We start from the raw sequence: 56,208 nt of genomic DNA, 5'->3' as shown, positions 1-56,208 counted from the left end.
GCCCGATCTGCGTGAGGTCGCCGATCCCGTGCGATTGCGGTCAGGGTGGATCAACGGCATCAAGAGCTGGCGCGTGCGATACGAATAGATCCGGGCGGGCTCCCCGTCGGCGGCGGGGAGCTTTCGCGCGCCCGGTCGCGCCGTCAGCCGATGTCGTCCCTGCGGCGCCTGCGGTAGCGGACGGTGCAGGGCTGCGCGAGCTGCACGACCATCTTGGAGTGATCGTTACGGTAGCTGTCCGACGGCTGGGTCATCTCGAACTCCCAGTCCCGCAGCAGCAACGAGAAGATCGCCTTCAGCTGCATCAGCGCGAACGCCGAGCCGACGCAGCGGTGGCGGCCCGCGCCGAACGGAATCCAGGTCCAGCGGTTGACCAGGTCGGCCTGATCGGGATCGAGGTAGCGGCCCGGATCGAACGCGTCCGGATCGGGGAAGTCCTCCGGGATCCGGTTCGAGATCGCGGGCGTGGCGGCGACGTGGTCGCCCGGCTCGATCCGATGTCCGCAGACGTCGAATTCGCCTCGCGCCACCCGCATCAGGATGATCAGCGGCGGGTGCAGGCGCAGCGTCTCCTTGAGCACGGATTCCAGCATCGGTATCTGGCGCAGCGCGCCGAAACTGATGTCCGAGCCGTCGGCGTACAGCTCGTCGAGCTCGGCGACCACCTGGCCGAGCACCTCGGGATGACGCAGCAGTTCGATGATCGTCCAGGCCGCCGTGCCGGAGGTGGTGTGGTGGCCGGCGAACATCATGGAGATGAAGATGCCGGTGATCTCGCTGGCGCTGAAGCGCGGTGTGCCGTCGTCGCCCGGGATCGAGATGAGCACGTCGAGCATGTCCCGGTCGTCCTTGCCGGTCGGCGGGTCGGCGGCCCGGCGATCCATGATCGCCTGGACCAGCTCGACCAGCTCGGCTCGTGCCTGGTCGCGGCGGCGGAAGCTCTCGATCGGGGCGTACGGGTCGACGTAGGCCAGCGCGTCGGTGCCGCGTTCCAGGTCGTGGTACAGATGCGCGAAGCGGTCGTCGAGGTCGTTGCGGAATTTCACGCCGATCAGGCAGGCCGAGGAGGTATAGATGGTCAATTCGGCGAAGAAGTCCAGCAGGTCGATCTCGCCCTCGTCGCCCCATCGCGCCAGCATCCGCTCGACCTCGCGGGCGATGGTCGCCGCGTGCCCGCGCATGTGCTCGGCGCGTAGCGCCTGGTTGTGCAGCATCTCCTTGCGGCGTTCCGGGCTGGCGTCGAAGACGACGCCCTCGCCGAAGATGGGCTTCATGAAGGGGTAGGCGGCGGCCTGGTCGAGGTCGTCGTCGCCGGAGCGGAAGAAGAATTCGTTGGCCTCCGCGCCGGACAGCAGGATGACCTGGCGCCCGGCCAGGTCGAACGAGCCCACGTCGCCGCACTCCGCGCGGACCCGGCGCATCAGCCCGATCGGGTCGACGCGGAACTCCTCCAGATGACCGTGCTCGTGGTCGCCTCCGGATACCCGCTGTGGTTTCACCAGAGTCATTGGAAATCCTTCCCCAGATAAGTGTCCAAGTTTTATGATGGACACGTGTCTGGACAGTACTACGGATAGCGAGCGTCCGGCAAGGCGCGGCCGACGGCCGCCGTCGCGTACGCCGGACGCGGTGGCTGCGGGATGCCGCCGTCTCCGCGCAGCCCGCTGCACGAAGTGATCGGTGGATTCGAAGATGAATTTCGGCAGGCAGACGATGCTGGTGACGTGGCGGCTGCTGCGGTTGAAGATCGCGGGCGCGGTGCTGATCCTGCTCGTCACCGCGGTCGTCGTGGTCGCCGTGGCGATGTACGCCGGGCGTTTCCGTCCGACGGTACCGCTCACCGTCGAGACCCCGCGTACGGGACTGGTGCTCGACGCCGATGTCAAGGTGCGGATGCGGGGCGTCGAACTCGGCCGGGTGCGCGCCGTCGAATTCCAGGGCGACCGGGCCCGTCTGCGTCTGGCACTCGATCCCGAACTGCTGCGGTTGGTGCCGGCCAATGCGACGGTGGATATCCGCTCCACCACCGTATTCGGCGCGAAGTATGTGAATTTCGTCGTACCGGGCAATCCCTCGCCGACTCCCATGCGCCCAGGATCGACGATCCACGCGGAATCGGTGACGGTGGAGTTCAATACGCTGTTCCAGCGCTTGAGCGACATCCTGGCGCAGGTCGAACCGGGCAAGCTCAACGCCACACTGGCCGCGTTGGGCGCCGCGCTGCAGGGACGCGGCGACCGGCTCGGCGATCTGCTCGCGCGTGCCGACGACTACCTGCGCCAGATCAACCCGAGCCTGCCCGCGCTGCGGCGCGATCTCTCCTCCGCAGGGCAGGTCACCGGGCTCTACGCCGACACCGCCCCCGATCTGCTGCGCACGGCGGACAACGCGACCGCGACCGGCGGGACGATCGCCCAGGGCGCGGCAGACCTGGACGCCGTGCTGCTCACCCTCATCGGCCTGGCCGACACCACCCGGTCGACGCTCACGGACAACGAGCCGGACCTCACCGCGCTGCCGGCGACCCTGCGACCGACCGCTTCGCTGCTCGACACATATTCACCCGTGCTGTACTGCGTCGTCGTCGGCATCGCGAGAGCGCTTCCCGCGGCCGAGGCCATCATCGGAGGCAACAAGCCCGGCGCCATCTTCAACGCGAGCTTCATGTATGGGGCGCGACCTTACAGTTACCCGGAGGACCTGCCCAAGGTGAACGCGACCGGAGGGCCGCGCTGTGGCGGAATCCTCGACCGAGTTCCCGATAGCCACGCCGACTACGTGGTCACCGATACCGCCGAGGGCGCGCCGTTCACTCCGTCCACCACGGTCACGCCCAACTCGCCCAAGGTCTTTCAGATCCTTTTCGCCGGAATGCCCGGCGTACCGCGCTAGTCCGACACTGAGGGGAGCTGCCCGCGCAGGACGGTGCGCGGATCGCCCTCGCCTGCGCTGCGGCCGTCCCGCAGCAGCAGGCAGTGGTCGGCGCGCAGGGCGTCCTCGTAGCTGTGCGTCGCGTGGACAACCGTCACGCCCTGCGCCCGAATGAGGTGGATCGCGTCGTTGATCTCCTGCCGTGCGGCCGAGTCCAGGCCGGTGGCCGGTTCGTCGAGCAGGAGCAAGTCGGACTCGTGGGCGAGAGCCTGTGCCAGCAGCGCACGTTGACGCTGACCTCCGGAGAGGGTGTCGAGCCGCCGCTCGGCCAGGTCGGCGATGGCCATCCGGTCCAGGCATGCGACCACGACGGCGCGATCCTGCCGGGTGAGCCGCCGCCACGCGCCGCGGTGTGCCCAGCGTCCCATGGCGACCGTCTCGCGGACGGTGATCGGCAGGGTCGCGGGAACGGTGCTGTGTTGCACGACGAATGCCGGGCGGCGCAGATGTTCCCGGCGCACGGTTCCCCCGGTGGGCGTGATGACCCCGGCAAGGACGCCGAGCAGGGTGGACTTGCCCGAACCGTTGGGGCCGACGAGTGCGGTCACCTGCCCGGCCGGGATCGCGGCGGTGAACTCGCGCAGCACCGGACGTCCTCGGTAACCGGCCGTCACTTCGGCGACGTGGACAGCGGGCGGCGGCATGGCAAGCTCCGATCATCTCATTGAAATGAAAACCGTTATCATTGTAGAGTGCTGCGTCATGGAGTGGTTGGCCCCGTTCGAGGTGTCGTTCGTGCAGCGGGCGTTGTGGGGCGGATTGCTCGTCTCGTGCCTGTGCGCGCTGGCGGGCACCTGGGTGGTGGTGCGCGGCATGGCGTTTCTCAGCGACGCGATGGCGCACGGCATGCTGCCCGGAGTCGCGATCGCCGCGCTGCTCGGCGGAAACCTGTTGCTGGGCGCGGCCTTCAGCGCCGCGGCGATGGCGGTAGGGGTCTCGGTGCTCGGGCGGGGGACCAGGTTCGCCGCGGACACCGGCATCGGATTGCTGTTCGTCGGGATGCTGTCGACGGGTGTGATCATCGTGTCGCGTTCACCCTCGTTCGCGGTCGACCTGACCGGCTTCCTCTTCGGTGACGTCCTCGCCGTCGGCGCCCGGGACCTGTGGTATCTGGCGGCGGCTTCGGTGCTCGCGGCGGCGATCTCGCTGCTGGGCTACCGGGCGTTCGTCGCGTCGACCTTCGACCCGCGCACGGCGCACACCCTCGGACTGCGCCCCCGCGTGGCGAACGCGGCGCTGATCGGCCTGGTGACGCTGGCGATCGTCGCGTCGTTCCACATCGTCGGCACGCTGCTGGTCTTCGGCCTGCTCATCGCCCCGCCCGCGGCCGCTGTCTACTGGGTCCACCGCATCCCGCTCATCATGCTCACCGCCGCGGCGCTCGGCGCGCTGGCCACCTTCGCCGGGCTGCTGATCTCGTGGCACGCGCGCACCGCCGCGGGGGCGACCATCGCGGCGACCGCCGTCGCCCTGTTCTTCGTGTCGGCGCTGTCGTCCTGGCTACGAGACCGGATCCGCTCCCTCCGGATGACCCCGAAACCGCAGGCCCTCGCCCTGGTGCTCGTTGCACTGATGCCCCTGATCGGCTGCGGTACAGGTGAATCCGCGCCCGCCGCACCGGTGTCGCACGGGTATGTGGCGGGCGCGGAGGAGACCGGCGAGGCGCAACCGCGTCTCGTCGTCGCCGACACCGCGACCGGCGCCGTGCGGGTGATCGACCTCGTCACCGAGGAGATCCAGGAACTCGGCCGGATGACCGGTGTCCACCGGGTGACCGCCGACGGGCGTTTCGCGTTCCTGTCCGCCCGCGACGCGGTGCGAATCGTGGACGCGGGCACGTGGACGGTCGACCACGGAGACCACGTGCACTATTACCGCGCACCCGCCCGCGATCTGGGTGAACTCACCGGTGGGCCGGTATCCGCCGTGCGGGCCGACAGTGCCGTCACGGCAGTGGTTTTCGAGACGGGTGCCACTACGCTGCTGGACCGGTCCGCGCTCGGCGCCGGGTCGCGGACGGAGCGCGGCGCGATCGCGGACGGAGCCGCCGTGCCGTACGCCGAGCGCCTGCTCGTGGCCGTGCCCGCTCGTGGGCGGATCGAGGTCCGGGCTCGGGACGGCGCGCCAGCGGAGGTCCTCGCGCCGCCGTGTCCGCATCCGCGCGGCTCGGCGGTGACCAGGCGGGGCGTCGTCTTCGGCTGCGCCGACGGCGCCTTGCTGGTGACGGCGCGGAACGCGGTGTTCACCGGCGAGAAGATCCCCTACCCGCAGGGCACCGCGGACGACGACCGCGCGGTCGAGTTCTTCCATCGCCCCGGTAGCGCCACGCTGGTTGCCAAGGCCGGCCGCCGGGGCGTGTGGGTGCTCGACGTCAGGAGCAAGACCTGGACCCTGGTGGACACCGGGCCGGTGGTCGCGGCGAACACGGCGGGGGAGGGCGCCGCTGTGCTGACCCTCACCGCGGACGGTTTTCTGCACGGCTACGACGTCGCGTCCGGCCGCGAGTCCGCGGCGGCGCGCCAGCTCGTCGCGCCGGTGCCCGAGGGCACCCCCGCGCCGCTGATCCTGGTCGACGAACACCGTGCCTACCTCAACGATCCCGCCGGACGGGCGATCCACGAGATCGACTACATCGACAACCTGCGCACGGCCCGCACCTTCCGCCTCGATATCGCGCCCACCTCGATCGCGGAGACCGGCCGATGAGACACGCTGCCCGATGGTTCGCGCCGGTCGTCGTCGCGCTGCTCGCGCTGACCGGATGCTCGATCGCCGGCGCGGACCGCGACCGGGTCGTCGTCACCACGAACATCCTCGGCGACCTCACCCGCGCCGTCGCCGGGGACGCGATCGAGGTCACGGTGCTCATGCCGGCGAACGCGGACCCGCACTTCTTCGCCGTCTCCGCCCAGCAGGCGGCCGAACTCGAACGCGCGAGCCTGATCGTCTACAACGGTCTGGGCCTCGAGGAGAGCGTGCTGCGCAATGTCGAGGCGGCCGAGCGGGCCGGAGTGGCGAGCGTGTCCGTCGGCGCGGCGATCGACCCGATCAGCTATACGGCGGAGGACGCGGACGGGAGGCCGGACCCGCACTTCTGGACCGACCCGGGCCGCGTACGCACGGCGGTGGAGGTCATCCGGGACCGGATCGTCGGCCGGGTGCCCGGCGCGGACGCCGCGGCCGTCCGGGCCGGCGCCGATCGCTACCTGGCCGAACTCGATCGGCTCGAGCGCTGGATGACCGAGCGGTTCGCGACGATCCCCGCCGAGCGGCGGAAGCTGGTCACCAACCACCATGTTTTCGGTTACCTGGCACGGCGATTCGGCTTCGAGGTGGTCGGCGCCGTGATCCCGGGCGGAACCACGCTCGCCTCACCGAGCCCGTCGGATCTCTCCGCCCTCGCCGGGACCATCCGGGCCGCCGGGGTGGGCGCGATCTTCGCCGACTCCTCCCAACCCGACCGCTTGGCCCGCGTGCTGGCCGAGCAAGCCGGTGTGCGCGTGCAGGTGATCTCCCTGCACTCCGAATCGCTCACCGAACCGGGCGGGGGTGCGGGCACCTACCTGGAAATGATGCGGGCCAACACCGAGGCGATCGTGCGCGGCCTCGCTGCTCCCTAGCACCGAACACCAACGAAAGACGGAGTAACCCATGCCCGTTCGATCACGAACCACGACCTCATCCGCCCTCATCGGCCTGCTGACCGTAGTGCTCGCGGGTTGCGGCGCCGACGCTTCCCCGGAGCGGGACGACCGGCGCACGACACCGATCGCCGATCCCGTCGCGATCACCTACGACGGCGGGATCCACGTACTGGACGGAACCGGTCTCGAACTCGCGGCCACGGTCGAACTCGACGGCTTCAACCGGCTCAACCCCGCGGGCGACGACCGTCATCTGATCGTCTCGACCAAAGAGGGCTTCCGCGTCTTCGACGCCGCCACCGCCGAATTCACCGGCACCGACTTCCCCGGACCCCACCCCGGGCACGTGGTCCGGCATGCCGGGCGGACGGTGCTGTTCAGCGACGGCACCGGCGAAGTCGTCGCGTTCGACTCCGCCGATCTCGCCGGCGGGCAGCCGCGGACCTCCACCTACCGTGCCGCCGCTCCGCACCACGGCGTCGCGATCGAACTCGCCGACGGCGAACTCGTCCTCACCCTCGGCACCGAGGAGAAGCGGACCGGAATCGTGGTGCTGGACAAGAACCGCGCCGAGAAAGCGCGCAACGAGGACTGCCCCGGCGTGCACGGGGAGGCGACGGCCGCGGGCGAGGCCGTGGTGATCGGCTGCGAGAACGGCGTGCTGGTCTACCGCAACGGCGTCATCGGCAAAATAGCCAGTCCGACCGAGTACGGCCGGATCGGCAACCAGGCGGGCAGCCCGGCCTCGCCCGTCGTCCTCGGCGACTACAAGCAGGACAAGGACGCCGAACTCGAACGCCCCCAGCGTGTCTCGCTGATCGATACGGTCACCGGCGCGCTGCGCCTGGTCGATCTCGGCACCAGCTACACCTTCCGCTCGCTGGCCCGCGGCCCACACGGCGAAGCGCTGGTGCTGGGCACCGACGGCCGCATCCATGTGATCGATCCCGTCGCGGGCGTCGTCGTGCGCACGATCCCGGTCACGGGCTCGTGGCAAGAACCGCTGGAGTGGCAGAAGCCGCGGCCCGCGCTGTTCGTCCGCGGCGGCACCGCCTACGTCTCGGACCCCGCCGCGAAACAGGTCCACCGTGTCGACCTGGCCACCGGAGCGAAGACGGCGAGCGTCACGCTGCCGAACACACCGAACGAAGTGAGCGGCGTGATCGGGCACTGACGCCGGGCTCTCGTCGGTGGGGACGCAGGATAATCACCGTGGCCTGCCAGGTGCTCACCCCCGCGCCGGCGCTCCGCGTGAAAGGATGCGTATGACATTGCCGCCCTCGGCAATCGGCCGCCGTGCGCTGCTGACCGCGGCGGCGCTCGTACCGCTGGCCGCGTGCGCCAGGGCCGGGACGCCGTCCTCCTCCGCTCCCACGGTGCAGGGGGACGAGCGCCACGATCGCCTGCTCGAGCTGGAGCGAAAGTACGATGCCCGTCTGGGCGTCTATGCCCGCGCCACGGGGACAGGCGTCATCGTCGCCCACCGCGCGGACGAACGATTCGCGTTCTGCTCGACGTTCAAGGGCGTGGCCGCGGCGGCGGTCTTGCAGCGCAATCCGCGGTCGCACTTGGATACCGTCGTCACCTACACCCGGGACGACCTGCTGAAGAACGCCTCCGTCACCCCGCGCCACCTGGATACGGGTATGACGATCCGTCAGTTGTGTGACGCCGCGATCCGCTACAGCGACGGCACCGCGGGCAACCTCCTGCTGCGCGATCTCGGTGGCCCCGCCGAGTTGACGGCGTTCGCGCGCAGTCTGGATGACACGGTCACCCGGATGGACCGGATCGAGCCCGCGATCACCGAAGCCACCCCGGGAGACCCGCGCGACACGACGTCGCCGAGAGCGTTCGGCGAGCTGTACCACCGCATCGTGGTGGGCGACGCGCTGCCGTCGGACAAACGTGACTTCCTGCGCGATCTGATGGAACGCAACGCGACCACGGCCGGGGCTCAGCGGATCCGGGCCGGCACACCGCAGGGCTGGACGGTGGCCGACAAGACCGGGACCGGTGACTACGGCACGCTCAACGACATCGCGATCGTGTGGCCCCCTGCTTCCGCGCCGCTCATCGTCGCCGTCATGTCCAGCAAGGCCGCCCGAGATGCCGCCTACGACCAAGCTCTCCTCGCCGAGGCCGCCGCGTACGTCGTGGACACTCTCACCTAGCGGGAAGATCATCGCCGCGCGGGCTAAGTTGGCGGAATGCCGCTGCGACACGAGCCGGACGTCTCCAAGGCCGCGTGGTTCACCGAGCGTGGCGATCCCTGGATGCAGTTGTGTTCGATCGGACCCAGTGGATTCGCGCGATATGCCCGGCTGTTCCACCCGGTCGCACCCCGCGACGATCCGTCCGATCCCGCCATCTTGCTGAATCTCGAAGGCGACCTCGACTCCGAGGTGCTGCAGCGGCTGGTCGCCATTCTCGCCGGACACACCGGCACGCCGGAGGAGTGCTATTTCGGGCTCTGGGACGGCTTCGGCGACATCCACGGCGGCTCCTCGGTGGCCGTGGCGTTCAGCGTCGGCGAGCCGGTGGATCTCACCGCCGCGCCCACCGTCGCACCGGCCTTCCCCCCGCACGTGCTCGAGGGGCCGCGCCTGCGGATTCCGGCGCGGGACTACCTGCTGTTCCGCGGGCCGCTCGGCGAGGCCGGGCAGTGGGGCGCCGCGGACCTGCTGCCGGACTGGCCACGGACGATCAACAGCCCGAATCTCATCTGGCCCGCGGACCAGGCGTGGTTCGTGGCGACCGAGATCGACCTGCCCTGGACCGGCGTCGCGGGCAGCGCCGCGCTGATCGAGGCCTTGCGAGCCGACGCGGCACTGGATACAGAGGAAGTCCAGCCGTCGAGCGACCTGTCGTATTGGCGGGACCGGCAGTTCCCCTAGCCGCGAAGGGACGAATCCCCGGCCGGCCGCCGCTACGGTGGGATGGCATGGACACCGCTGTGCTCGCCGTGCCGGAGTCGCCGCGCGTCCCTCGGGCGACCACGCGGGGCCGGTTCCGGGGGCTTCGGCACGCGCGGCCGGTGGTCGTCGTGGCCGGGTGCCTGATCGTGGCGCAGCTGATGATCCGCTGGTGGGTGGCCGACAGCGGCTTCTTCTACTGGGACGACTTCATCCTGGTGGGCCGGGCCGCCCGCTACGGACTCTGGTCGGCGGACCTGCTGCTCTACGACCACGACGGGCACTTCATGCCGCTGGCCTTCGTGACGGCCTGGGCGGTGAACGCCGTCGCGCCGCTGGTCTGGGCGGGGCCGGTGACGGTGCTGCTGCTCATGCAACTCGGCGCGTCGGTAGCCGTGGTGCGCATGCTGCTGCTTCTCCTGGGTCCCCGGTGGCCGATCCTGTTTCCGCTGGTGTTCTACCTGTTCTGCCCCCTGACCATCCCAGCGTTCGCCTGGTGGGCCGCCGCTTTGAACGCACTGCCGCTGCAGTTCGCCCTCGCCTGGGTGACCGGTGACGCGGTACTGCTGGTCCGGACCGGGCGCCGCCGATACGCACTGTCCGCAATCGCGGTGCTGGCGGCGGCGCTGCTGTTCTTCGAGAAGTCCGCGGTCGTTCCGTTCGTCGCGTTCGCCGTCACGGCACTGGCCCGGCACGTCGACGGTGGCCAGGCGCCGATTCGGGTGGTGGCGCGGCGGGGCGCGGCGCTGTGGGCCGGTTCGAGCGCGGTCCTGGTCTGTTGGTCGATCGTCTATCTGGTGGTGGTCGACGGTCCCGGCTTGCCCGACCGATGGAACGAGTTGCGCGATCTGCTGCCCGGCGCCGCGTCCCTGGGGATCGTGCCCGCCCTGTTCGGCGGGCCCTGGGTGTGGGAACGGTGGCTACCGTCGACGCCGTGGGCGGATCCGCCGGGGTGGGCTGTGCTGTCGGCCTGGCTCGCGCTGGTCGCGGTGGCGGCGCTGACAATGCGCGCCCGGAAGCGGATCGGGGCGGTCTGGCTGACGGCCGCGGCTTACGTCCTGATCGCACAGCTGGCGGTGGCGCTGGCCCGCGGCGGACCGAACACCGCGGGGGAGTTGATGCAGTCGCTGCGCTACTTCGCCGACACGGCGGTGGTCCTGGCGGCCGCGGGTGCGCTCATGCTGCGGGCGCGTCCCCAGCCGTCCCGGGTGCCTGCGCGCGCGGCCCGGTCCGTGACCGTCGCGGTGACGGTCGTGTTCGTCGTCAGCAGTCTCTGGTCCACCGCGACGTTCGTGCGCTCATGGCGCGTCGGCCCGACCGAAACCTATATCACCACCGTGAAATCCGGTTTGAGCGCATGGGACGGCGCGCCCCTGCTCGAGCAGGAAGTGCCGTGGAACGTGCTGAACCCGCTGGCCTACCCCCAGAATCTGACCAAGAACGTGCTGGCGCCGATCGCCGCTCCCGGCGCGTTCGCCGACTCGACGCCGCACCTGCGGATGATCACCGACAACGGCGCGATCGTCGACGCGGCGGTCTGGTGGAACCGGATCATCCTCCCCGGCCCGGAGCCGGGTTGCGGGCACCGGATCCACGGCTCCGCCCCGGTGCGCTTGCCGCTCGACGGCCCGATGCTCGACAACAAGTGGACCGCGCAACTCAACTACCTCGCCGGCGGCGACGGGCGGATCACCGTCGCGCTCGAACACGGGCAAGCGGTGACCGCGCCGGTACGGAAAGGCCCGAACACCGTGTTCGTTCGCGTCATCGGCAGCGGCTCGGCACTTCGAATCGCCTCCGCGACCGCGGGGCTCGAGCTGTGCATCGGCGTGGGTCCGGTGGGTGTGGCTTCCTACGACAACTGAACCGCACTCGCCGGGCCTGCCGCCGCTCGACCGCTGATGACCGGGCCGAACACCTCAACGGACTGGCGTATCACGACCGCCTTCGAGGCGGTTTGCCGTGCCGCCGCCCCGGCATGCCAATAGTTGATGGTATCCGCGGATTTGATTATTTCATCACCAAAGCTTGACGATGATTTCGTCGTAACTGATGATCTACTCCGAATGGTCGGCGGTGATGTCCTCGCGCATCGACCGCTCGGCCCGCGCCCCGTCCGGACAAGTGAGGACCTCCATGACCCATCCCCGATTCCGCAGGAAGATGAGCAGGCGTCGCGCCCTGGGTGGCGCGGTCGCGGGAACGCTCGCCGCCGCCGCCGCGACGGCGGCGATCGCTCATGCGAACCCGGCTCGCGCCCGGCAACCCGCGCCGTCGGGCACCTACCGGATCGACCTGCACGCGCACTTCCTCCCGCCGGACTACCGCGCGGCGTTGCTCGACCACGGTCACGTCACCATCGGCGGATACCCGACGCCGGACTGGTCGCCGGAACAGGCCCTGGCGTTCATGGACTACTACGGCATCCGGCCGTCGATCCTCGACACCCAACGACAGATCGCGAACTTCTACTACGACACCGCGCTGAGCGGGTCGGCCGCAGCGATGGCGGGCGTGCTCGCGGTCAGCTCGCGCGACCACATCGTCTTCGGCTCGGACTGGCCGTTCAGCGCGCTCACTCTCCCGCAATCGGGTAGCAGTGATCCGGCTCCCGGGCTCAGCGACGTCTTCGACGCCGATCAGCGGATGGAGGTCGAGCGGATCAACCCGCTGCGGCAGTTGCCCCGGCTGGCGGCGGCGGTCGATGCGTGAGCGCGCCCTGCCTCATCGGGTCCGCCGGTTGCCCGGCGAAACTCCGCGCCGCGGTGCCCCGATGCCCGCGTGCACGGTGAAGGATAACCAAGAGTTCGCCGAACGTATCCGCGCCGCCGAGTAGTACTTGTCACCGCCGCGAGAGGAGCCGTCCCATGGCAGCGAAACCCACGCCGGTCCGTACCTGGACCCGGCCCATCGTCGTCGTCACGCTGCTCATGGCGTTGCTGTCGGTGATGTACCTCGGCTACGTCGTCAACCCCGAGAAGAACCTGCACGACCTGCCGCTGGCGGTCGTGAACCAGGACGTCGGCGACACGCTCGGCGGGAAGCAGGCCGATGTCGGCAGACAGATCACCGAGGCGCTCACCGCGCAGGTCCCGGCCGACAAGGTCGACCTGCGCGTCATCTCGATCACCGAAGCGCAGCGACAGCTGCGTGACGGCAAGATCTACGGTGCGATCGTCATCCCGAGCGATTTCACGAAGCGGCTCGCGATCCTGGGCGCCGCGGGAGTGGTCGCCGGGAAGGTCGACCGGCCGGTGATCACCGTCGAGACCAATCCGCGCACCGGCACGTACGCGACCCAGATCACGCTCCGCATCGCCGAACAGGCGCTGGACGAGGTGAACGCCACCGTCGGACGACAGCTCACCGCGGCCGTCGACGAACAGCTCCGTTCCTCGGGCGGACCGGCGCCGCAGCTGGCCGGTGCCAGCCAATTGCAGCTCGCCGAACCGATCGACGTGGTGGTCGCGCCGTATCGGCCACTGCCGGAAGGCACCGGCGGCGGGCTGTCGGCGTTCTTCTACACGCTGCTGGTCCTGCTGGCGGGATTCACCGGCGCCATGATCATCCACACCATGGTGGACGCCTCGCTCGGCTTCACTCCGACCGAGTACGGACCCTGGTATGTGCACTATCCGCCCACCCCCATCTCCCGGCTGCGCACGCTGCTGCTGAAATGGGGCGTTCTCGCCGTCGCCGCGCCGATCGTGTCCGCCGTGTTCCTCGCGGTCGCCACGGCTCTGGACATGCCTATCGACAAAGCGCTACTGCTGTTCCTCTACTCCACGTTCGCCATCCTCGCCGTGGGCGTCACCGCGTTGTCGATACTCGCCGCCTTCGGCGCCGCGGGCATGCTCGTCAACCTGATCCTGTTCATCGTGCTCGGGCTGCCCTCGGCAGGCGGAACCGTGCCTATCGAAGCGACGCCGACCTACTTCGCCTGGCTGTCCACCTTCGAGCCGATGCACCAGGTGTTCCTCGGTGTCCGCGCCATCCTGTACTTCGAGGCCAGCGGCCCGGCGGGCCTGGAGCGGGGCGTCTGGATGGCACTGCTCGGCCTGGTCATCGGACTGTGCTCCGGTGCGGCGGTGACGGCGTTCTACGACCGGAAAGGATTGTCGCGCACCGCGGATCGCGGCCGGGAAGCCACGAACTGATCCGATGGCGCGCCGCACCGCTCAGTTCTCCGCGACCGCCTCCTCGGCCGCGGAACGGGCACGGGACAGCGCCTCCGGTACCGGAATCCGGCCCAGATACATTTCGGCGAGGATCGGGTCGACGGCGCGCAGCGCGGCCGGGAACCCCGGCCCGCCACCGGAGCTGCTGCGCGGGCCGCGCAGCACGTCGAAGAAGGGCGAGACGTCGACTCCCCGCCCGGCCCAGTAGTCGCGATAGCGCTGCTGTTCGGCGACGACTGCCGGGACGGTGGCGCCGCCCTCGGCCAGGTAGCGATTGCCCGCGCCGCTGCCGAGCCAGGCCAGAATCCGGCGCACCGCCTCGGGATGCCGGGTGGCCGCGTTGCCGGCGACGCCGATCGCGTTGTTCGTGCTCACCCGCCCGGCCGGGCCCTCGGGCAGCAACGCGACGCCCCAGCCGAAGCGGGCCTGCTCGGAGATCTGCGCGAGATTGAACGTTCCGGACTGCAACAGCGCCAGCTTGCCTTGCAGGAAAGCGTTCTTCGCGAAGTCGGGATTGGTGTTGGTGTCCGCGGCCGAGGGCGTGAGTCCCTCGGCGATCAACCGCACCAGATAGTCGAACGCCGCCACGCCCTGCGGGCTGTCGAAGGCGAAGTGATCGCGCTCGTCCTGGAAGCGCCCGCCCGCCGAGCCCAGATAGGGCAGCTCGACGGACTGGAAGTCGTGGCCCGCGTTGTAGGCGTACGGGGCGACCGCCGCCAGTCTGCGCAGCAGTGGTCGGAACGAGTCGTCCCCATTCGGATTCCACCGCAGCGCGTTCAGTTCCCCTGGATCCACGTGCGCGGTGGCGAGCAGGTCCCGGTTGTAGTAGACCGCCGTCCCGGCATCGACGAATTGCGGCACGGCCCAGAGTTTTCCGCCGCGCGTGTATTGCGCTACCGCCGACGGATCCCAGGCTGTCGCCGCCCCGGGGCCGAGTGCCGCCCCGATGTCGATCAAGCGTCCGGCGTCGGCGTAGTCCTCGTACAGGTTGGTCCAGAACAGATCCTCGGCGGTGCCCCCGGCCACGTCCAACCGCAGCTTCTGCTGATACGACGACCACGGCACCACCGTGATCCGCACTTCGATGTCCGGATTCGCCCGTTCGAATTCCGCGAGCGAGGCGCGATAAGCGGGGACGAGACTCTCGTCCCAGATCCGCAGCCCCAGCACGGTGCGGCCGGACCCGTCGCCGTCGCGGCCGAGCCACAAGACGGCCGCGATCAGCAGCACCGCGGCGAGCGCGAGGGCGACCACCACGCGTGTCGAGGTCCTCATTTCACTCCCGTCCACGCGATCGAGCGCAGCACCTGTCGCTGGAAGATCACGAACAGCACCACCAGTGGCGCGATGGCCAGCGTCGTGGCCGCCAGCACCAGCGTCCACTGCGCGTTGTACCGGGTTTGCAGATTCGCCGTCGCCACGGTCAGCACCTGCCACGAGCGGCCGCTGCTCGCGACCAGCGGCCACATGAAATTGTTCCACTGCGAGACGATCGTGATGAGCGTCAAGGTCGCCAGCACCGGCCTGCTCATCGGCACCATCACGTGTACGACGATGTCGAGGGTGTTCGCGCCGTCGAGCCGCGCCGCGCCGATCAACTCCTGCGGGATCGCCCGGAAGTACTGGCGCAGCAGGAATATCGCGTAGGGCGAGCCGAACACGAACGGCAGCACCAGCGCCCAGAACGTGTTCAGCAGATCCAGGCGCGCGAACATCAGATAGAGGGGGATGAGCGTCACCATCGGCGGCACCATCACGGTGGCCAGGTACACCCAGAACAACGCGTCGCGGCCCGGGAATTCGGTGCGGGCGAACGCGTAGGCCGCCAGCACCGAGGTGACCAGCTGGCCGCCGGTGACCAGCAGCGTCATCAGCGCGGTCACCAGCACCGCGCGCCCGAACCCGTAGTCCAGCACGGTCCGGAAGTTCTCCGCGGTGGCCGGATGCGGAAGGGCCAACGGCGACCCGGTGGCGAACTGCTCGGGCGTCTTGACCGCGGTGAGCGCGCTGAGCAGCAGGGGAGCGACGGTCAGCAGCGCGCCGACGGTGAGTACCGCGTAAGCCGCGGCCGAACGGAGGCGATCAGAGCTCATAGGTGGTCCGATTCCGGAAGTAGCGGTGCTGCGCCACGGTGATCGCGAACATCACCGCGAACACCACGAGCGCCATGACCGCGGCGCGGCCCGGACGCGCCGCGTCGAAAGCCTCGGTGAAAATCCGCATCGCGAGGACGTCCGTGCGATCGCCCGGCCCGCCCTTGGTCAGCGCGTACACGGTGTCGAAGGTCTGGAACGCGCTCAGCACGCCGGTGACCAGGACGAAGAACATGGTGGGACGCAGCAGCGGCAGGATCAGCCAGCGGATCCGCCGCCAGCCGGTGGCCCCGTCCAGCGCTCCCGCGTCGAGGATCTCGTCCGGTATCGCGCGGATCCCTGCCACGAAGAACAGCGCCACGTATCCGAAGTTCGCCCACACGCTCACCGCGGCCACCGAGGGCAGCGCCAGCGCCGGATCCGACAACCACTCGACGCGGCGGCCGAGTACGGCGTTGACGGCGCCTCCGGTGGGCGCGAACATCCACTGCCACACCACACCGACCGCCACCGGTGCGCACATCCACGGCAGCGCGTACATGACCCGCAGGCTCGTCGCGCCGCGCCGTCGCGCCAGCAGCGCCGCGACCGTGAAGCCCAGCACGGTCTGCGCGGGCACCACGATCGCGGTCAGCGCGAGCGTTACCAGCAGGGCGTGGCCGAACGCCGCGTCGGTGAGCACCGAGCGCCAGTTGCGCAGGCCCACGAATTCCGCCGGTCCCAACAGGTTCCAGCTGTGCAGACTGAGCCAGGCCACCACCAGGATCGGCCCGATCAGGAACGCGCCGACGCCGAAGAGGCTCGGCAGCAGCAGAACATAGCTCGTCACGCTACGACGAGCCCCACGCCGGTTCATGTGCTGCGACGTTACCGTCCCCGTCGGCCGCTACCCGGCGGGCGGGGCTGCGCTGTCAGTTGGTCGGACCGCCCGCCACGTAGATCACCTGGCCGGATACGAAGCCCGCGCCCTCGCTGACGAGAAACGAGGCGGTGTGCGCGATGTCCTCCGGAGCTCCCACGCGCTGCACGGGAATCTGCGTGGCTGCGGCTTTCTGGAAGTCCTCGAACGAGACGCCGACGCGCTCGGCGGTGGCGGCGGTCATGTCGGTGACGATGAATCCGGGCGCGATGGCATTGGCCGTAACGCCGAACTTGCCCAGTTCGAAGGCCAGGGTCTTGGTGAAGCCTTGCAGGCCTGCCTTCGCCGCCGAGTAGTTGACCTGGCCGCGATTGCCGAGCGCGGAGGTGCTGGACATGTTCACGATCCGACCCCACTTCTGCTCGACCATGTACTTCTGCACCGCCCGGGTGAGCAGGAAAGCGCCGCGCAGGTGCACGCCCAGCACCGCGTCCCAGTCCGCGACGCTCATCTTGAACAGCAGGTTGTCGCGCAGGATGCCGGCATTGTTCACTACCACGGTCGGTGCGCCGAGTTCGTTCTCCAGCTGCTGTACGGCGGCGGCGACCGACTCCTCGTCCGACACGTCCGCGCCCAGCGCGACGGCCTGCCCGCCCGCCTCGGTGATCGCGCGGACCGTATCGGCGCAGGCCGCCGCCTCCAGGTCGAGCACACCGACACGAAGCCCGTCCGCCGCCAGGCGCTTGGCGATCGCCGCGCCGATCCCTCGTGCGGCGCCGGACACTACTGCTACTCGCTCGCCCATGAGCGCGTCCCTTTCGTCGGTCGGATGTCGGATCAGTCATACCGCACCGTCCCGCCGCCGTGGCCGGGACCGGCCGTCGATCACTCGGCCCGGATCGTAGGCGGGGATTTTCACCGGTCTCGAGCAGAAGGGTTGTCCAGTTCCCGGCCCGATGTTTCGATCGGCACGTGACCGACCAGAACGAGGTTCCCCGTATCGTCAGCGCCAGCCGCGAGATCAACGCGGGCCCGGCGGAAATCTTCGAACTCATCGCCGATCCCGCCGAGCAGCCGCGCTGGGACGGCAACGACAACCTGGCCGAGGCCGCGACGGGGCAGCGGGTGCGCCAAGCGGGGGCGGTGTTCAGCACCACCCTGACCAACGGAGCCGTGCGCGACAACCACGTGGTGGAGTTCGCCGAGGGCAGCCGCATCGCGTGGCGCCCGTCGGAGCCCGGCAAGCAGCCGCCCGGCCACCTCTGGCGCTGGGAGCTGGAGCCGGTGGGCGAGGGCCGCACCCGGGTCACCCACACCTATGACTGGACGTCGCTCACCGACGAGAAGCGCCAGGTCCGCGCCCGCGCGACCACCGCGGACAAGCTGTCGGCCTCGCTCGACCGTCTCGCGGGACTCGCCGAGCAGCAAGCGGTTTCGTCGTAACCGTCAGCGTGGGGCGGCGTCTCGGGCCAGCAGCAGGCGATCTCTCGGATGGCCGACGGGTCCCGGACATCGAAGACACGGATGCCCGAGGACGTCCAGCTGCACGCCAGCGCCGTCGGGTCGGCCGCCCGGTCCGCGGCGCAGTAGTGCGCGTCGTAGGCGAACAGCGAGCCGCCCGCGGCGGAAGCCATTGCGGTGTCCTGATTCTCGGGCAGGTTGATCTCGAGTTCGACGGTTTCGACGATGCGCGGATTCGTCGGGTCGGCGACGTCGATGAGTTTGACACCCCCGGATCCCGCTTCGTCGGTGGCGAACACATAGGGCCTGCCGGCATAGGTGACCGGGATATTGTGCTGGCTGGCCCAGCCATCGGTCCAGGTGAGGTGGGCGAGCTCGCGCACCTGCGGGCTGGGATCGCGGCGCTGCACGGCACTGACGTCCAGGATCATCAGCCCGCCCATGTTGTTCGCCAGGTACAGGAGGCCGCCGTCGGGACTGAGCCCGAAGCCGTGCATGGACAGACCGGGGAGGCCCTGCCAGACCACCCGCGGAGCGGCGGGGTCGGTGAGGTCGATGGCGCTGACCAGCCCGGGCGCGACGCCCGAACTCCAGTAGGTGTTGCCGTCGGGCGAGAACCCGCCCTCATGGGCGGTGATCGGCAACGGCATCGCCAGATCGGTTCCCGGTCCGGGCTATGGCGCCGATCTCCTGGATCTGCCCTGAGGGGACGGGCGCCGGTTGGGCGGCCACGATGCCGATGGGCAGGAGAACCGCTGCGGCGACGACGGTCGCTCCGGAGCGCCGGACCCAGCTGGTGATGGACGAAGTCATGGATGTACCGGCCCTCGGCGGTGAGGGCGCCTTTCCCGTGTGCTCGGTTACCGGTCCCCTGCGAGCTCGGACGGCTGATGGTCGGTTCCGAGCGTCGCTGGTGCGGCCGTCGGGGTGGCGGCAGCGTCGTGGTGTATCCGAACGACCCGGTGGGGCGTGGTGGCGTCGAGCGAGCGCCGGATCCGGCGTGGCGCGACGGCGTGCTATCCGCCGAGCCGGGCCGATCGGGCCCATCGCCATGCCGGACACTATTGTCCGGTTACCTGGTAGTGTGCGTGAGGTCACGGCGCCGCGTCAATGGGGTGCGGCTCACCTTCGGGCGCCGCGGGGGCTTTCCGGCGTGTGCGGTGGCCCCGCTCGGGTCCGGTAACGTGGCCCGAATGACCTCGCCACGCCGTGTGAACAGGGGGCCGAAGGCGGCGGCCGACAACCGGGCGGCCTTGATCCAGGCGGCGCGAGATGTCTTCGCCGACAGCGGATTCGACGCGCCGTTCAGCTCCATCGCGCGGGCCGCCGGAGTCGGGCAGGGCGTGCTCTACCGGCACTTCCCGACCCGGGAGAGCATCGCGCTGGCGGTGTTCGAGGAGAACATCGATGGTATCGAGGCGCTGGCAGCCGATCCCGCGGTCACCGTGGACGACCTGCTCGCGATCATGGTCGACCAGATCACCACCTCGGCGGCCTTCATCGCGATGATCCATCCCACCAACACCGAGGACATGCGCCTGTTCGAGGTGGCGCGCCGGCTGATCACCCTCATCGCGGAGAAGCTCGAGGACCCGGCTCAGCGCGGCACGATCAGTGCGGACATCACCACCGCGGACGTGGTCCTGGCCCTGGCGATGCTCGCGGCCGTGCTGTCGAAGACCGACGCGCAGTCGAAGAAGGAGACCGCTCGGCAGGCGTGGGCGCTGCTGGACCGCGCGCTGCGTGGCTGACGGCGGGGGAGCGGGCCGAGGGCCCGCGTTCAGCACGCGCGATCGATCGATGTCAGCGCGTCTGCCACGCGCTGGAACGAGCGGATGATGTGCAGCAGGCCGTTGGTGAATTCGCGTTGCCCGACGTCTATTCCGGTTTCCGAGGACCAGCGGGCGAGCAACCGGTTTACCGTGGCGTCGGCGCCGCGGGTGCGCAATCGCACCGCGACGGCATGTGTTTGTCGCTGTTCCGAATCGTGCACGGTGACAACGCTTTCAGCGGTGTGTGCGGCGGAGTCGGTGATGATGTCGACCAGTTCGACGAGCTCGTCGGCGAGCCCGATCAGATCGTGGATCTGCGCGATCTCGGCGGCGATCGCCATGTGTCCGATGCAGCAGCGCAGCAGGAGGGCGAGCCTGCGCGGGTGCCCGGGCAGCGGGCGGACCGGCGCGCCCGAGGGTGTGAGGCTCGCCAAGCGATGCCGGATGCTGAACGGGGCGTCCTGCCTGCGCTGGGAAGGCCGACTTTTTAAGTTAGCCTACCCTTATGAACGCTCTCGCGGTGGTGCACGAGCCCGGCAAGCGGACCGTCCGAGCGCGCAAGCGAGCCCGAAAGCCGGTGCGCCGCAGACTGATCGTGATCCACCGCTGGTCGGCGTTGCTGCTCGGCCTGGTCCTGGTGATCCAGTCGACCTCGGGCGCGATCCTGCTCTATCACGCCGAACTGTTCCGGGCCCAGCACGCCTCGTTCTATCGGCACACCGACGGGCCGCCGGTGCTCGACGGCGAGCAGGCCGTCGCGCTGGTTCGCGCCACCGATCCCGATTTCGACGTCGGCTGGGTCGGTACGGACGGCGGTGTGCTCGTAATCGGGAACATCGAGTACACCGCCGCCTACTCCGTCGATCCCGGCACCGGCTCGATCAACCAGCGGGTGCAGCTGACCGACGGACTCTTGGGCTGGCTGGCCAATCTGCACAACTGCGCCTTCGGCTGTCCGCGTTACTCCGGCGCGATCCCGCTTCTGGAGAACCAGGCGCCGTTCGTCCACATCAAGTGGGGTGCGGTGATCGTGGGCTCGCTCGGGCTGCTGCTGGTATCGCTGGCGGTGTCCGGTGCGGTGATCTGGTGGCCGACGCTCGCGCGGCTGCGCCATGGGTTCCGGGTCCGGCTGCGGAAGGGGCGCTTCGCCCGGGACCGCGACCTGCACGACGTCATCGGCATCATCGCCGTGCCGTTCCTGCTGGTGTGGGGCATCACCGGCATCACCATCGAATGGCCTGCCGTGCAACGCGCCTGGCTCGTCGCGACCGGAGGCAACACCACCCTCGAACGCACCGAAAGGTCCTTCTTGCCGCGATCGGGCGGTGCGGGCCGGGCCCCGCTCTCCATCGGCGAGGCCGGTGCGATCGCGCACCGAGCCGCCCCGGGCAGGCTCGCCTACCTCGTACTGCCCACGAACAACGCCCCCTACTACCGCGCCGCGGTCGCCGGGGCCTATTCCCCGCGCGAGCACCGCCTGCTCTACAGCGGCGACGTACTGGTCTATGTGAACGCCTACGACGGCTCCGACATCAAGGTGGTGGACGCGAGCCACGACCGTCCGCTGGCGAACACCTTCTACGCCAAGGTCTTCGAACCCGCCCACTTCGGCTGGCTGGTGAACGGGTGGTGGCGGCTGATCTGGCTGGCTTTCGGCCTGACTCCGCTCGCCCTCGCCGTCACCGGTCTGTCCACCTGGCTGGTGCGGCGCCCGGCCCGCCACCGACGCCACCGTGCGGCGGCGTAACCGTGGGCGACGACTGGATCACCTGGCGGGTGAAGACCGCGCCGGGGACGTCGATGTGGTTCGCCGCGGCGACATCCCCCGACGCGGGTGTCCGGGTCCGCGGTGCCGTATCCGTCGCGGCATCGTTCGCAACGCATCGCCCGCTACGGCGGCGATTCAGGCCGGGTGCGAAGTGCCCGGGTGCCGACTCGGAACTCGAGGGCCCCTTGTGATCACGGGTTATCCGTGCCGGGCAGCCAACTGTTGCCCGGGTGGGTCCAGCGCCGGTCTCTGATCATGCGGCGGGCGGCTCGCTTGTTTCTGCCGAGCAGACGTTCCAGATACAGGCGGCCGGTGAGGTGGTCGGTCTCGTGCTGGAGGCAGCGGGCGAGATAGCCGGTGGCTTCCACGGTGACCGGGCGTCCGGTGCGATCGACGCCGGTGACCTCGGCCCACCGCGCCCGCCCGGTCGGAAACCACTCGCCCGGTACCGACAGGCACCCCTCCAAGTCGTCGGGGTCCGGCATCGTCTCGGGAAGCGGCGAGGTGCGCAGGACCGGATTGATCACGTGGCCCCGGTGCCGCCGACCCGCGTCGACCAGGTCGTAGACGAATACCGCGCGTGGGTCCCCGATTTGGTTGGCGGCCAGGCCCGCCCCGTTGGCGGCGGTGTTGGTCTCGAACAGGTCGTCGACGAAAGCGGCGAGATCGTCGTCGAAAACGGTGACGGGAACGGCGGGCGTGGTCAGCCGGGGATCGCCGGCGATGAGGATCGGTCGGACAGCCATACTGGCAGGGTACTCAAATGCGAGTACTCGTGACAGACTAGGCGAGTGAACGAAACCAGGTTGTTCGTCCTCGCCGCGCTGGCCAAACGTGGCCCCATGCACGGCCATCAGCTGCGCCGCGACGCTCGCCTGGATCGCGCCGACCTGTGGTCGCGGGTGAAGCCCGGGTCGCTCTACGGCGCTTTGCACCGGATGGCGGGCGAAGGGTTGATCCGGCCGCTGCGCACCGAACAGGACGGCGCGCTGCCCGCCCGCACCGTCTACGAGATCACCGATGAAGGGCGCCGGGAGCTGCGGGCCCTGCGCGACGAAGCGTTCACCGAAGTGGACATCCGGCCCGACCCGGTGGATCTCGCGCTGGCCGTCAGCGCCGATCTCGACCGCGAGGTGCTGCGCGGATACCTCGAAGAGCGGCTGGCCGCACTGCGTGCGCGCCGTTCCCGCGTCGACCATCAGCTCGACCGGCGCTGGCCCGATCAGAACACCGCCGACGACCTCGTCGTCGAGCACGCCACCATGCGAATCCAGGTCGAAATCGATTGGCACGAAAAGGTACTCGCCGATATCGACAAACTCGACGCGCCGCGTTCGTGACCCGTGAAGGCCGCTCTCCCCGGCCGGGTTCTGACCTGGGCTCATCGCGGGCGTTCGGACAACCGATGACGGGTGTTCGCCTGGTTCATTGTGCGGCAGTTCTTTTCGATCGTGTGACGATGCGCCGACGTTGATTGGGGTGGCGAGTGCCGGGTAGCACGAAGACGTGGCGCACAGAGCCACAGTCGGTTTCATCCGCTACCGAAAGGAGCAAGTGATGGCAGACCAGAACAACCCCGGGCAGTTCGGCAACCGCTCCGACACCGAGGAGCAGGCGCGCCGCGGCGGCCAGGCCAGCACCGGCAGCTTCGGCGACCGCAACTCCGCCGATCCGAGCGCGGCCGGGCGTAAGGGCGCGCAAGCCCAGCCCACCGAGGCCAAGGCGCGTGGCGGCCAGCACAGCCACGCCGGTCGCTGACGTCGATCGGACAACACGGGCCGGGCGGTATAACCGCCCGGCCCGTTTCGTGTCTCCAGGTGCTGGTTTCAGAGGGCCCCGCTGTGCACGGGATCGGAGGCGATCGTTCGCGCAGCGATCTATGTGACTGTTTATTAGCAGTCGACTCAGGCGTGGGGTGGGGTGTTTTCGCTATCGTCTCCACTGGCTTTGAGGCGGTGGCCGATTGTGAAACCTGTGTCCGAATGCTGCTAATGTGCTGTTCATACCCAGTGATCACACCGTCTCCGGTGGCTCTCTCGTGTGGTGCGAGCGGAGGAGAACAAGTTCTGAAAAGTGCAGACAACACCTGGTGTGGCTTGCTAAGTTAATCACTGTTCTTATCTCTTGCGACGGCGAGGAGCGGGCGTCGACGCCTACGTCGCATCATCACGGTGACGCCCCGTGCTCAATGAGGAGTGGCGCAGACATGGATGGACTCAGCAGGCGTAACGCTTTGAAGGCCGGGGGCGTACTGGGCGCGTTCGGCGCGCTGGCCATGGTGACCCCGGCGCGCGCGGAGCCGTGGACGTGGTCACCGCAGGGTTCGGTGGCGGGCACGGGAGAAGGGGCCGACCCGCTCACCGTGTGGGATCCGGAGGTGGACCAGTTGGTCGCCTCGCTGTTGGACCGAGGGGAGGTGCCGAGGGTCAACGAGTTGTTGCGCACCTGGACCAGGAACGGCCAGCCGCTGCCTGCCGGGTTGCCGACGGATCTGCGCGACTTCATGGAATACGCCCGTCAGCTGCCGCCCTGGGCGGATCAGGGCAAGCTGGCCACCGCGGTCGAGTTCAACAAGAAGCGCGGCCTGTATCTCGGTGTGCTGTACGGGCTGGCCAGCGGCATGATGAGCACGGTAATTCCCAAGGAGGCCCGCGCGGTCTACTACTCCAAGGGCGGCCACGATCTGAAGGACCGCATCTCCAAGACCGCCAAACTCGGTTACGACATCGGCACCGCGAACGCCTATGGCCCGCAGGGCGAGATGGTCGTGACCTGCCTGAAAACCCGGTTGGTGCACGCCGCGGTGCGCCACCTGCTGCCGCAGTCGCCGCACTGGGTGCACTCGGCCGACGAGGACATCCCGATCAGCCAGAACGACATGATGGTCACCTGGCACAGCCTGCCCACGACCGTCATGAAGCATCTGACCGCGTGGAAGGTGCCGATCCCCGCCGCCGAGTCCGAGGCATTCCTGCACTCGTGGCAGGTGTGCGCGCACATGCTCGGCATCCGGGACGAGTACATCCCCAACTCCTGGGCCGAGGCCGATTCCCAGGCCGCCCAGGTGCTCGACCCGATCCTGGCGGCGACACCCGAGGGCGCGAAGCTCGCCGACCGCCTGCTGCGTCTGGGCGCCAATCTCGATCTGGCCATCCTCACCAAGCCGGTGCTCGGTGCGTTCACCCGCTTCCTGCTCGGCGACAAGATCGCCGACGGGCTGGCCATCCCCAGGGAGCCGGTCTGGGATCCGCTGCTGCGGGTGAGCTGGGGTCCGTTCATCGCCGTGCGCGAAGGTCTGCTGCCGGTGGTGCCGTTGGCGCCGGATGCCTACTGGTTGTTCGACGAATTCCTCCGTCAGGCGGCCCTGGTCTATCTGGCCGAATTGGAGATGCCGATCAGCATCGAGATCCCGACGATGAACCGGGACATGAACCGGCCGCCGCGCTGATCCCGAGGCGGCTGCGCAAAGCTGACCGACGGTTTCCGGGCGGCAGCGCGCAGCCGCAGGTCAGCCGGCGGGCGAACTGCCCTCGAAGGGTCGCTCGAGAAAGGAATACGTCGATCAATGAGCCATCGGAAGCTCGGTCCGCTGCATGGCTCGACCGCGATGCGATCGATGCCCGGAGGTGGAGCGGGACGCGCAGTATCGGTACCGACCCGTCGAACAGTGCTGCGAACATGACGAATCCGCAGCACATCCGGCATATCCATATCGAATCCGGCGCCTTGATCCTGGACTACCGAGCTTGTGCGGAACAGGCCAGGAGCGTGGCCGCCGGTTTGGCGCGCAGTCATCCGGAGTTGATCGTCACGATCGACGACGACGTCCACGTCGAGCTGCCCGAGTTGCCCTGCGGCGATCTCTGGCGGTGAGTCCCGCTTCTCGGACGGAAGCGAGGGGATCGGCGGCTGTCTACGCGCATGCGCGTAGACAAGCCGGGGTCGGCTGCGTCGATCGTCGTAGCCGGTCGTGCGCCCGCGCGGCAGCGCGAGCACTCGCGGATGCCGTACGCTCACGGCATGATTCAACGGGCGGCGTCGCGACGGCTGTCCGCCTGGTTCTCGCGTAGGCCCGCCTGGTTCCCGGATGTCCTGCTGGCGCTGTTCGTCACCGTGATCCAAGTGCAGAGCGCCGCGATCCCAGTCCCGCTCGAGCCCGCCTACACACCGGTGTCGGGTTTCGGATATGTCCTGCTGATCGTCAGCGGCTTGGCGGTGGCCGCGCGCCGCAGGCAACCGGTGGCGGTGTTCGCGGTCACGGCGCTGGCCAGCCTGATCTATTTCGGCCTCGGGTTCCCCGACCGGCTGTCCTATCTCGGGCTCTTCGTCGCCCTGTACACCCTCGCCGCCTACGGCGACGGGCGGCGCTCGCTGCTGATCGCCGGTGGGGGCATCACGGTGCTCGCCCTCGGCTGGCTGATCGCCGCGGCGGACATCCGGCCGCTGGTGGCCATCGGCTGGGTGTTCTTCCGGATCGGCGCGTCGGTGATCAGCACGATCCTCGGCGAGTCCGTCCGATCCCGCCGGGTCATCGCCGCCGACGCGCAGGAACGGGCGGAGCTGGCCGAACGGTCCCGCGACGAGGAGGCCAGGGCGCGCGTCGACGCCGAACGGCTGCGCATCGCCCGCGAAGTCCACGACACCGTCGCCCACGCGATCGCCATCATCAACGTGCAGTCCGGCGTCACCGCGCACGTGCTCGACAAACGACCGGAACAGGCTCGTGAAGCGCTGCGCACCATCGAGCAGACCAGTTCACGGGCACTGCGGGAGATGCGCGCGATCCTCGGGGTCCTGCGCGACGGCGACGAACGCGAGCCCTATCCGGGTCTCGGTCAGATCGACGAACTCATCGGCAAGGCGCGCGACGCCGGGCTCGATATCGCTTTCGAGCAGGCCTCCCCGGTGACGCCGTTACCGAGTGCGGTGGGCAGCGCCGCGTACCGCATCGTGCAGGAATCGATCACGAACGTGATCCGGCACGTGGGCCCGACCCGAGTGACGGTGGCGCTCGAACCCGGTCTCGACGCCTTGCGGATCCGGGTGGCCGACGAGGGCCGCCGCGACTGCGCGCACGGCCCGGCGCGCGCCGACGGCTCCTCCGCGACCGGCCGCGGCATCGTCGGAATGCGCGAACGCTGCCGGCTGCTCGGTGGTGAACTCGATGCGGTCGCGCGTCCCGGCGGCGGATTCGAGGTCACCGCTCGTCTGCCCCTGGCCCCGGTCGGATCGCGCTTGTGAACTCCACGCCACCGATCAAGGTCCTGCTCGCCGACGACGAACGCCTGGTCCGTTCCGGCTTCAAAGTCCTGCTCGACCTGGAGGACGACATCACGGTGGTCGGCGAAGCCACCACCGGCGCGGAAGCCGTCGAACTCGCCCGTGCCACTCGCCCCGACGTCGTCCTCATGGACATCCGCATGCCACGGCTGGACGGGATACGCGCCACCGCGCAGATCGCGGCGGCCACCGGGATGGAGCAGGTCAAGGTGCTCATCCTCACCACCTACGACACCGACGAGAACGTCTTCGACGCCTTGCAGGCGGGCGCGAGCGGATTCCTGCTCAAGGACGCCGGACCCGCCGAGCTGTTGCACGCCATCCGGGTGGTCGCCGCCGGTGACGCGCTGCTCGCACCGCGGGTCACCCGCCGCCTCATCAGCCAGTTCACCGCGCAGCGCAGGGCCGCCAAGTCCGCGCAGGAGCGGCTCGCCGTGCTGACCGACCGCGAGCGTGAAGTGCTGGCCTTGGTGGGGCAGGGCCTGAGCAACGACGAGATCGGCGCCGCACTGTTTCTCAGCCCGGCCACCGCGCGTACCCATGTCAGCCGCGCGATGGTGAAACTGGGTGCGCGCGACCGAGCGCAGCTGGTCGTGATCGCCTATCAGACCGGGCTGAGCGAACCCACGCAGTAACAGGTACATCCGTGTTGTCCGGCCCCAGGATTCGCGGCATCCCGGATCCGCGTCGCGAACAGCACCAGAATCCTGCCGATTTCGCTGACCCGTGCGCGATGGACTACGACGATCGACGCAGCCGAGCGCGATGGTCGTACGCGTATTCACGTAGACGGTGACTCCCGTCGCCGGAAGCCGAACATGCCCGGCGGACGCGACGATCGACGGCATGATCCTGGATCCCGAACTCGAAGCGGCTGTCCCCTTCTTCCCCCCGGCCGACCTGTCCGACCCACTCACCGCCCGGCAGAACCTCGCCGCGTTGGTCGCCGCGATTCCGGCGCCACCCACCGCGCACTTGACGATCGAAAACCGCACGGTGCCCGGCGATGTCGGGGTGCCGGTACGAATCTATCGGCCACACGGGGCGCGGGGCGCGATCATCTGGCTGCACGGCGGCGGATTCGTCATGGGCGATCTGGACACCGAACACCCGTGGGCCACGATGCTCGCCGACAACTCCGGCGCGACGGTGATCTCGGTGGGCTACCGCTTGGCCCCCGAACATCCGTTCCCCGCCGCCCACGACGACGCCTACGCGGTGCTGACCTGGACCGCCGAGCACGCGGCCGAGCTGGGCATCGACCCGGCGCGGATCGCCATCGGCGGCCACAGCGCCGGTGCGGGCCTCGCGACCGCGGTCGCCTTGCGCGCACGTGACCGGCAAGGGCCGCCGATCCGTTTCCAGCTGCTCAATCAACCCGTTCTCGACGACCGGCAGCAGGCCTGGTCGGCGCGCACCTTCACCGACACGCCCTTCGTGACTCGTGCGAAGGTCGCCCAGATGTGGCAGCACTACCTGGGTTCCACGCCCGCGACGCAGTACGCCGCGCCCGCGCGGGCCGCCGATCTGTCCGGTCTGCCGCCCGCCTACATCGCCACTGCCGAGTTCTGCCCGAACCGCGACGAAGACATCGACTACGCGTTGCGCCTGCTGCAAGCGGGCGTGCCGGTCGAACTGCACCAGTGGCCGGGCACCTTTCACGGGTCACAGGCGATCACGTCCGCCGAGGTGTCCCGGCGCCAGAGCGCCGAGTTCGCCGCCGTCCTGCGCCGCGCGTTGTCCGCCGAAGCGACCGGCTCGAAAACAGCTCTCCCGCAGAGCGCCTGACCAAGGCGGGAGAACGATGACCACCATCGACCTCGCCGAGGCGAGGAAGCAGACCACACCGGTCGGATCGGACGGCGATGCCCCGGCGCAACCGAGCGTGGCGACATTGCTGCGCCCCTACGCGGGCGGTTTCGCCGCCGTCGTCGTCCTGCAGATCGTCGGCGCGGTCGCCGGCTTGGCGCCACTGCTCGCGGTTGCCGAACTGGGACGAACTCTGTTGTCGCCCAACGTTATCGATCACGATCATGTCCGGATGATCGTGCTCGCGGGTGCGGCCGGGTTGTTCGTCCGGCTGGTGTGCACGGCCGCGTCGTCCGGACTCGGGCATCTGCTCGACAGCCGCGTGCAACTGTCGTTGCGCAGGCAACTGGCCGCGCGCCTCGGCCGGGTGCCGATCGGCTGGTTCTCCGGGCGTCGCAGCGGCGAGCTGGCGAAGATCGTGGGCAAGGACGTCAGCACCGTGCACCCGCTGATCGCCCACACGCCCGGTGAACTCGTCGCCGCCTTCGTCGTGCCGCTGGTGTCGCTGATCTATCTGTTCACCGTCGACTGGCGGCTCACGCTGATCACGCTGATCCCCGTGGCGCTGGCCGTCGCGCTGGTACCCCTCATGATGACCCCGGCCCGGTTGCGGTCGCAGAGGGAATTCGACGCGGGAATGGGCCGGATCGCGAGCGCGACGATCGAGTTCGTCCAGGGCATCGCGGTGGTCAAGGCGTTCGGCTCCGGCGAGCGCGCCCACCGCCGGTTCCGCACGGCCACCAACGATTTCGCGGACTCCTTCCTCCGCATGGTGCACGGTCTCGCCGGGATCGGCGCGGCGATGCAGGTGGTGCTGTCGCCGCCGTTCGTGCTGCTGGTCGTGTTGTTCGGGGGCGCGGTTCGGATCTCGGGTGGTGGGATGGTCGCAGCGGATCTGTTGCCGTTCCTGCTGCTGGGGCTCGGCTTGACCGCCCCGGTCGCGGCGCTCGGGCACGGCTTCGACGATCTGCAGGCAGCCCGGCGCGCGGTCGGCCGGATCAGGGATGTGCTCGCGGTGCCGGCGCTACCGGAGCCCGCGCACCCGGTCGCACCGCGGGGGCATCGGGTGGAACTGCGTGATGTCCGGTTCGGTTACGAAGCCGGTCACGAGGTGCTGCGCGGGGTCGATCTGGTGCTCGAGCCGGGAACGGTCACCGCGATCGCCGGGCCGTCGGGCAGTGGGAAGTCGACCTTGGTGCAGTTGTTGCCCCGGTTCTACGATCCCACCCACGGTTCGGTGCGGCTGGGCGGTGTCGATCTGCGTGAACTCGGCAGCCGGGCGCTCTACCGGAAGGTTTCCTTCGTCTTCCAGGATGTTCGGCTGCTGCGTGCCTCGGTCGCGGACAATATCGCGCTGGCGGTGCCGCGTGCTGGTCTCGATGCGGTGGTGCGCGCGGCTCGGCTGGCGAACATCCACGACCGGATTCTCCAGTTGCCCCGTGGATACGAGACGGTCATCGGCGTCGAGGCCGGATTGTCCGGTGGTGAGGCGCAGCGGATCGCGATCGCGCGTGCGTTGCTGGCCGACGCGCCCGTTCTGGTGCTGGACGAGGCGACCGCGTTCGCCGATCCGCAGACCGAGCAGGCGGTGCGCCGAGCCCTCACGGCGCTGAAGGGCGATCGGACGATCGTGGTGATCGCGCATCGGCTCGAGACGATCGCCGAGGCCGACGTGGTCGTTCTGCTGGAGAACGGAACAATCGTCGAACGCGGCGATCCCGCCGAATTGCTGGCACAGAACGGGAAATTCGCCGCCTTCTGGCGGTCCCAGCGATCCGCGCGAACCGATGACGGCGAAACCCTCGGCGGCGTGCTGCGGCGCGAGTTCGGAGTGTGGGGCAGGCAGCGGAACGCGACCACGCGACTGCCCGCACCCACCGTCGACCAGACCTCACGAGGAGGCGAGTCCCGATGATCCCCATTCTGCTGCGCGTGCTGGGAAACGAGTACGCCCGGCCGGTCCGTCGCACGGTGGTCCTGATGACGGCCGCCTCGATCGCCGAAGGTCTGTCCTACGCGCTTCTGGTCCCGGTGCTGCGGGCGCTGTTCGGGAGCACGCCCACGGACGCGTGGCCCTGGCTGATCGGCTTCGCGGCGGCGATCGCGGGTTACGCGGCGTTGCGCTATCGCAGCGATCTGTCCGGCTTCCTCGTGGGGACCACGCTGTTGCGCGGTGTCTATCGCCGCTTCGGCGATCACCTGGCCCGATTGCCGCTCGGCTGGTTCACCGCGCGCCGCGTCGGAGAGGTATCGGTGCTGGCCAGCGAGGGTGTGCTGCAGGCGATGAGCGTCATCGCGCATCTGCTCGCACCGATGATCAACGCGGCGGTGACTCCGCTGACGATCGTCGCCGTCATGCTCGCCTACGACTGGCGCATGGGGCTGGCCGCGCTGGCCGCGGTACCGGTCGTGGCGGCGGTCCAGATCTGGACGGGACGTTCGATGGCCGCCGCCGACGCGGAACGCGCCGAACGCGCCGAGGAGGCCACGGGGCGAGTTATCGAGTACCTCCAGGCGCAGCCGGTGTTGCGGGCGGGCGGCCGGACCGCCGAACGATTCCGGCTGCTGGACGATTCGCTGGCGGGCCTGGAACGCGCCTCCCGCCGCGCCATGCTGTCGGCGTTGCCCGGCATCGTGGGTTCGGCGCTCACGGTCCAGGCGGTGTTCACCGCCCTGCTGGCGCTGGGCGCCTACCTGGCGCTGGGCGGTGACGTCGGCGCGGCGGAGATCTTGACGATCCTGGTGCTGGCCGCTCGCTGTGCGGATCCGCTGCTGTCGCTGGCGGAGATCGGGGGCAAACTGCGTAGTGCCCGTTCCGTGCTGGCGAGGCTTGATGGACTGTTGCGCACCGAGCCGCTGCCGGAACCCGACCGGCCCATCCGGCCGGCCGGACACGATCTGGCGTTCGAGTCCGTCACGTTCGGGCACGGTGGTCGTGTCGTGCTCGACGAGGTGTCGTTGTGCGTGCCCGAGGGACAGCGGGTCGCCATCGTCGGGCCGTCCGGAGCGGGCAAGAGCACCCTGCTGCAAGTGCTCGCACGGTTCTACGACGTGGACGGCGGCACGGTGCGCCTTGGCGGGGTGGACGTGCGCGCGATCAGCACCGATGTGCTGATGGAGCGGATCGCGATCGTCTTCCAGGACGTCTACCTCTTCGACGGCACCATCGAGGAGAACGTCCGCCTCGGCCGTCCCGACGCGGACGAAGCCGACGTGCGGGCCGCGGCGAGCGCGGCCCGGTTGGACGAGGTGATCGAGCGGCTGCCCGGCGGGTGGGCGACGAATGTCGGCGAGGGCGGCGCGCTGTTGTCCGGCGGTGAGCGCCAGCGGGTGTCGATCGCGCGGGCGCTGCTGAAGAACGCGCCTGTGGTGCTGCTCGACGAGGTCACCTCCGCGCTGGACCCGGTGAACGAGGCGGCCGTGCACGACGGGATCGAGCGGCTGATGGCGGGGCGCACGGTGGTGATGGTCGCGCACCGGCTGCGGACCGTTCGCCGCGCCGATCACATCGTCTTCCTCGACAGCGGCCGGATCGTCGAATCGGGCAGTCACGACCAGCTGCTGCGCCGCGGTGGCCGCTACGCCGACTTCTGGGCGATGTCCACCGCGGCGGTAGCGAGCGAATGAGCCGAGGTCGGCACCGGGGCTGTCCCGGCCGCGGTGCCGACGTCTCGGCTCGTCTCCAAGCGGCGCGGTCACGCGGTCCGCTCGAGGTCCGGCGACGACGCGCCGCGTGTGTGCTTCGTCCAGCGGCGTAATCCGGCCGGACTGCGCAGCATCAGCACACCGATGGCGGCGACGGCGATGCCGCGTGGCGCCTCGTAGATGAATCCGGACAACCCCTGCGTGGCGGGAATCGGGAGGAAGAAGCCGACCATGCCGAGCAGCGTGAGCACCGCGATCCAGCGGGGAATGGTGTCGTGGCGCAGCAGGCTCGCGCCCAGCAGGCCCATACCGGCGAGCATGACCACACCGCCGATCGAGTTGAACAGCGCGAACGCGGTCGTGTCGATCATGTTGTCGTTGTCCGCGATCAGATGCGCGGTCTCGGGATCGTGCGCGAACGGGTAGGCGACGAACAGTTCGACGGTGAGATGCCCGGTCGCGGTGACGATATTGCCGAGCAGGTAGCAGACCGTGCCGATGAACCCGGCCGTGCCGAGTCGCGGCCGCAGCCACGCGTACATGCCGGGCAGGCCGAGCACGAGCGCAACGGTTCCGATGCCGAGCAGCGTCTGGGCGATCGGTGTGCCCGGGCTGGTCAGCGCCTCGACCGAATGGCCCTCGCGCGCGACGATCGGATGCAGTGTGCCGCCCGCGATGCACAGGACGCCGCCGATGGTCAGCGCGGCGCCGCACATCCGCAGTACAGTCTCGCGAGAGGGACCGCCGACGGTCCGCTCGTCGCCGGTGGCCGGGGTTGGCAGGAGTGCTTGCGTGTGTGTCATGAGCCAAGAGTCGACGAGGGCGCTGGTGTGACGCTGGTGCGCGGCCGGTCCGGTGACGACCCGCCCGCCATCGCGGTGCTCGGGCCGCTGGAGGTGCGCGGCCCGGACGGCGCCCCGATCACCATCCCGGCGCGCAAACACGCCGATCTCCTGGTCATCCTGGCGGCCGAGCGCACCGCTCGCAGCGCGCACTATCTGTGCGAATTGCTCTGGCGTGGAAGGCCGCCCGGGAGCGCCCTGGTCACCCTGCAGGGTTATGTGTCGCGGTTGCGCAAGGCGCTGGCGCCCCTGCCCGGCGTGCGGATCGAGACGGGCCCGAACGGCTACGTGCTGCGGTGCGGCGGCTCGGGCACCGACCTCGACCTGCTCGACGTACTGTCCAGGGATGCCCGCGCGGCGCACGCCGACGGGGACGTCGCACGCGCCGTCGATCTGCTCGAACGCGCTCTGCGGTTGTGGCGCGGCGATGCGCTGCCGGATGTCGGTGACATCGCCGAACTCGCGCCCGAGCGGGCGCGTCTGGACGAGCTGCGATCGGAACTGGTCGAACTGTGCGCGGAGGGCCTGATCGTGCTGGGCCGGGCCCGGCACGCGGTCACGCTGCTCACCGACGAACGCGAGCGGCATCCGCATCGGGAAGGCGCGGCGCGGTTGCTCGCGCTGGCGCTGCGCGACTGCGGGAGGGTCTCCGAGGCACTCGACGTGCTCACCCGGCTGCGGCGCTCGCTGCGCGAGGAGTTCGGTCTCGATCCCGCGCCCGACACCGCCCGGGTCGAGAACGAGATCCGCAATCCGCCGAGGCCGTCGTCGGCCGGGCGCTCGGCCCTGGTCGGACGCGACGACGTCGCCGCCGTTCTCGACCGCGCCCGAGACCGGTCGCAGCGCGGACTGGTCGTCGTCACCGTGCGCGGCGCGCCCGGCATCGGCAAGACGGCCGTCGTCGAGGACCTCGTGCGCCGCCACGGCGACACGGCGTTCTTCACCGCGGGCAGCAGCGGCGTGGGTTCCTCGGCCTCGACGACGTTGACGCCGTGGCTGGATCAGGCGGCGCTGGCCGGGCGCGCCGTTCCCGGTATCCCGACGCCGCGTTCGCTCGCCGCGCTGTTCGCGGAGGTGGTGCGGGAGACCGGCCGGGTGGTCGCGGTCATCGACGACGTGCAGTGGGCCGACCCGGACTCGGTGCGGATGATCGCCGCGGCCATGCGGGTGCTGCGCGCCCATCCCGTCCTGCTGTTGCTCACCGTGCGGCCCGAGCCGCTCCCACCCGAGGTGGACGCCGCGGTGCGGTTGCTGCGATCCGCGGGTTCCGCTGTCGCGGTCGACCTTTCGCCGTTGTCCGACGCGGCCGTCGGCGAGCTGGTGCGCGCAGGCGCGGGCTCGGCCGGTTCCGAGGCGCGCGACCGGATCGTCGCGTTGAGCGGCGGCAGCCCCTTCGTCGCGGCGCAACTGTGCGATCTCGCCCGGGCCGGTCGCCCGCTGGACGTGGGAGGCGCCGCCACCGAGATCACGGCGGCGAAGCTGGGCGCCGTCTCTGCGTCGGCGCGGGCGCTGGCCGAGGTGCTGGCCGTCATCGGGCCGCACGCTCCGATGGGCTTGGTCGCCGCCGCCGACGGCGCGCCCCGGTTCGACGACCGGCTCGGCGAACTCGTCGCCGCGCGGGTCGTCTCGGTCGAGGACGGCGTCGTCGCCTTCGGGCACGAACTCGTGCGCGCCGCCGTGCTGGCCACCATCGGCGCCATGCGAACGGCACAGCTGCACCGGCGGATCGCCGACGCGCTGGCGGATCTGCGACCCGGTGCGCTGGTGGCGCAGGCGGTGCATCGCAGCGCGGCCGCGCTCGATTCGCTGGATTCCACCGCGGCCGCCGCCTGTGCGGCCGCGGCGCGGGACGCCCTGCGCCGGGACGCGGCCGGCGAGTGCGCCGCACTCGCCGCGCGCGGGCTACGGCACGCGCACCCCGATGACGCGGAATCGGCGATCGAGTTCGATTGGCTCGCGGGACAAGCGCACAACCGGCTCGGCCGCTACGACGCGGCCGCCGCGTGTTTCGACCGGGCGGGGCGGCGCTGCGGTGAACGCGGCGACTGGTCCGGGCTGGCGCGGACCGCGCTGCTGGCCGCGCCGCGCGGCGCGGCCGGGTATTTCTCCGGATACGGTGTGGTGCAGACGGGTTCGCCGGGGTTGCGGGCGCAGGCGCTGGCTCACCGCCTCGATCTCGACGCCGATCTGGTCGCCGAAGTGGAGGCGATCGAGGCCGCCGATCGCGCGATCCACGGCCTCGCGGGCGATCTCGACGCCTTGGCCGAAGCGCGGGCGCGCAGCGCACCGGGCAGCCGGTCGTGGCCGCAGGTGCTGCTGGCCGAGTTCGTGTGCACCTGGGATCCGGCGACGGTGGCCGACCGGCGCAAGATCGCCGAGGAACTCGAGGACCTCGCCGGACACGACCGTACGGCGCGGGCGACGGCGGTCCATCTGCGCCGGGTCTGCGCCCTCGAGGCGGGCGACCTGCGGCTGGTCCGCCGGTTGTCGGCCGAATTCGCCCGGCTCGCCACCGACGGTGGCACCGACCTCGCGGCCACCCAGCTGTGGTGGCAGGTGATGCTCGCGGTGCTGCGCGGCGACTACCAGCGGTCCCGGGCGCTGATGACGCGCTTCGCCGCGGATCTGGGGGCGGTCGACGATTCTGCCCGGTTGCTCGCCGAGGCCTCGGTGCTGACCAGCAGTTCGATCGAGCTGTGGCACCGCGGACGCCTCGGGGAGGCCTCGGCCGAGGCCGACCGCATGGCCGAGGACTTCGACGAGGATTTCGCGCTCGTGGTCGCGATGGCCGCGGCGGAACTCGGAGACCACGACCGGGCGATGGCGTCGATCGAGTCGATCGTCGCGCTGCCGGGGAGCTGGCACGGCCCGCGCGTCGTCGTGCGGGTGCCGCTGCTGCTCGAGGCGCTGCTCGCGGTCGGCCAGCGCGCGCCGGGGCTGCGCGACCGAGTCGTCGAGCTCACCGCCGAACTCGAACCGCTGACCCAGGGCTGGGGCGAGACGCTGCTCGTGCAATGGCCGGGGCTGGTGTGTCTGGGGCCGTCCGGACTCTACCGCGGCACGGCCCGCGGAATCCTCGGTCTTCCGGGCGCACGCGAGGAGGTGGCCGCGGCCCGCCACCGTGCGCGCGCACTCGGCGCACGGCCATACGAGTCACGGGCCGAGGACCGCCTGACCCGATGGCCGTTCGCCTGAGCGCGATACTCGCGGCGGCAGGGTGATCCGCGCTAGAACATTCCGTTCGCATGCAATGCCAGCTCGGGAATGTCCTCCGCCACAGGCGTTTGACCTCAACGGACAGCTCCGGGAACGCCCCCTTCGGAAACGCCGGCCGCTCACGCAGACCGGCCACGCCATCGGCGATCTGGGGATTGTGCTGGATGTAGCGCTCGGACAGATAGCGGCGGGCGGCGTCGAAATCCTTCCGGCAGGAACTGGCCGACGGCACCGTCGCGGCGGTGCGGCGCTGCATGGACGCGGGCGCCGTCCCGGTCGGTGATGCGGCAGCGGTCGCGCTGGATCTGCGCGCCGCGGTGCACGGCGCGGTATCGATGCGACTACACCAGCCGGACCGGCCGTGGCCGCCGGTGGAAGAACAGGTGGAACGCTTCCTCACCAAGCTCGTCGGGGTGCCGAAACCCGCGGCTGCCGTCGCGGATTCGCCGCGCGAGGAATGACGCCGGCCCGCTCGGCCGGTGGTTCAGTGCGCGTTCCGGAGCCACTCGCGGTAGTGCGTGGGCGCCAGGTACGCGTCCGGTCCAGCGGTGAGCGCGGCGCCGGTGACGGCGGCGAACATGCCCGCCGTGTCATCGGTGACGACGGTGCGGTCGTCGTGCCGCGCGGCGAGGGTGAGCCTGCCGAGTTCATCGAGGGCGAACACGTCCGGGCCCGCGACGTTGCGGATCCCACCCAGCGGGGCGCCGGTGGCGACCTCCACAACCGCGTCGACGACGTCCGCGGCGGCGATCGGCTGGATCGGGGTGGCGGGCAGTCGGACCGTGTCACCGTCGGAGGTCCAGGACATCACCGCGTCCATGAACTCGAAGAACTGGGTGACGCGCACGATGGAGTACGGCGTCGGTCCCTGCCGCAGCAGGTCCTCCTGCAAGGTCTTGGCCCGGTAGTAGTCCAGCTGGGGCACCTGATCCACGCCCACGATCGACAGCACGACCTGGTGCCCGACACCGGCGTTGCGCCCAGCGGCGAGCAGGTTGCGCATGGAGGTACGGAAGAACTCCAGCGACGCCTCGTCGAAGGTCGGCGAGTTCGCCAGGTCGATCACGACCTGCGCGCCATCCAGCGCCTGGTCCAGCCCTTCACCGCTGATCAGGTCGACACCGGTGGACACGGCGGCGGGGACGGCCTCGTGCCCGGCCGCGTTCAGCTTCCGGACCACCTGCGAGCCGATCCGTCCGGTACCGCCGATGACTGTGAGCTTCATGGTTTCTCGCCTTTCGCGGTGGGCCACCGGGCAGCCGGCGGTGCATGGCGGGCGATCGCAGTGACGCCGAGGTTGTGATCACCGCGGTGCGGCTCCTGCGGCCGAGCCAGCATCCCACTGGCGAATCGGCGGCGTGACGAGTTCGCGGACCTGCACCGCAGAAACGTTATCGGTTCGTTCCGGTCCTGGAACCACGTCTGCCCGCGCGATGGGGTGTGGAGCGCGAAGAGCGCCGCCACCGTCGTGGCCCGCGCCGATCGAAGACGAGCCGAGCGCCGGATGCCGAGATACGGCACTCGGCCCGGTGCGCGCCGCCGAGCGCGGAATGGTCGAACGTGCCACGCTCGCCGAGGTATCGGCGAGTGGGACAACGAAGACGCCTACCTCCAGCTGATCATGGCGGATGTGGCCGCCGCTCGAGTGCGACTCCTATCGTCAGCGGCTGAGGATGGTCTCGCGCTGCATACGGGACAGCTTCTCCGGATTGCGCACGGCATAGAGCCCGGTGACGAGTCCGTCGTCGATGCGCAGCGCCACCACGGTGTCGATCTCGCCGTCCTGTCGCAGGATCAACGCGGGATAGCCGTTGACCTGCGCCGGCTGCCTCTCCGCCGCGGCGAGCCTGCCCAGCCCGGCGGCCAGCACACGGGCCACGCTCTCGGCGCCCACCACGGGCGCCAGGGTGGCCTGGACGACGCCGCCACCGTCACCGAGCAGGACCACGTCCGGCGCGAGGATGTCGAGCAGGTTCTGCAGATCGCCCGTTTCGATCGCGCGCTGGAACGCCTCGAGCGCCTCACGGGTCTCGGCCGCGGAGACGATTCCGCGTGGCCTGCGGGCGGCCACGTGCGATCGTGCGCGATAGGCGAGCTGGCGGACCGCGGCCGGGCTCTTGCCGACGGCTTCGGCGATCTCCTCGTAGGCCAGATCGAACACCTCGCGCAGCACGAACACCGCCCGTTCGATCGGCGACAGAGTCTCCATCACCAGCAGCATCGCCATCGACACGCTGTCGGCCAGCGCGACGTCCTCGGCCACGTCGGGTGCGGTGAGCAGCGGCTCGGGCAGCCAGGGGCCGACATAGGACTCCTTGCGCCTGCCGAGCGTGCGCAGCCGGTCGAGCGCTTGGCGGGTGGTGATCCGGACCAGGTAGGCGCGTTGATCCTGGATCGCGCCGAGTTCGACGCCCGCCCACCGCAGCCAGGTCTCCTGCAGGACGTCCTCGGCGTCGGCGGCCGAGCCGAGCATCTCGTAGGCGACGGTGAACAGCAGGTTGCGGTGGGTGACGAACGCTTCGGTCGCCGCGGCGGGGCGGGTATCGCGACCGCTGGTCTCGCGGTCGCCGGGCACGCTCTGCGATGTACCGGCCATGGAGTGGCTCCTGTTCTCAGTGACTGTGTCACCCACCAGATGCCGGGCCTGGCCGTCTCGTAACACCGTGGCGCAGTGGCGCACGTCACATCTCGAGTTGCCGCACCGCGCTTGTCCGATCGAGCGCGGTACGAAGCGATTTCACGAGTTCTTCGGGTAATAGCGGTGCGGGGAGGAAAGCGGTGGTTTCCGCGGCCTCGGATTCGAGCGGACATAAGTGTGTTGCGAGGCAGCGTGTTCCGCCGAAGCGGTGCGGGCACGGCCGAAAGGAGTTGGGAGGCGGTCGGCAGCCGGTTCGGCGCGGCCCTACACTCGACGCACACGCATGCTTCGGACGGAGGTGATCGGCGGTTGAATCCCATGGATCCGCGCGACCAGCACACCGCACGTTATGAACCCGGATATCAGCCGGGGAACTACCGTGATCCCGGGTACAACCGAGATCGAGGGTACGGCCGAGATCGCGGGTACAGCCAAGATTCCGGATACAACCAGGACGCCGGATACGGCCAAGATCCCGGCTACGGCCAGGATCCCCGATACAGCCAAGATGCCGACTACGGCCACGGCTCCGGGTACGGCCGAGATCCCGGATACAGCGCATATGAAGCCGATCGCCCGGACCGGCAGTCGCGTCCGCGGCAAGGGCCGGACGTCAACATCGGCATGTTCGTCGGCGGTGTGATCGCGGCGGCCGTGGTGACGGCGTTGGCGGCGTGGTTGTGCGCCTGGATCATCGAGATCATCGCCACCCGGGTCACCGAGAGCGGTGAGTTCGGGGTGTGGAGTCCGATGTCCCAGGACGCGTACTGGTTCGCCGTAGTGGCCTTCATCTGCGCACTGCTGGCCGGGGTGCTGTGGTACCTGCTTCGACTGGGCACTCCGTCACCGGAGCTGTTCTTCGGCTGGATCGTCGGAATCCTCACGGCCGCGGCGGTGATCATTCCACTGGCGCTGTCCAGCCACCTCTGGGTGGGTATCTCCACCGGCATCGAACATCTGGTGATCGGTCTGCCCATCTTCAGCTTGGTGCGCATGGTGGGTGCCAAGAGCACCGTGTCCCGGTAGCGCAGGGCCGTTCGGATTCCGTCAGCCACAGGCCGCTGCACGCGGCGCGCGCCGAGGTGACGGCCCCGGGCCATGGCGAAGGCGCAGTCGAGGCAGTCCTCGAACGACGCGCCACCGGCTTCCCGGGCCCGGACGATGGCGCCGAGCACCGCGCCCGACCTTCGCGCCGGTGCTGCGCGCGCTCGGTGATCCGGTGCGCTCGGAGTTGGCGCGCGCGCCGGGGCCTACCCGGGCTTACTTGTCCTGTTCCTGCGCCTCCGTGCGGCCGAGGCGGTGCCCAGCGGTTGCTCCCCGGACGTGGTGGTTCGAGCCGTTTCGCGGCGGTGAGCGGGGGATTCGAGCTGCGGTCCCTCGATCGCAGCTCCTGGTCTGCCGGTGCCCGTACTCGGACCTGCGAACCATTGCGCTGCCGAATGGCGACGACCGAGCCGGCGGCGATTTCACGCAGTGTGAGGCCGGGCGGATCGGTGATCCGCCCGGCCGTGGGGACCACCTCGATTCGGTTCTTCCGAAGGATCAGAACGGCGTGAAGAAGAAGCCGAACCAGGCACCGACGGCAGCGCCGACCGCGCAACCGATGACGGCACCGACGATGAAGAACCAGATGCCGATGGCAATGCCGATCGCGCAGCCGATCGCCGCACCGAGGATGGCGCCGCCGAACAGGGCGTCGTGCATCAGGCCCTGCAGTTCGGGTGCGACCGCGCCGGGTGACGGCACACCGGCCGCCGGGGTCAGCGTCAGCGTCCTAGCCGACGGGTCGAGCGACGGTGTGACGCTGAAGTTCTGGCCGGTCTCCATACGCAGTGTCGTCGGTATCGCGCCGACGATCGCGCCGTCGTCGGCGATCACGTTGACCGCCGTCGGCGTCACCTCGAATCTGCCGGAGGCGAGATCGACGACTGCGCTGCTGTGATCCGCGGCCAGGGTGGTGGTGTAGGCGATAGGCCCGTCCACCCCGTTCATCGTGAGGTTTGCCAGAGTGCCCTCACCGTGCGCTGTGGCCATGGCTATTCCTGTCGACGCTATGGCCAACAGGGCGGTCGCCACCAATTTCTTGATAAACATTGGGCGTCCAATCATGGGACCTGTATGGTTTCCCCCGGACGGGCGACGTCGACCGTCAGCTATGATCTTTCACCCCCTTCCGTTCGGTGTCGATAGGTATCCGCTATCGGGTATTTACATACCTGAAGTCGGAAATTGTCTCCCTCCCACGATTGAATCCCGAGCGCCGCGCCGGTCGCTATCCAGCGGCAAATTCCGCAATCTCGCGGCCGATTCTTCGTGGGCCGTCGCCGCCGTCCTCGACGGTCTCGCCCTCGTCGTCGATCGCGCTGCGGTGGTCACCGATGCTGGCACCCTGGAACGCGTGGCCCCCCGCCACCGGGAGCCGGTTGGCGCGCCGAAGTGCGGGACGGGGCATTCACCGCCCGCGTGCAGCGCTCCGAGTGCCGGTCCGACGCGTGGTTACTTGCACTACGTCACGCTGGTGGCTGCCGCCGAACCCCAGCGGGTCACGCGCCGGCGTTTCACTCGAATAAACCAGGGTCCGTTTTCGAACTGTGGGGCCACACGGTGGAAAGAACGCACGTCGTTCACTTGGTGTCCCGCCGACGCTGTAAAAATAGGTGATCGAACCTGTCCATCGAATACGACTTCGTATACGGATCGGCGCGTTGCGGCGTTCCTCTCGATGGTCACTGGTAAAACCCGTTCATGACCCGGCAGACACCGACAATTAGGCACGCGCGCCTGGCATTGGAGCAGGTGGCCGCTGAACTGGACCAGACCGCTTATCGCGGTGGCTATCTCACCTCCGAGCGGATGCGATTCCTCGCGACCAAGGTTCGCGACGCGTCCCAGGTGTATGACAGCGCCGTCGAATCGGCCGCGTCGGCCGATTGACCGGCAGCGTGGCACGCCGCGGGCATACCGTCGCGACCGTGACGAAGGGGGCGTTCGTCGGTCCGCGTCCTCACGGGAACCGCTTCGCGATCGCCGCCGCGATCGCGTCCGGTGCGTGTTCCTGAATGAAATGCCGCGCGCGCGGCAGCTCGACCACATCGAGATCGGTGAAGGCGGCTCGCATCCGCGGGATACACGCGTTCGGACGAAACACCATGTCCCGCATTCCCCACACCAACAGCGCCGGCTTGTCGCCGAGCAGGAGGGGAACGTCTCGGGCGAGTTGGTCCAGCAGCGGTCCCGCGGCGCGGATTTCTTTCGGCGTCGCGGCGAGTCCGCGCCGGGCTTCCACGGTGGGCTGCACCGCGCGATAGTGGTCGGCCTCGGCCGCGGTGAGCTTGTGCCCCAGTTCTGCGAGCAGGACGCGCTCGACGAGGAAATTCTGTTCGAGGATCCGTCGCTGCATCGGACGGCTGCCCATGATCACGCTGAACGCTCGATTCGCCCAGGCCTCGGTCGGCCAGAACGAGGTGTTGCCCAGCACGATCCCTCGCACCCGATCCGCGCGCGCGGTGACCGCGCCGAGGCCGATGGGGCCGCCCCAGTCTTGACCCATCAGGACGAAGCCATCGAGCTGCAGGTGATCGATCAGCTCGCCGAGGACTGCGGTGTGCTCGGCGATCGTGTAGCCGAAACCCGAGGGACGTTCGGACAAACCGAAGCCCGGATTGTCGACAGCGAGACACCGGTACCGGTCGCGCAGGTCCGCCACGATGTTGCGGTAGAGGAAACTCCACGTCGGAGCGCCGTGAAGGAACAGCAGCGGTGGCCCGGCGCCCTCGTCGATGTAGTGAACCCGGCCCACCGACGAGTCGAACCAACGCGACTCGAAGGGGTACAGACTTCTGTCCGGAACGAAATCGATCAGCATTGGGCCCCTCCCTCTCGGGCAGACTACCTCGGATGCGCCCGCGCAAGCGATAGTCGCCTCCCGAATGGCCGTCACCGGACCCGAATTCGACTGTGCTGCCCCATGGTCCGAGCGCTCCCCAGGAGGGCGCGCCACAGTTCGGCTCGACCGCTCGTCACTCGGTGTGGCGGCCGTGGATCGACGGGCGGAGCTCAGATCGGCCGGAATCCGGCGCCGACGTCGTTGCGCGAGTCGATGTCGCTGAGGATGGCGTTGATGTCGGTGCCCACCTCGGGGCCGAGGCAGCCCATGCCCAAGTAGGCGTTGACCATGCCGACCAAGGTCGAGCCGAGCACCACCGGCGCGCCGGAATCGCCTTTGAGCACGCACATCTGGGTCCAGGTGTCGCTGCTGTCGCCCATCATGTCGCCCCAGGCGACACCGCAGGTCCGGCCGGTGGTCCGGCCTTTCTTGCACACGACGTCGGGAAATTGCGCGGGACCGCCGAGGCCGTCGATGAAGAACCCCCCGACCTCGCGGGTCGGAGCCACCCGTGCGGCATCGAATTCGATTATCCCGTAGTCCAATTCGTGATCCGCGTAGACGAATCGCCCCAACACGCCGTAGCTCGGATAGGTCACCGATGTGACCGGTGCCCCCGGCTCGCCGCAATGTCCCGCCGTCAAGCCCACCAACCTGCCCGCCGCGTCGTAGCCGATGGTGGTGAGCGTGCAATCGGCTCGGTCATCGATCGTGATGCCCGAACCCCCGCCCATCGGCGGCGGTGGCAATTGGGGGACACCGGCCGCTGCGCCTGCGCCGATCGAGACGGGGCCGCACGCAAGTGCCGCCGCGGCGACAACCTTCATCAGCGAACGAGTCATTGTTCCTCCCACCGGACCGAACCTGCTTGCCACCACCCGGCCTCGGCGTCTCCCGCCATCGACGTCCGTGGTCGGCGCGAATTTTCCTACGTTGCGACTGCTGGCTACCCACACCGGCGAGGCGGAAACGGAACCCGCTCCCAGCACGGGTCAGGGGCGCCACCGATGAGCCGGAAGGGCTTTCGACGTCGTCGAGCGCGTCGAAGCCGGGGCAGGACGATGTTCTAGTCGGGGTATTCGTGGATGGTCAGCAGGAGATGGTCCAGCTTGGTGCGTTGCTCGACGGGACCGCCGCCGGCCGCCGCGGCGACGGTGACCAACTTGGTCGCCAGCATCCGCAGTTTGGTGTTGGTTTCCTGGGACCGCCACCGCAACACTTGGAAGGCTTGCTCGGCGGTCAGGCCGTAGGCGAGCATCAGCATCCCTTTGGCCTGTTCGATCGCCGCGCGGGCCTCGACCACTTCCGGCAGGGCCTCGTCGATGGCTTCCCGCCGTTGCTGGTCGACGGTGGCGGTCAGATCGATGAAGTAGCCCGACGTGCCCACGACCGCGCCGGTGCCGTCGAAGATGTGGTCGGCGACCACGAGCACGTGCCGGACGTGGCCCGCGGTGTCGATGATGCGGTGGCGGCTGCAGAACGCGCCGTGGTCGCGGACCGCGGTAGCGAGGGCGTCGGCGACGGCCGCGCGGTCGGCGGGGTGTTTGTGCGACAGCACCAGCTCGGTGGTCGGCTGTACCTGGCCGGGGATATAGCCGTACAGTGCGGCGACCTCGTCGGACCATTCCCAGCGCTGATCGTCGAACCAGAACCGGAAGCTACCGACCCGGTCGGGACCTCCGGCCCCCGGCCCGGCGTCGTGCCCAGCGTCCGGCCCATCGGCGTGGCTCACCTGTCTCATCATGCTCCCTCCGAGCGCTGCCGGAGGTCACAATCACCCGACCGTGGGCACATAGGCGAACCCGGCCCACTTGCTTGCCCGCCGCCCCCATGCCGATGGGGCTCGGCCCCTCGAGTCGGTCCGCGGCGAAACCACCACGGCCGCCCGGAGGACGTCGGCGGCCGCAGCAACGTTGTCGAAGCGGTGACGTGCTGACCTGATCACGCCGTCCGCGCCGCGGCGAGCGCAGCCACTCGCCGCGGCAGCGGCCTGTCAGGGGATCGGGAAGATGGCGCAGGTCGTTGTGGCGTGGGCGTAGAGTTTGCCGTCCTCGATGCCGACGAGTTGGGCTTCGGCGGTCCCGATGCTGCGACCGACGTGAATAGCGTGCCCGGTGGCGCGCAGCGTGCCGGTGCGGGCGGTGCCCGGGCGCGGAAGATGGACGTTCAGCTGGGCGGTGGTGTAGGCGAGGCGGGCATCTTGCTCAGCACGGCCGAACCCATGGCGGAGTCGGCCGTGGCATTCCCCGCATCTCGAAGACCATGCTGTCGACCCGGCTGAAGGATCTCGAACGCGCGGACATCGTCGTCCGCGACGGCGAGGGCTACCGGCTCACCGAGGCCGGCACGGCGCCGGCCCCAGTGCTGGTCGAACTCGCGGGCTGGACCGCGCGCTGGGATCGCCGCGGCTTGCGCTCCGAACACCTGGATCCGGATGCCCTGGTCTGGGACATCCGGCGCCGCGTCGTCGCGGATCGACTGCCCACCGAGCCGACCCTGGTCGGACTGCGATTCCCCGGCCACGCGCGCCGCCCGTACTACTTGCTGGCGAGACGCCCCGACAGCATCGCAATCGCGGTCTTCCGGTCCCGAATGCGCACGGACTCAGGGCGACCGTCATGTCGATCCGGCTATCGCTGCCGGCATCACCGGCGGACGACCTGACCCGCGCCGGCCGGGTGCGCGCCGTCGAATTCTGTCCAGCACTTGACCTTGCCCCTAGGGCAGGGTTCGAGCATGGTGGCATGAACGAGACAGCGCAGGAATTGACGGAATTCGTTGCGGCCGCGGCCCAGAAGGCGGGCGTCCCCGGTGCCGCCGTCGGGGTGTCGATCGGGGATCGGGAAGACATCGCGTGTCACGGGGTGACGAGTGTGGACAATCCGCTTCCGGTCGACCGGGATACGTTGTTCGTGGTCGGGTCCGTGAGCAAGACGTTCACCGCGACCGCGTTGATGCGGCTGGTCGCCGAGGGCCGGGTGGAGCTGGACGCGCCTGTGCGGCGGTATGTTCCGGAATTCGCCCCGGCCGATACGGCCACCGACGAGATCACAGTGTTGCGGTTGCTCAACCATACGGCCGGGTTGGAATGGCGGGTCGGTGACGACACCGGCGAAGGAAACGACGCCCTCGCGCGGCACGCGGTGAAACTTGCCGAGTCGAAGCCGATCGCGGACCCGGGGACGCGGGCGTCCTACAGCCAGGCTGGGTTCAACCTGGCCGGCCGGGTCGTGGAGAACGTCACCGGATCGACCTTCGAGCGGGCCGTCGCGTCGCTGCTGTTCGAACCGCTCGGACTTGCGCACAGCTGCTATGCGGTCAATGACGTCATGACGCGGCGGTTCGCCGTGGGCCACAATCTCGATGCCGACGGTGTGCTCGCCGTCGCGAGGCAGTGGAAGGACAACCGCGCCAACAACCCCGGCGGCGGTGTGGTGACCTCTGTCGGCGATTTGCTGCGGTGGGCGCGGTTCCATCTCGGCGACGGCCGCACCGAGCGCGGCGAGCGCATACTGCCCACCGGCCTGCTGCACCGCATGCGGGAGCGGACCGTGGAATTGCGGGGGAGCACACTGGGCGACGCCTTCGGCATCTGCTGGTTCCTGCGCACCGTGGACGGTGTCGCGACCATCGGGCACGGCGGTTCGGGCAATGGCCAGTTCGCCGACCTGCTCATCGTGCCGGAGCGGAATTTCGCCGTCGCCGTGATGTCGAACGCGGGCCCGGACGCGGGCCTGGCCTTCAATCGCGCCGTGGTGAATCGGGTGCTCGAGCGCTACCTCGGTGTGGTCGAGCACGACCCGGAACCGCTGCCCTACGACGGGGCACGGGCAGCGGAGATCGCCGGGCACTACGAGAACGAGATGATGCGGCTCACCCTCGCCACCGATGGGGCCGGGCTGACGATCGGATGCTCGGTCAAACCCGAGACCCGCACGGCCGTGGAAACCGACCTGCCACCCGACCTCCCGCCCGCTTCCCTGGGCCTGCTGCCCGGCGACGCGGACGAGTACATCGTCACCGAGGGCGGTCTGCAGGGGCAACGCGGATTCTTCACCCGGGACCGATCCGGCGTCGTGACCGGCATCGATCTCGCCGGTCGATTGTTCGTCCGGGCCCGCTGAGGGCCACCGGCACTTCCGGTGATCGCCACTCACCGACGCACTCGCGCTGGTCGAAGAGGCCACGGGCACGTGATCCGCGTGCACCAGCAGCCAGGCCCCGGCCGCGTCGCCGCCCGGGACCGAACCTACGTGTCCGGGTCTTCGCGCTGGTCGTGTTCAGGGCCGGGGCCCGCCAGGTCTCCGGAAGCCTCGCCTCCGCCCTCGAGGATGTCCTTTTCTCGAGTGTCCGGGGTTTCGCGTGCGCGTTCGTCGTTCGCGGCGTCGTCAGGGTGGTTCATCAGTGATTCTCCTCAGCGGCGTGGATGCTCGTCGCTCGAGCAAGTCGTTGCCTCGGTCCGCCTTCCGGCCGAGCCGGGCCGGTCAGGCGCCGCGGCCGGTGCGCCGCTGTAGTTCGTCGATCAGCTGCGACGCCTCTGCCTTGGTCAGCTCCTCCGGGACCTCCTCACCCGCCTCCTGGGCCAGGGTGTGCAGGTAGGAGTCCTGTGGGCCGGTCATCGGCTCCTCGCCGGTGGTCCACTGATCCGGATCCTTCTCCGGCTTCGGCTGCACCATAGCCACTCCTCACACTCGACAGAACAGGTGTTCGACTGCTGCCTACCCGGATCGGCGGTCTTCAATCACCCATGCCCTGCACGCCTCAGCGTCACCGGTCCGTCGGTTTCTCCGACTTCCGCAGGTCGTCCGCCGGGTGGGCCACGACCGTCCCGCGCCACCCCCCGATCAGCCGCATCGCGTGATAGATCACCAGCGCGGCCAGGGCGCCGAGGGCGATGCCGCCGAAGTCGAGATCGCCGATCACCCACGTGAAATCGGCGATGCCGATGATCAGCGGGATGGCGGCGGTGAACTGGTTGATCGGCGTGCCGAAGTCCACCCGATTGCTCACCCAGATGTGCACGCCGAGGATCCCGACCAAGCCGTAGAGCGCGGTCGTCACACCGCCGAGCACCCCGGCCGGGATGGCGGCGATCACCGCTCCCACCTTCGGTGACAGGCTGAGTGCGATCGCCGCGGCACCGGCTACCCAATAGGCGGCGGTCGAGTACACCTTCGTCGCGGCCATCACGCCGATGTTCTCCGCGTATGTGGTGGTCGCCGAGCCGCCGCCACTGCCGGCCAGCACCGTCGCCACGCCGTCGGCCGCCAGCGCGCGGCCGATGCGCCGGTCATAGTCGATTCCGGTCATCGTGGTGATCGACTTGACGTGGCCGATGTTCTCCACCACGAGCACCAGCACCACCGGCAGGAACATCGGGATCACCGAGAGCTGGAAGCTCGGTGCGTGGAAGTCGGGCAGCCCCACCCAGGAGGCGTCGCCGATCGCCGCGGTGTCGACCTCACCGCGCGCGAGCGCGAGCAGATAACCGAGCACGACACTGGTGACGATCGCCAGCCTGCCGAGCAATCCGCGGAAGAGCACGAGGCACAGGATCAGCAGTATGAGCACGACGGTTGCCGTGATCGCGTCCTTCTCGAAATTCGCTTCGGCGGTCGGCGCCAGGTTCAGCCCGATGAGAGCGACGATGGTGCCGGTGACCACCGGCGGCATCAACGCCTCGATCCAGTGGGTGCCGGCGAAGTGCACCACCACGCCGATGACGATCAGCAGCGCGCCCACCACGACGATCCCGCCGAGCGCCGCATCCATTCCCTGCGAGGCGGTCGCCGCGAGAACCGGAGCGATGATCGCGAAGCTCGAGCCGAGGTAGCTCGGCAGCCGGTTGCGGGTGATCACCAGGAACAGCAGGGTGCCGATCCCGGAGAAGAGCAATGTCGCCGACGGCGGAAACCCGGTGAGGACCGGCACGAGGAAGGTGGCGCCGAACATCGCCACCACATGCTGCAGCCCGATCCCGATCGTGCGCGGCCAGGTCAATCGCTCGCCCGGGGCGATCACACCGCCGGTGCCGACCTCGGTCCAGCGGAACATCGATCCTGTTCGCGGTTCGGGCGTAGTCATGGGAGCAGTGTGCGGCATGATCGCTCGTCGCGCCCGGGACGCGAACGGCGGAGCCCGCCGTTACGCCGCGCGGCCCACCGATGCGCTCGTCTTCGACCAGGCATCGGTGCGCCGTCAGCAGCGCCCAGCACGGCTCCACCAGCGTCCGTGCCGAGTTCGTCGGCGGCGTTGAGCAATCCATGGGGCGGGGCGCGCCTGCCCCGCATCGTCAGCGCCGATCGGTCGCGGAAAGTGTGCCGGACAGCTCGCGCGATGCCGGACGGTGGTTCGCGGGCGGCAGAGCTGTGTCCGGCATCCCATCGGATCTCACGGTGCTCGCGTGCCGGGCCGCGGCCAACCGCGCGAGCGCGGCCTCGGTGAAGACCGACAACCCGAGGTCTGGGTTGTATCCGTGAATCTCCTTGACGTCGAGCTCGGCCAGGAAATACAGGATCTCCGTCGAAACCACCTGCCCAGGAACCAGCACCGGGAAGCCGGGCGGGTAAGGGACGACGAAGGTGGCGGACACCAGGGGCATCCCCTTGGCGAGCCGTCGCCCGGCGTCGCCGAGCAGGACATGTTCGCGGTCGGACTCCTCGTATCCGGCGTAGAAGGCCGCTCGCATGTCACCGAAGGAGCTGGCCCTCTCGGGACGAAACGCGCTGTCGAACTCGCTGAAGTCGGGGAGTGCGGGCAATTCCTTGGTGATCTCGTCGATCCGGCGCTGTTGCAGGGCGCGATCGGCCTTGCCCGCCGCGCTGCGGCTGCTCTCGAAATCGGCCGCGATCCGACGCAGTACGTCGAGCAGGTAATGCACACTCGACCAGGTGACGCCGATGGTGAAGATCAACAGCACGCTGTTGATCGAGGTCTTGTTGATCTGGATGCCGAATCGGTCCATCAAGATCTTCTCGCGGAAATCGAACCCGTTCATGCCGGTATTGCCGATGAACAGGGTGACCCGGGTCGGGTCGAGCACGAACTGATCCGAGCGCCAAGCCTCGTTCCACTCGGCCAGGCCGCCCTGCCTGACCTGACGGTACGAGCTGACTTCCGACGGCCGGAACTCGTCGGGCACCAGGTCGTCCTCGTCGAGGATGCGGAACCACTTGCCGATCAGCCGGTCTTTGCGGACGCGGTGGCGGAACACCAGCGCCATGTCGTAGGCGTGCCGGACCAGCTGGAAGCCCTCGATGTCGACCTGCCTGCGGGCCAAGTCCAGCGACGCCAGCAGTTGCTGGTTCGGCGAGGTCGAGGTGTGGGTCAAGAACGCCTCGGCGAACGCCTCGCGGGCGAGAGCTTTGAAATCCTGGTCGCGGACGTGGATCATCGACGCCTGCCGGAGCGCGGACAGCGATTTGTGGGTGGAGTGCGTCGCGTACACGCGGACGCGCGCCCGCTCGGGATCGGGAAGCAGCCGGTGGTTGCTCCACTCCGCGCGGTCGACGCCCCGCATCGACGCATGCCACCGGCGGTATTCCTCGGCGTACCCTGGCGCGGCCAGCGACGAGGCCAGTTGCTCGGCGGCAACCATCGCGGTTCGCTGGCGTGCCCACGGCACCGCGGTCGCGAACGCGTACCACGCCTCGTCCCACAGGAAGCAGATGTCCGGCTTGATCGCCAGGACCTCCTCCATCACGCGCCGCGGGTTGTAGACGATGCCGTCGAACGTGCAGTTGGTCAGCAGAAGCATGCGCACCCGGTCCAGTTGACCGGCCGCCTCGAGATCCAGCAGCGCCTTCTTGATGGTGTGCAGGGACACGGCTCCGTAGATCGCGAACTGTTCGAGCGGGTAGGCGTCCAGATACAGCGGGTACGCCCCGGCGAGCACCAGGCCGTAGTGGTGCGACTTATGGCAGTTGCGGTCGATCAGAACGATGTCGCCCGGCCGGGTCAGGGCCTGCACGACGATCTTGTTCGCGGTGGACGTCCCATTGGTCACGAAGTACGTCTGGTCGGCACACCACGTCTCGGCGGCTTTGTCCATCGCCACCCTGATGTTGCCGTGCGGGTCCAGCAGGGAGTCCAGCCCGCCGGAGGTGGACGACGTCTCGGCCATGAAGATGTTCCGGCCGTAGAACTCGCCCATGTCCTGCAGCGACTTGGAGTTGAAGATGCTGGCGCCCCGCGCGACGGGAAGGGCGTGGAACTGGCCGACCGGCGCGGCCGCGTAGGCGCGCAGCGCGTCGAAAAACGGCGTGGCGTATCGGCTCCGGATGCCTGCGAGCACTGTGCTGTGCAGGTCGGTGGCGTCGTTGAGCCGATAGAACGTGCGATCGTAGACGTCCGGCTCGGCTTCGGTCTCCGCCGCGATCGACTCGTCGGTGAGCAGATACAGGTCGATATGGGGCCGCAGCTTTCTGATCCACTCGCCGCATTCGACCCAGTCGTGGGCGCGGTCGGTCACGACCACGCCGTCGTTGGCGCCGAGCAACGTGGTCATCAACGGCACCCGGTCGCGCGAGCGGAGCGGGAGATCGTGCCGGATGATCGCCGCCTGGATCTCGCCGTTCAGGGCGACGGCGGTGATGGCGTCCTCGATGCTGGCCACGACGAGCAACTCGAATTGCACGTCGTCCGACGGTTCGCGCAGGGCCCGGAGGCTCTCCGCCAGGCTCTCGGGCGCCTCGGGCGGGGAATCGTCGCCGAGCAAGACGGTGTAGAACTGCTGCTGCTTGGCCCGGGCCACGAGTTCCTGTTCGGCCAGCTGGGCCGAGGTGTCGAACAACGCCGCGCGGTCGCCGTACTCGGAGAGCAGGCGCACGGCCAGCGACACTTCGTCGGTGAGCCGCACCGTCGCGAGATCGGCGAGATATCCGCGAAACGCCGCCAGCCGCCCCGCGCCCGGGTACAGCCAGTACCGCTCGTAGGCGCCGAGGCGGTCGAGGAGGCGGCGCACCCGGGCGGCTTCGTGGGTGGTGTCCAGCCCGGCACTGTTGACATCGGCGAGCCGGCGGCACGCGTCGTCCAGCAGATTCCAAGTGTCGATTCGCGAGTACGACGGGTTCGCCACCGCCGCCAACGCGGAAACAGAAAGCCCTTTCGGGCGTTCGCCGTCTCGATGCATGTCGTTAGTCACGCCCCTCCATCGGTGGGCGAAATGACCAGTCGCTCACGACAGATCACCCTCGAACATTCATCCCTGCGATCATTGTGCCCCGCCGTAGATCGAATTCCTAGCCGGTGCCGGAAGTCGCGGCGGCCCCACTGCTGCCGCGCCGATGAGCCCGGCATCCCGAGTCCGGCCGGTGGACTCTCCCGCCACGGGAGAGCCCACCATGGTGGCAACGCTCTTCGACGATTCTGCGCCAGGAGAAAGGAATGGAATGACCGCTGTGCGAGACATCGATGCCCGCGGCGCCCAGCATTGCGAGACGACAACACTGGGAGTGCTGCTGCGGCACCAGGGAATCCACCTGTCCGAGCCGATGCTCTTCGGTCTCGGCTCCGGCCTGTCCTTCGTCTACTGGGACAGCAAGTCCATGGGCTTTCCCTTCCTCGGGGGACGGGTCAAGCCTTTCGATCTCACCCGGAATCTGGCCGCCCGACTCGGCCTGGAGCTCTCGGTCCAGGAGACCACCTCCCCCCGCCGAGCGTGGGAGAACGTAGTCGGTCCCGTCGACGCAGGTCACCCCGTCGGACTGCAGCTCGACAGTTACCACCTGGACTATTTCGGGTCGAAGGTGCACTTCGGTGGTCATGTCGTCGCGCTGTACGGCTACGACGATCACGACGCCTACCTGGTGGACACCGATCAGCAAGGCGGAACGGTGTCCACCAGCCTGACCAGCCTCGCCCAGGCCAGAGCCGCGCGCGGCCCGATGACCGCCAAACATCGTTCCTTCACCCTCACCGCCCCGAGGAACCCGCCGTCCGCCCGCAGCCGGATCATCCCGGCCATCACCGCCTGCGCCCGCGCCTTCCTCGACCCGCCCATCGCCAACCTCGGCTATCGGGGCATCGAGAAGGCGGGCAAGCTGGTGCCCACCTGGTTCCGGCGGACCGACGACCCGCGGCGGGATTTGACGCAGGCTGCCCTCTTGATGGAGGAGGCGGGGACCGGCGGCGCCCTGTTCCGTAACTTCTATCGCGACTTCCTCGCCGAATGCACGCGGACGCTCGACAGCCCCCACCTGCGCACCGGCCACGAGTTGTACACCGAGGCAGCCGCCCTGTGGACGGAAGTCGCGGCACTGGTCGCACAAGCCGGTGAATCAGGCGACACCCAGTCCCTCAGCCGAGCGGGCGCCATTCTCCGCGATCTCTCCCGCATCGAGCGCGAGGCCATGCAGGCGCTCAGCCGCCTGGGGCAATGACGCGCGTGGGTCGCCCGACTCCACGGGTCAGCCGACTTCGACGACTCGTGCCGTTGCCGCTGAGAGGGGTTTTCCCGCGGGGGTTTCGGGGCGCAGTTCGGCGACGGGGCTGCCGTCGAGGCCCATGAGTGTCGAGTGCGGCTCGTTGTCGGCGAACGCGTGGCGTTCTCCCCATTGCCGCAACGCGACGATGGTTGTGAAGAGGTCCTGCCCGGCCTCGGTGAGTTCGTAGACGTGCCGCTTGCCTCCGGGGGCCGGGCTGACGGCCAGGATGCCGTGGTCGACGAGTCGGCGGAGTCGGTCGGCGAGAATGTTGCGGGCGATCCCCAAGCGCTGCCGGAACTCGGTGAACGCGGCCGCGCCGTCCATCGCGTCGCGCACGATCAACAGGCTCCACCGATCGCCCACCAGGTCGATCGTTCGAGCAACTGGGCAAGTGGGATCGGTCCACTCGCGGGGCGAGCCGAGCGCGGGCGCCATACACCCTCCTGCTAATCGGTTGCAATACGAAACCATTATGGCCTACGCTCAAATGGTTTCAATTTGCTACCGATGCGGGAGGTGTGGTGTCGACGGGAGTGACCCGATCGCAGCGATGGCTGCTGGCCCTGATATGCGCCGTGGCAGTGTCGACGATCTACGCGATTCAGCCGGTATTGGCAGCGGCGGGGTGCGATCTGGGCATGGCGCCGGAGTCGCTGGGCCGGCTGGTCGCCGCCGGGCAGATCGGCTACTTCGCCGGTCTGATCGTGCTGGTACCGCTCGGCGACCTGGTGAATCGCCGCCGGCTCATCGCCGTGCATCTGGCGCTCACCGCGGTGGGGGCCGCCATCGCGGCCGCCGCGCCCTCCGGTGTCTTCGTCCTGGCGGGACTGGCGATCGCCGGGGTGTTCGCCGTCGTGGTGCAGGTGGCGGTCGCCTACGCCGCCGCCGTCTCCGAACCGGGCGAGCGGGGCCGCGCGATCGGCGCCGTCACCTCGGGCGTGGTGATCGGCATTCTCGGCGTCCGCGTCCTCGCTGGTGCGCTGGGCGACACGGTCGGCTGGCGTGCGGTCTACGCACTGCTCGCCGCGCTCTGCGCGGTTCTCGCCGTCACCGCCCGGGTGGGGCTGTCTCCGGACGAGAGGATCGGCGACGGGCGATACGCGCACGTGCTGGTGTCCATGGCGGGGCTTGTGCGCGCAGATCGACTGTTCCTGAGCCGGGGCCTGATCGCGCTGTTCCTGTTCGCGTCGTTCGGGACACTCTGGAGCGGGCTCGCGCTGCCCCTCGGCGCCCAGCCCTGGAATCTCGGCACCACCGCGATCGGCCTGTTCGGGCTGGCCGGCCTGGCCGGGGCGCTCGGGGCCGCCCGTGCGGGACGATGGGCCGACACTGGTCATGCCCAGGCGATCACCGGCTGGTCGCTGGTGGTGCTCACCGGTTCCTGGGTGCTCATCGCCCAGGCCCGATCGGCCCTGTGGCTACTTGTCGCGGGCATCGTCCTGCTCGACTTCGCGGTCCAAGCCGTGCACGTGAGCGGCCAGCATCTGCTGACCACCGCGCATCCGAACCGCGCCAGCAGCGTCATCGGTGTCTACATGGCCTTCTACTCGCTGGGATCCGCTCTCGGAGCGATCACGACCACGTGGGCATACAGCTCGTGGGGATGGCGGGGCTCCTGCTGGGCCGGCGCTCTCTACGCACTGTCGGCGCTGGTTGTGTGGGGACTGGCTCGGCTCGGCGGAGGTCCGGCCGTCACACGGTCTGTGGCGGACGCGACGAATGTCGCTCATCAGCCCTGCGAGTCACGCTGCTGACAGACTCCCGTCCTGGTGGCGGCGATGTCTGCGCACGCTCCAGATGGGTGTAGCCGCCGAACATGATGTCGCGCAGAACGATCCGGCTCCAGCGGACCCCAGGGAGCGCGATCGGCATAGTGTTCCCACGGCCCGGCGGATGCGGCAACTTGTCGCGAGCAACCGGTTGCATCATGAGATCACTCTGCGTAGATTCCTTACTGATTGCATATTGCAACCAGTAAGGAGTGACGATGACACAGTTGGTCCGCGTGCAGAACTTCAACGTCTCCAGCGATGGATACGGTTCGGGGGAGGGACAGAGCTTCGAGCGCCCATTCGGCCACGCCGATCCCAGTGCGCTGTTCTTCTGGACGGGCGCCACCGCGCACTGGCCCACCCGGACGGAACCGGGCGGAACCTACGGCCTGGACGACTACTGCACTCGCGACTTCACCAACAACATCGGCGCCGAGATCATGGGACGCAACAAGTTCGGTCCGCAGCGGGGGCCGTGGGAGGACTACGAATGGCAGGGCTGGTGGGGAGACGAACCCCCGTTCCACACACCCGTGTTCGTCCTGACCCACCACGTGCGTCCCTCGTTCACGCTGGGAGACACCACGTTCCATTTCCTCGATGCGGCACCTGAGAAGGCGCTGGCGCAGGCATTCGATGCCGCCGACGGCAAGGACGTGCGCATCGGCGGCGGTGTCGCCACGGTCCGGGAATTCCTCGACGCCGATCTGATCGACACGATGCATATAGCCGTTGCACCGGCCGAACTCGGTCGCGGCGAGAGGTTGTGGGAGAGTCCGGAGGAACTCGTCGACCGTTTTCATCTGGAGCGGATTCCAAGTCCCAGCGGGGTGGTGCATCACTTCTTCTGGCGACGGTGACGTGTGCTGCCGGCGTGTGCCGTCGATCGCGGAATGGGGCGGCGGGTTCGCGGCACGAGTCGCCGCCCACCCCATCCCGCTGTGCCTCGTGCGCAGGCACTTTCGTGGTCCTGACCGCCTCGAGTTCGGAGTGACCAGCGCATGAGCCGACCCGAGTACTGGGCGGATCGAGGCGGCAGATCCCCGGAGGCGGTCACGAGAAAGATTGTGTGACA

General features: G+C 69.2%; 50 protein-coding genes and 2 pseudogenes (1 of these 52 only partly in view). 31 read left to right on the top strand and 21 right to left on the bottom strand.

Annotated features, from left to right (window positions below; translation table 11 throughout):
- On the top strand, window positions 1–88 hold the end of the coding sequence (locus NNI01S_RS27900) for a cytochrome P450 (RefSeq protein ID WP_063023544.1). It extends 1,139 nt beyond the left edge of the window; 88 of the gene's 1,227 nt are visible here — the last part of the coding sequence; its start codon lies beyond the left edge, outside the window; it ends in the stop codon at window positions 86–88.
- 55 nt (window positions 89–143) lie between these two features.
- Here NNI01S_RS27900 and cyp51 read toward each other — a convergent pair whose 3' ends face one another.
- On the bottom strand, window positions 144–1,508 hold the full coding sequence (cyp51, locus tag NNI01S_RS27895; RefSeq protein ID WP_063023542.1) for a lanosterol 14-alpha demethylase: 1,365 nt from the start codon (window positions 1,506–1,508) through the stop codon (window positions 144–146).
- 205 nt (window positions 1,509–1,713) lie between these two features.
- Here cyp51 and NNI01S_RS27890 point away from each other — a divergent pair, with 205 nt between their 5' ends.
- Complete coding sequence (locus NNI01S_RS27890) at window positions 1,714–2,892, top strand: MCE family protein (RefSeq protein WP_063023621.1); 1,179 nt, start codon at window positions 1,714–1,716, stop codon at window positions 2,890–2,892.
- Here the strand turns inward: NNI01S_RS27890 and aztA are convergent.
- Window positions 2,889–3,575 carry a zinc ABC transporter ATP-binding protein AztA gene (gene aztA, locus NNI01S_RS27885; protein ID WP_063023540.1) on the bottom strand — a complete coding sequence of 229 codons (687 nt, stop codon included), beginning with the start codon at window positions 3,573–3,575 and terminating at the stop codon, window positions 2,889–2,891. The two genes, NNI01S_RS27890 and aztA, sit on opposite strands and share 4 nt — an antisense overlap.
- Before the next feature lie 58 nt (window positions 3,576–3,633).
- Here aztA and aztB point away from each other — a divergent pair, with 58 nt between their 5' ends.
- From aztB to NNI01S_RS27845, 8 genes are all read left to right on the top strand, one after another.
- Entirely contained in the window at window positions 3,634–5,637 is a 2,004-nt protein-coding gene (aztB, locus tag NNI01S_RS27880) for a zinc ABC transporter permease AztB (RefSeq protein WP_063023538.1), read from the top strand.
- A complete protein-coding gene (gene aztC, locus NNI01S_RS27875) occupies window positions 5,634–6,551 on the top strand; it encodes a zinc ABC transporter substrate-binding protein AztC (protein ID WP_063023536.1) in 918 nt (305 codons plus the stop codon). The genes aztB and aztC overlap by 4 nt, the downstream gene beginning before the upstream one ends.
- Before the next feature lie 31 nt (window positions 6,552–6,582).
- Window positions 6,583–7,749, top strand: coding sequence for a zinc metallochaperone AztD (aztD, locus tag NNI01S_RS27870; protein WP_063023534.1), 1,167 nt, complete (start codon window positions 6,583–6,585; stop codon window positions 7,747–7,749).
- A gap of 91 nt (window positions 7,750–7,840) precedes the next feature.
- The gene (gene bla / locus NNI01S_RS27865; RefSeq protein WP_063023532.1) at window positions 7,841–8,749 is read left to right on the top strand and encodes a class A beta-lactamase; all 909 of its coding nucleotides are present in this window, start codon (window positions 7,841–7,843) and stop codon (window positions 8,747–8,749) included.
- Window positions 8,750–8,785: 36 nt separating this feature from the next.
- Complete coding sequence (locus NNI01S_RS27860; protein WP_063023530.1) at window positions 8,786–9,472, top strand: hypothetical protein; 687 nt, start codon at window positions 8,786–8,788, stop codon at window positions 9,470–9,472.
- Between the two features lie 47 nt (window positions 9,473–9,519).
- On the top strand, window positions 9,520–11,355 hold the full coding sequence (locus tag NNI01S_RS27855) for a hypothetical protein (RefSeq protein ID WP_245676399.1): 1,836 nt from the start codon (window positions 9,520–9,522) through the stop codon (window positions 11,353–11,355).
- A 187-nt stretch (window positions 11,356–11,542) separates the two neighbouring features.
- Window positions 11,543–12,202, top strand: a complete 660-nt coding sequence (locus tag NNI01S_RS27850; protein ID WP_063023528.1) for a hypothetical protein — start codon at window positions 11,543–11,545, stop codon at window positions 12,200–12,202.
- Between the two features lie 155 nt (window positions 12,203–12,357).
- On the top strand, window positions 12,358–13,647 hold the full coding sequence (locus tag NNI01S_RS27845; RefSeq protein WP_063023526.1) for a YhgE/Pip domain-containing protein: 1,290 nt from the start codon (window positions 12,358–12,360) through the stop codon (window positions 13,645–13,647).
- A 21-nt stretch (window positions 13,648–13,668) separates the two neighbouring features.
- Here the strand turns inward: NNI01S_RS27845 and NNI01S_RS27840 are convergent, their stop codons facing one another.
- From NNI01S_RS27840 to fabG, 4 genes are read right to left on the bottom strand one after another with little or no spacing between them, the layout of a single operon-like run.
- A complete protein-coding gene (locus NNI01S_RS27840) occupies window positions 13,669–14,943 on the bottom strand; it encodes an ABC transporter substrate-binding protein (RefSeq protein WP_063023524.1) in 1,275 nt (424 codons plus the stop codon).
- Complete coding sequence (locus tag NNI01S_RS27835) at window positions 14,940–15,761, bottom strand: carbohydrate ABC transporter permease (RefSeq protein ID WP_063023522.1); 822 nt, start codon at window positions 15,759–15,761, stop codon at window positions 14,940–14,942. The genes NNI01S_RS27840 and NNI01S_RS27835 overlap by 4 nt, the downstream gene beginning before the upstream one ends.
- Window positions 15,751–16,617 (bottom strand): carbohydrate ABC transporter permease, encoded by an 867-nt coding sequence (locus NNI01S_RS27830; RefSeq protein ID WP_063023520.1) that lies wholly within the window; start codon window positions 16,615–16,617, stop codon window positions 15,751–15,753. The genes NNI01S_RS27835 and NNI01S_RS27830 overlap by 11 nt, the downstream gene beginning before the upstream one ends.
- Window positions 16,618–16,672: 55 nt before the next feature.
- A complete protein-coding gene (gene fabG, locus NNI01S_RS27825; RefSeq protein ID WP_063023518.1) occupies window positions 16,673–17,425 on the bottom strand; it encodes a 3-oxoacyl-ACP reductase FabG in 753 nt (250 codons plus the stop codon).
- Between the two features lie 167 nt (window positions 17,426–17,592).
- Here fabG and NNI01S_RS27820 point away from each other — a divergent pair, with 167 nt between their 5' ends.
- Window positions 17,593–18,063: an SRPBCC family protein gene (locus NNI01S_RS27820; RefSeq protein ID WP_063023516.1), complete on the top strand. Its 471-nt coding sequence runs from the start codon at window positions 17,593–17,595 to the stop codon at window positions 18,061–18,063.
- 35 nt (window positions 18,064–18,098) lie between these two features.
- On the opposite strand, the pseudogene NNI01S_RS27815 reads toward NNI01S_RS27820, so the two are convergent.
- Window positions 18,099–18,755, bottom strand: a pseudogene (locus NNI01S_RS27815) (LVIVD repeat-containing protein); the annotation flags it as partial.
- A gap of 519 nt (window positions 18,756–19,274) precedes the next feature.
- Between NNI01S_RS27815 and NNI01S_RS27810 the strand changes: the two are divergent.
- Window positions 19,275–19,832, top strand: a complete 558-nt coding sequence (locus NNI01S_RS27810) for a TetR/AcrR family transcriptional regulator (protein WP_063023514.1) — start codon at window positions 19,275–19,277, stop codon at window positions 19,830–19,832.
- A 29-nt stretch (window positions 19,833–19,861) separates the two neighbouring features.
- Here the strand turns inward: NNI01S_RS27810 and NNI01S_RS27805 are convergent, their stop codons facing one another.
- The gene (locus NNI01S_RS27805) at window positions 19,862–20,287 is read right to left on the bottom strand and encodes a hypothetical protein (RefSeq protein ID WP_157115012.1); all 426 of its coding nucleotides are present in this window, start codon (window positions 20,285–20,287) and stop codon (window positions 19,862–19,864) included.
- A gap of 71 nt (window positions 20,288–20,358) precedes the next feature.
- Between NNI01S_RS27805 and NNI01S_RS27800 the strand changes: the two genes are divergently transcribed.
- Window positions 20,359–21,600, top strand: coding sequence for a PepSY-associated TM helix domain-containing protein (locus tag NNI01S_RS27800; protein WP_084489358.1), 1,242 nt, complete (start codon window positions 20,359–20,361; stop codon window positions 21,598–21,600).
- 212 nt (window positions 21,601–21,812) lie between these two features.
- On the opposite strand, the gene NNI01S_RS27790 is transcribed toward NNI01S_RS27800, so the two are convergent.
- On the bottom strand, window positions 21,813–22,367 hold the full coding sequence (locus tag NNI01S_RS27790; protein WP_063023507.1) for a peptide deformylase: 555 nt from the start codon (window positions 22,365–22,367) through the stop codon (window positions 21,813–21,815).
- Window positions 22,368–22,412: 45 nt separating this feature from the next.
- On the opposite strand from NNI01S_RS27790, the gene NNI01S_RS27785 reads away from it, so the two are divergent.
- The 9 genes from NNI01S_RS27785 (at window position 22,413) to NNI01S_RS27745 (ending at window position 32,337) form a co-directional block, all read left to right on the top strand.
- Window positions 22,413–22,961: a PadR family transcriptional regulator gene (locus NNI01S_RS27785; RefSeq protein ID WP_063023505.1), complete on the top strand. Its 549-nt coding sequence runs from the start codon at window positions 22,413–22,415 to the stop codon at window positions 22,959–22,961.
- Window positions 22,962–23,178: 217 nt separating this feature from the next.
- Window positions 23,179–23,379 carry a hypothetical protein gene (locus tag NNI01S_RS27780; RefSeq protein ID WP_063023504.1) on the top strand — a complete coding sequence of 67 codons (201 nt, stop codon included), beginning with the start codon at window positions 23,179–23,181 and terminating at the stop codon, window positions 23,377–23,379.
- A gap of 448 nt (window positions 23,380–23,827) precedes the next feature.
- Window positions 23,828–25,069 carry an oxygenase MpaB family protein gene (locus NNI01S_RS27775; RefSeq protein WP_063023502.1) on the top strand — a complete coding sequence of 414 codons (1,242 nt, stop codon included), beginning with the start codon at window positions 23,828–23,830 and terminating at the stop codon, window positions 25,067–25,069.
- A 230-nt stretch (window positions 25,070–25,299) separates the two neighbouring features.
- Window positions 25,300–25,494: a hypothetical protein gene (locus NNI01S_RS27770; protein ID WP_063023499.1), complete on the top strand. Its 195-nt coding sequence runs from the start codon at window positions 25,300–25,302 to the stop codon at window positions 25,492–25,494.
- 147 nt (window positions 25,495–25,641) lie between these two features.
- Window positions 25,642–26,862 (top strand): sensor histidine kinase, encoded by a 1,221-nt coding sequence (locus tag NNI01S_RS27765; RefSeq protein ID WP_063023615.1) that lies wholly within the window; start codon window positions 25,642–25,644, stop codon window positions 26,860–26,862.
- Window positions 26,859–27,536 (top strand): response regulator transcription factor, encoded by a 678-nt coding sequence (locus NNI01S_RS27760; RefSeq protein WP_063023497.1) that lies wholly within the window; start codon window positions 26,859–26,861, stop codon window positions 27,534–27,536. Before NNI01S_RS27765 ends, NNI01S_RS27760 begins: the two co-directional genes overlap by 4 nt.
- Window positions 27,537–27,747: 211 nt before the next feature.
- Complete coding sequence (locus NNI01S_RS27755; protein ID WP_063023495.1) at window positions 27,748–28,689, top strand: alpha/beta hydrolase; 942 nt, start codon at window positions 27,748–27,750, stop codon at window positions 28,687–28,689.
- Window positions 28,690–28,705: 16 nt separating this feature from the next.
- Complete coding sequence (locus NNI01S_RS27750) at window positions 28,706–30,625, top strand: ABC transporter ATP-binding protein (RefSeq protein WP_084489357.1); 1,920 nt, start codon at window positions 28,706–28,708, stop codon at window positions 30,623–30,625.
- Window positions 30,622–32,337, top strand: a complete 1,716-nt coding sequence (locus NNI01S_RS27745; RefSeq protein ID WP_063023493.1) for an ABC transporter ATP-binding protein — start codon at window positions 30,622–30,624, stop codon at window positions 32,335–32,337. Before NNI01S_RS27750 ends, NNI01S_RS27745 begins: the two co-directional genes overlap by 4 nt.
- A 68-nt stretch (window positions 32,338–32,405) precedes the next feature.
- Here NNI01S_RS27745 and NNI01S_RS27740 read toward each other — a convergent pair whose 3' ends face one another.
- Entirely contained in the window at window positions 32,406–33,158 is a 753-nt protein-coding gene (locus NNI01S_RS27740; RefSeq protein WP_063023491.1) for a hypothetical protein, read from the bottom strand.
- 27 nt (window positions 33,159–33,185) lie between these two features.
- Between NNI01S_RS27740 and NNI01S_RS27735 the strand changes: the two genes are divergently transcribed.
- Both NNI01S_RS27735 and NNI01S_RS27730 read left to right on the top strand, forming a co-directional pair.
- Entirely contained in the window at window positions 33,186–36,392 is a 3,207-nt protein-coding gene (locus NNI01S_RS27735) for an ATP-binding protein (RefSeq protein ID WP_063023489.1), read from the top strand.
- A gap of 263 nt (window positions 36,393–36,655) precedes the next feature.
- Window positions 36,656–36,874 (top strand): hypothetical protein, encoded by a 219-nt coding sequence (locus NNI01S_RS27730; protein WP_157115011.1) that lies wholly within the window; start codon window positions 36,656–36,658, stop codon window positions 36,872–36,874.
- Window positions 36,875–36,897: 23 nt separating this feature from the next.
- Here NNI01S_RS27730 and NNI01S_RS27725 read toward each other — a convergent pair whose 3' ends face one another.
- Complete coding sequence (locus tag NNI01S_RS27725; RefSeq protein ID WP_063023485.1) at window positions 36,898–37,638, bottom strand: SDR family oxidoreductase; 741 nt, start codon at window positions 37,636–37,638, stop codon at window positions 36,898–36,900.
- A gap of 435 nt (window positions 37,639–38,073) precedes the next feature.
- Window positions 38,074–39,009: an RNA polymerase sigma-70 factor gene (locus NNI01S_RS27720; RefSeq protein WP_063023483.1), complete on the bottom strand. Its 936-nt coding sequence runs from the start codon at window positions 39,007–39,009 to the stop codon at window positions 38,074–38,076.
- A gap of 360 nt (window positions 39,010–39,369) precedes the next feature.
- Between NNI01S_RS27720 and NNI01S_RS27715 the strand changes: the two genes are divergently transcribed.
- The gene (locus NNI01S_RS27715; RefSeq protein WP_063023481.1) at window positions 39,370–40,077 is read left to right on the top strand and encodes a hypothetical protein; all 708 of its coding nucleotides are present in this window, start codon (window positions 39,370–39,372) and stop codon (window positions 40,075–40,077) included.
- Window positions 40,078–40,593: 516 nt separating this feature from the next.
- Here the strand turns inward: NNI01S_RS27715 and NNI01S_RS27710 are convergent.
- A complete protein-coding gene (locus NNI01S_RS27710) occupies window positions 40,594–41,085 on the bottom strand; it encodes a DUF8020 domain-containing protein (RefSeq protein WP_245676398.1) in 492 nt (163 codons plus the stop codon).
- A 711-nt stretch (window positions 41,086–41,796) separates the two neighbouring features.
- Here NNI01S_RS27710 and NNI01S_RS34830 point away from each other — a divergent pair.
- Entirely contained in the window at window positions 41,797–41,985 is a 189-nt protein-coding gene (locus NNI01S_RS34830; RefSeq protein ID WP_157115010.1) for a hypothetical protein, read from the top strand.
- A gap of 70 nt (window positions 41,986–42,055) precedes the next feature.
- Here the strand turns inward: NNI01S_RS34830 and NNI01S_RS27705 are convergent, their stop codons facing one another.
- The 3 genes from NNI01S_RS27705 to NNI01S_RS27695 all read right to left on the bottom strand — a co-directional run bounded on the left by NNI01S_RS27705 (window position 42,056) and on the right by NNI01S_RS27695 (window position 44,678).
- Window positions 42,056–42,916, bottom strand: a complete 861-nt coding sequence (locus NNI01S_RS27705; protein ID WP_063023479.1) for a haloalkane dehalogenase — start codon at window positions 42,914–42,916, stop codon at window positions 42,056–42,058.
- 191 nt (window positions 42,917–43,107) lie between these two features.
- Window positions 43,108–43,779, bottom strand: a complete 672-nt coding sequence (locus NNI01S_RS27700; protein WP_063023477.1) for a chymotrypsin family serine protease — start codon at window positions 43,777–43,779, stop codon at window positions 43,108–43,110.
- A 224-nt stretch (window positions 43,780–44,003) separates the two neighbouring features.
- The gene (locus NNI01S_RS27695; protein ID WP_245676401.1) at window positions 44,004–44,678 is read right to left on the bottom strand and encodes a PAS and ANTAR domain-containing protein; all 675 of its coding nucleotides are present in this window, start codon (window positions 44,676–44,678) and stop codon (window positions 44,004–44,006) included.
- Window positions 44,679–45,172: 494 nt separating this feature from the next.
- On the opposite strand from NNI01S_RS27695, the pseudogene NNI01S_RS27690 reads away from it, so the two are divergent.
- Window positions 45,173–45,601, top strand: a pseudogene (locus NNI01S_RS27690) (winged helix-turn-helix transcriptional regulator); the annotation flags it as partial.
- Window positions 45,602–45,681: 80 nt separating this feature from the next.
- Window positions 45,682–47,061, top strand: coding sequence for a serine hydrolase domain-containing protein (locus tag NNI01S_RS27685; RefSeq protein WP_063023471.1), 1,380 nt, complete (start codon window positions 45,682–45,684; stop codon window positions 47,059–47,061).
- Window positions 47,062–47,186: 125 nt separating this feature from the next.
- On the opposite strand, the gene NNI01S_RS34825 is transcribed toward NNI01S_RS27685, so the two are convergent.
- From NNI01S_RS34825 to NNI01S_RS27670, 4 genes are all read right to left on the bottom strand, one after another.
- On the bottom strand, window positions 47,187–47,339 hold the full coding sequence (locus NNI01S_RS34825; RefSeq protein WP_157115009.1) for a hypothetical protein: 153 nt from the start codon (window positions 47,337–47,339) through the stop codon (window positions 47,187–47,189).
- Between the two features lie 82 nt (window positions 47,340–47,421).
- Entirely contained in the window at window positions 47,422–47,613 is a 192-nt protein-coding gene (locus NNI01S_RS27680; protein WP_063023469.1) for a DUF3072 domain-containing protein, read from the bottom strand.
- Window positions 47,614–47,704: 91 nt separating this feature from the next.
- Entirely contained in the window at window positions 47,705–49,021 is a 1,317-nt protein-coding gene (locus tag NNI01S_RS27675; RefSeq protein WP_435825119.1) for a uracil-xanthine permease family protein, read from the bottom strand.
- A 208-nt stretch (window positions 49,022–49,229) separates the two neighbouring features.
- Window positions 49,230–52,067, bottom strand: a complete 2,838-nt coding sequence (locus tag NNI01S_RS27670; protein WP_063023465.1) for an aminotransferase class I/II-fold pyridoxal phosphate-dependent enzyme — start codon at window positions 52,065–52,067, stop codon at window positions 49,230–49,232.
- A 259-nt stretch (window positions 52,068–52,326) separates the two neighbouring features.
- On the opposite strand from NNI01S_RS27670, the gene NNI01S_RS27665 reads away from it, so the two are divergent.
- Complete coding sequence (locus NNI01S_RS27665; protein ID WP_063023463.1) at window positions 52,327–53,316, top strand: BtrH N-terminal domain-containing protein; 990 nt, start codon at window positions 52,327–52,329, stop codon at window positions 53,314–53,316.
- Between the two features lie 27 nt (window positions 53,317–53,343).
- Here NNI01S_RS27665 and NNI01S_RS27660 read toward each other — a convergent pair whose 3' ends face one another.
- Complete coding sequence (locus NNI01S_RS27660; protein ID WP_063023461.1) at window positions 53,344–53,796, bottom strand: winged helix-turn-helix transcriptional regulator; 453 nt, start codon at window positions 53,794–53,796, stop codon at window positions 53,344–53,346.
- Between the two features lie 83 nt (window positions 53,797–53,879).
- Here NNI01S_RS27660 and NNI01S_RS27655 point away from each other — a divergent pair, with 83 nt between their 5' ends.
- The gene (locus tag NNI01S_RS27655) at window positions 53,880–55,115 is read left to right on the top strand and encodes an MFS transporter (protein ID WP_369689698.1); all 1,236 of its coding nucleotides are present in this window, start codon (window positions 53,880–53,882) and stop codon (window positions 55,113–55,115) included.
- Between the two features lie 233 nt (window positions 55,116–55,348).
- On the top strand, window positions 55,349–55,993 hold the full coding sequence (locus NNI01S_RS27650; RefSeq protein WP_063023457.1) for a dihydrofolate reductase family protein: 645 nt from the start codon (window positions 55,349–55,351) through the stop codon (window positions 55,991–55,993).
- Window positions 55,994–56,208 lie beyond the last annotated feature (215 nt).

The organism is Nocardia niwae NBRC 108934 = DSM 45340, assembly GCF_001613465.1.
Taxonomy (GTDB): Bacteria; Actinomycetota; Actinomycetes; order Mycobacteriales; family Mycobacteriaceae; genus Nocardia; species Nocardia niwae.
Note: the sequence above shows the minus strand (reverse complement) of the source record. Positions and strands in the feature narration are given on the sequence as shown.

What these genes read in the sequence shown, in the direction of transcription:
- cyp51 (WP_063023542.1), bottom strand. Translation starts at nt 1,508, where the DNA reads ATGACTCTGGTGAAACCACAGCGGGTATCCGGAGGCGACCACGAGCAC.
- NNI01S_RS27890 (WP_063023621.1), top strand. Translation starts at nt 1,714, where the DNA reads ATGCTGGTGACGTGGCGGCTGCTGCGGTTGAAGATCGCGGGCGCGGTG.
- aztA (WP_063023540.1), bottom strand. Translation starts at nt 3,575, where the DNA reads ATGCCGCCGCCCGCTGTCCACGTCGCCGAAGTGACGGCCGGTTACCGA.
- aztB (WP_063023538.1), top strand. Translation starts at nt 3,634, where the DNA reads ATGGAGTGGTTGGCCCCGTTCGAGGTGTCGTTCGTGCAGCGGGCGTTG.
- aztC (WP_063023536.1), top strand. Translation starts at nt 5,634, where the DNA reads ATGAGACACGCTGCCCGATGGTTCGCGCCGGTCGTCGTCGCGCTGCTC.
- aztD (WP_063023534.1), top strand. Translation starts at nt 6,583, where the DNA reads ATGCCCGTTCGATCACGAACCACGACCTCATCCGCCCTCATCGGCCTG.
- bla (WP_063023532.1), top strand. Translation starts at nt 7,841, where the DNA reads ATGACATTGCCGCCCTCGGCAATCGGCCGCCGTGCGCTGCTGACCGCG.
- NNI01S_RS27860 (WP_063023530.1), top strand. Translation starts at nt 8,786, where the DNA reads ATGCCGCTGCGACACGAGCCGGACGTCTCCAAGGCCGCGTGGTTCACC.
- NNI01S_RS27855 (WP_245676399.1), top strand. Translation starts at nt 9,520, where the DNA reads ATGGACACCGCTGTGCTCGCCGTGCCGGAGTCGCCGCGCGTCCCTCGG.
- NNI01S_RS27850 (WP_063023528.1), top strand. Translation starts at nt 11,543, where the DNA reads ATGATCTACTCCGAATGGTCGGCGGTGATGTCCTCGCGCATCGACCGC.
- NNI01S_RS27845 (WP_063023526.1), top strand. Translation starts at nt 12,358, where the DNA reads ATGGCAGCGAAACCCACGCCGGTCCGTACCTGGACCCGGCCCATCGTC.
- NNI01S_RS27840 (WP_063023524.1), bottom strand. Translation starts at nt 14,943, where the DNA reads ATGAGGACCTCGACACGCGTGGTGGTCGCCCTCGCGCTCGCCGCGGTG.
- NNI01S_RS27835 (WP_063023522.1), bottom strand. Translation starts at nt 15,761, where the DNA reads ATGAGCTCTGATCGCCTCCGTTCGGCCGCGGCTTACGCGGTACTCACC.
- NNI01S_RS27830 (WP_063023520.1), bottom strand. Translation starts at nt 16,617, where the DNA reads ATGAACCGGCGTGGGGCTCGTCGTAGCGTGACGAGCTATGTTCTGCTG.
- fabG (WP_063023518.1), bottom strand. Translation starts at nt 17,425, where the DNA reads ATGGGCGAGCGAGTAGCAGTAGTGTCCGGCGCCGCACGAGGGATCGGC.
- NNI01S_RS27810 (WP_063023514.1), top strand. Translation starts at nt 19,275, where the DNA reads ATGACCTCGCCACGCCGTGTGAACAGGGGGCCGAAGGCGGCGGCCGAC.
- NNI01S_RS27800 (WP_084489358.1), top strand. Translation starts at nt 20,359, where the DNA reads ATGAACGCTCTCGCGGTGGTGCACGAGCCCGGCAAGCGGACCGTCCGA.
- NNI01S_RS27790 (WP_063023507.1), bottom strand. Translation starts at nt 22,367, where the DNA reads ATGGCTGTCCGACCGATCCTCATCGCCGGCGATCCCCGGCTGACCACG.
- NNI01S_RS27780 (WP_063023504.1), top strand. Translation starts at nt 23,179, where the DNA reads ATGGCAGACCAGAACAACCCCGGGCAGTTCGGCAACCGCTCCGACACC.
- NNI01S_RS27775 (WP_063023502.1), top strand. Translation starts at nt 23,828, where the DNA reads ATGGATGGACTCAGCAGGCGTAACGCTTTGAAGGCCGGGGGCGTACTG.
- NNI01S_RS27770 (WP_063023499.1), top strand. Translation starts at nt 25,300, where the DNA reads ATGACGAATCCGCAGCACATCCGGCATATCCATATCGAATCCGGCGCC.
- NNI01S_RS27765 (WP_063023615.1), top strand. Translation starts at nt 25,642, where the DNA reads ATGATTCAACGGGCGGCGTCGCGACGGCTGTCCGCCTGGTTCTCGCGT.
- NNI01S_RS27755 (WP_063023495.1), top strand. Translation starts at nt 27,748, where the DNA reads ATGATCCTGGATCCCGAACTCGAAGCGGCTGTCCCCTTCTTCCCCCCG.
- NNI01S_RS27750 (WP_084489357.1), top strand. Translation starts at nt 28,706, where the DNA reads ATGACCACCATCGACCTCGCCGAGGCGAGGAAGCAGACCACACCGGTC.
- NNI01S_RS27745 (WP_063023493.1), top strand. Translation starts at nt 30,622, where the DNA reads ATGATCCCCATTCTGCTGCGCGTGCTGGGAAACGAGTACGCCCGGCCG.
- NNI01S_RS27740 (WP_063023491.1), bottom strand. Translation starts at nt 33,158, where the DNA reads ATGACACACACGCAAGCACTCCTGCCAACCCCGGCCACCGGCGACGAG.
- NNI01S_RS27725 (WP_063023485.1), bottom strand. Translation starts at nt 37,638, where the DNA reads ATGAAGCTCACAGTCATCGGCGGTACCGGACGGATCGGCTCGCAGGTG.
- NNI01S_RS27720 (WP_063023483.1), bottom strand. Translation starts at nt 39,009, where the DNA reads ATGGCCGGTACATCGCAGAGCGTGCCCGGCGACCGCGAGACCAGCGGT.
- NNI01S_RS27715 (WP_063023481.1), top strand. Translation starts at nt 39,370, where the DNA reads ATGGATCCGCGCGACCAGCACACCGCACGTTATGAACCCGGATATCAG.
- NNI01S_RS27710 (WP_245676398.1), bottom strand. Translation starts at nt 41,085, where the DNA reads ATGGCCACAGCGCACGGTGAGGGCACTCTGGCAAACCTCACGATGAAC.
- NNI01S_RS34830 (WP_157115010.1), top strand. Translation starts at nt 41,797, where the DNA reads ATGACCCGGCAGACACCGACAATTAGGCACGCGCGCCTGGCATTGGAG.
- NNI01S_RS27705 (WP_063023479.1), bottom strand. Translation starts at nt 42,916, where the DNA reads ATGCTGATCGATTTCGTTCCGGACAGAAGTCTGTACCCCTTCGAGTCG.
- NNI01S_RS27700 (WP_063023477.1), bottom strand. Translation starts at nt 43,779, where the DNA reads ATGACTCGTTCGCTGATGAAGGTTGTCGCCGCGGCGGCACTTGCGTGC.
- NNI01S_RS27695 (WP_245676401.1), bottom strand. Translation starts at nt 44,678, where the DNA reads ATGAGACAGGTGAGCCACGCCGATGGGCCGGACGCTGGGCACGACGCC.
- NNI01S_RS27685 (WP_063023471.1), top strand. Translation starts at nt 45,682, where the DNA reads ATGAACGAGACAGCGCAGGAATTGACGGAATTCGTTGCGGCCGCGGCC.
- NNI01S_RS34825 (WP_157115009.1), bottom strand. Translation starts at nt 47,339, where the DNA reads ATGAACCACCCTGACGACGCCGCGAACGACGAACGCGCACGCGAAACC.
- NNI01S_RS27680 (WP_063023469.1), bottom strand. Translation starts at nt 47,613, where the DNA reads ATGGTGCAGCCGAAGCCGGAGAAGGATCCGGATCAGTGGACCACCGGC.
- NNI01S_RS27675 (WP_435825119.1), bottom strand. Translation starts at nt 49,021, where the DNA reads ATGACTACGCCCGAACCGCGAACAGGATCGATGTTCCGCTGGACCGAG.
- NNI01S_RS27670 (WP_063023465.1), bottom strand. Translation starts at nt 52,067, where the DNA reads ATGCATCGAGACGGCGAACGCCCGAAAGGGCTTTCTGTTTCCGCGTTG.
- NNI01S_RS27665 (WP_063023463.1), top strand. Translation starts at nt 52,327, where the DNA reads ATGACCGCTGTGCGAGACATCGATGCCCGCGGCGCCCAGCATTGCGAG.
- NNI01S_RS27660 (WP_063023461.1), bottom strand. Translation starts at nt 53,796, where the DNA reads ATGGCGCCCGCGCTCGGCTCGCCCCGCGAGTGGACCGATCCCACTTGC.
- NNI01S_RS27650 (WP_063023457.1), top strand. Translation starts at nt 55,349, where the DNA reads ATGACACAGTTGGTCCGCGTGCAGAACTTCAACGTCTCCAGCGATGGA.